Genomic DNA, 57,671 nt, shown 5'->3' on the forward strand with positions numbered 1-57,671 from the left:
TCGGTCAGCAGTTTGAATCACAGTCCTCTCGATTTGGGAATCCCTTCCGATTCAATCAGCCTCGGAAAGACTCTAGCTGGGCAACATCAAATGGCCAGTATTGAATTGGCGGAAGAGAGTGGGAGTCGAACCCACTAAGAACCGGCTGACGGCCCTCTCTGGCTTTGAAGGCCAGCCGCCCCACCGGGAGCGCTTCCCCTCCGGGGCGGATGATTCACCAGAACCGGGTCCATGTCACCTGTGTGCTAGGATGAAATTCATCAAGGGATTCAAGACCATGACCGTCGAATTGAAGTACGTCATCGCCAACGTCTCCGACCTTGCCGCAGCCGTTGCCTTCTGGCGCGACACCGTCGGATTGAAACTCAAGTTCGAGACCCCGGAATGGGCCGAATTCGACACCGGCGCGACCCGGCTTGCTCTTCAGCCAGCATCGGCAGCGAATCCGGCAGGGACATGGCAGCCCGGCCTGCGCGTTCCCGATCTTGCCAGCAAGCGCGCCGAACTCTCCGCACGAGGCGTGAACGTCGGCGGCGCGCCGCACGAGGAGCACGGTTTCCTGCTGTCGCTGTTCAGCGGGCCCGATGGCGCGCCGGTCAGCCTGAGCGGACCCGTTCCTAAGGCGTAGGCGGCGGGCCGTAGTGCAGCGCCTTCTGCCGCACCGGCCGGCGCAGATCGCCGCGGCGTATCGTGATGCCGTGGCGGTCGAAGAACTCCAGGATCTGGATCGCCAGCTTGCGCCCGTTGTCGAGCTTGTCGCGGAACTCGGCGGCGCTGAATTCGTGATCGAAGCCGTTGGCGATTCCGATCATCTCGGCGACCACGGGGCGCAGGAAGTAATGGTCCGGCGCCAGTTCGACGACGCGCCCCAGTTTGGCCAGGCGCTGCAGCAGCCGGCGCGTGTCGACCTCCGCCGCGTTGTAGGCCTGGGCGAAGTCGCGGACTCGCGGCGGCTTGAAGCGATCGCGCGTCATGTCGGCATGGATCTTCTGCCACAGCGCCTCGTCGCGCGAGCCGAGCTTCAGCGAATGACCGGGCAGACGCAGGAAGGCGCCGTCGACCACGACGGTCTTGGCGCGGATCTCCCGGTCGATTAGGACCTTGAACACGGCGGCCGGCCAGCGGCGCTTCAAGATCACCCTCAGCCGCTCCGCCTGAAGGCCCGGCGCATCGGCCTTGGTCTCGTGGAAGGTCTTGAGCGTCTCGACGATGTCCTGGCCCGCCACGTCGAGCGTCTCGCCCAGGAAGCCGAAGCCTTCGAGCTTCTGACCGTCCGCGGCCAGGAGAAGCTTCTCGACCTCCGCGGGCCGCAGGTTCCGCGACAGGCCGAAACGGCCCAGGTCGACGAACCCGCTTTCCAGCCGCAACAGCCGCGGCAGGACTTCGCTGTCGGCCTCGGCGAGTGCGGCCAGCTCCAGCAGGCGCCGCTCGGCGCGCCGGTTACGCGGCGGCCCGAAGGGATCGATCACCGTCGCGCCGGCCATCGTGCGGGTGGCGGACGGGTCGCGGAGAATGACCCGGTCGCCTGCGAGCGCGCCGACCTTTTCGTCGAGCACGATCTGGGCGAGCGCCGTGTCGCCCGGCGCCAGCCGCTCGCCTTCGAGCAGCGCCACGCGGCCCATCACATGCGCCGATCCGAGATGAACGTGGACCGGCGACCAGTGCTTCAGCGGCTGCGCTTCCGAGGCGAGCAGGCTCAGCCGGACGTCGATGCGATCGGTGGGCGCGTGCAGTTCGGGGCTCACCACCCATTCGCCGCGCTTGATCGCGTCCTTGGAAAGCTTCGGACCGGCCAGGTTGAGCGCGCAGCGCTCGCCGGCGCGCCCGAGCTCGGCCGGCCGGTTCTGCGCGTGCAGCGAGCGCACCCGCGCCTCGATGCCCGACGGCGTCAGCAGCAGCCGGTCGTCGACCCTGATCTCGCCGGCATGGACGGTGCCGGTGACGACGACACCTGCGCCGGACAGCACGAAGCAGCGATCCACCGCCAGCCGTGCGAAGCCTGCCGCGCCCTTGCCGCTCTCGCCGAGGACCAGCAGCTTTTCCTTCAGCTCGTCGATCCCCTGCCCCGTCATCGCCGAGACCGGCACGATCTCCGCGCCGCGCAACGACGTCGTGGAAAGCAGCGTCTCGATCTCGGCCATCCGCTCCAGCAGCTGGTCTTCGTTGGCGAGGTCGGACTTGGTCAGCGCCACGATGCCGCGATCGAGGCCCAGCAGGTCGAGAATCTGCAGATGCTCGACGGTCTGCGGCTTTATGCCCTCGGCCGCGGACACGACGAGCAGCGCCGCATCGATGCCGGTGGCGCCGGCCAGCATGTTGTGCACGAAGCGCTCGTGACCCGGTACGTCGACGAAGCCAAGCTGGCGGCCGTCGCCGAGATCGCTGTAGGCGTAGCCCAGGTCGATGGTGATGCCGCGTGCCTTCTCTTCCTTGAGACGGTCGGCATCGACACCGGTCAACGCCTTCACCAGCGCGGTCTTGCCGTGATCGATATGGCCTGCCGTTCCGACGATCATGGCAAAGGCTCCTCGGCGCGGCGCTCGGCTTCGGCGCGCTGCGAGGGCTTGGCATGCGCCCGCGCCTCCTTCAGGAAGCCGGCCGCCAGTTCGCCCGCGCCGTGCGCCTGCGCGCGCAGCAGCCAGTGCAGCGCTTCCACCACGTCACGCTCGATGCCCTTGCCGGCGAGATAGGCCGCCCCCAGCATCGCCTGCGCCTCGGGATGACCGAGCCGCGCCGCACGTCCCCACCAATCGGCCGCCGCCGCCGCGTCGCGTTCGACGCCTAGTGCGTTGTGGTGAATGTCGCCCAGCCGGGCCATCGCCGCCGCACTGCCGCGTTCCGCCGCCTTCTCCGCCCACAGCCGTGCGCCGGCGTAATCCTGCGCGCAGCCGCCGCCCAGCAGCTTCATCCAGGACAGCATGTCCTGCGCTTCGGCATCGCCCTGCTCTGCCGCCTGCTCGTATAGTCGCGCGGCTTCGGCCTGGTCCTGCGGCACGCCCCAGCCTTCGTAGTGGCACAGGGCGAGATTGCGCTGCCCGCCGGCATCGCCCTGTTCGGCAGCGCGCTTCAGCCAGAGGATCGCCTTCGCATGATCCTGCTCGACGCCGCGCCCTTCGAGGAAGGCGGCCCCCATGTTGCTCTGCGCCCGCGCATGCCCTTCATGGGCGAGCGGTGCCCACAAGTCGAGCGCGATGCCGTAGTCGCCGGCCTTCCATGCAGCCAGCGCCTCCGCCATCCGCTGTTCCGGCGGCGGCGTGCGGTCGAGCAGCCTAGCCAGCCACGACATGGAGCTTGTCCAGTTGCGCAATGAACGCCGACTCATCGTCGAGCGTGCGCAGATCGAAGTAGAGCGTGCCGTCGCCGATCCGGCCGATCACTGGAACCGGTAGGCGGCGGAAATTGTCGGCGATCTTGTCGAGGCCCTTGGCGTTGATCGCGATCGCGAACGACGGCAGCAGGTCGACGGGCAGCGCGCCCGATCCGATCTGGCCCCGCACCTCCGCAACGCTCACCTTCGCATCGGCGCCCAATGCCGCCTGCACGACCGGCAGCAGCCGTTCCGCCACCGCACGGATCTCGGCGGCCGGTCGCGCGAGCGCGCGGATGGTCGGGAGGCGCTGGGCCAGCCGCGTCGGATCGGCATAGAGCCGCAGCGTCGCTTCGAGGGCTGCGAGGCGTACCTTGTCCAAGCGCAGCGCCCGCTTCATCGGGTTCTTCGCGATCCGCTGGATCAGCGGCTTGCGGCCGACCAGCAAGCCCGCCTGAGGGCCGCCCAAAAGCTTGTCGCCGGAGAAGGTGACGACATCGACACCGGACTCGATGGCCTCGCGCGCCGTCGGCTCGTGCGGCAGGCCCCAGGTTTCGAGATCGGCCAGGGTGCCGCTGCCGAGATCCTCGATCAGCGCCACGCCTTTCTCGCGCGCCAGCGGCACGAGCTCGGCCGCCGCAACGGATTTCGTGAACCCCTGGATCGCGTAGTTCGAAGGATGGACCTTCATGATGGCGGCCGTGTCGGGGCCGATCGCCGCCACATAATCCTTGAGATGCGTGCGGTTCGTCGTGCCGACCTCGATGAGACGGCAGCCGGCGCGCGCCATGATGTCGGGGATTCGGAAGGCGCCGCCGATCTCGATCAGCTCGCCGCGCGACACGATGACCTCGCGACCGGCGGCCAGCTCGCTCAGCACCAGCAGCACGGCGGCGGCATTGTTGTTGACCGCCGTCGCGGCCTCGGCGCCGGTCAGCCGGCAGAGCCAGGGCGCGATGTGATCGTCGCGCTCGCCTCGGGCGCCGCCGCCCAGATCGTATTCGAGCGTCGTCGGCGAGCGCATCGCCTCGACCGCTGCCGCGATGGCTTCCTCGGCCAGGACCGCGCGGCCGAGATTGGTGTGCAGCACGGTGCCGGTGAGATTGAACACGCGGCGCTGCGAGGGCTGCAGGAACGCGCCGAGACGCGCCGTGCACCAGAGGATGCAGGCGGCTTCGTCGGCGACCTCTTGTGTGCCCCGCTTCGCGTCGACCCAGGCCCGCAGCGTTTCGACGACGAGAGGACGGCCGGCGCGCTCGATCAGCGGCGCGAGGGTCGGCCAGGAGGCCATGCGATCGATCGACACGGGACGGATTTCGGAGGCGCCATCGGCGCGGTCGGCACGCGACACGGGATCGTTTCCTACAGAAGTTGGGCGAACGGCATCCGCCGACACCCAACATGGCTCAGGCCCAACGGCCGATCAATCAATTCTCCGGCTGCTCCATCATGCCCAGCACAAACGGATTGGGCACGCGCGCGAAGCCCTCCTCGCCCACCAGCACGTCGAGGCCCAGCGAGGCCAGATCATCGGCCAGCGGCTCAAGGGCGCGGGCCTTCTCGAGATAGAAGACCTTCGAATAGCCCTGGCAGACGTCGCAGCATTCCGCGCGGAGATAGGCCGTGCCCGCCAGATTGCGGAACGAAACCTTGTCGGTGCTGCCGCAATGCACGCAGCGCACGCGCGTATAGCGCCACGACGTGGCGCACAGCGAACAATGGAGATGCCGGTGCCCGAACTTCGTGCCGCCGGGCGAGACGAGGCCCGACACAGGTGGCGATCCGCAGGCCGGGCATTCGCCGCTTTCGGTCTCGCTGGCGAGGTCGCCGGCATCGAGCAGTGCCGCCATGCGCGTCCAGGCGACCTGCAGGGCCGCCGCCACGAACACGACCTGAGCCGCTTCGCCGGGTGCGACATCGCCGCCGAGGAAACGGTCCGCGAGGGACTCTAGCGATGCCCGACTTGCTTGCGCCAGCGCGTCCCGTGCCGCTCGCGCCGAGTCCGGCAGGACATCGAGATCGATCGTCTCCACGATCCGCGCCAGCGCCACGCGCCAGCTCTCGTCGCGCGACCAGATCGCGGGATCGAGCGGTGCGCGCTGCACCAGCTTCGCCTTGCCGATCTCGGCGGCGCCGGGCAGCGACCCGGGCGGCAAGCCGGCCAGCGCCTTGTGCTGGGCCTCGACGAGCGCCGCGATCAGGCGGAGGAAGCCTTCGAGATCGTGGCCGGGCGCCAGCGCCAGCAGGCGGGCGGCGCGGATCTGGAAGACCGTCGAGAGGTCGGGCAGGCGAATGCGCTCACCCTCGGCGGCGGCGCCGAGGATGTTTTCGCCGAAGTTGGCCGTCGGGTTGTCGGGACCGGCGCTCAGGGTTTGCCGACTTCCTGGCGGAACCACTTGCGATGATGCTTCCACGCCCAGCCGCCGCTGACCGAGCCACGCGTCATGGCGCTCAGCGTGCCCTTGACCCAGATGGCGGCGTAGACGTGCACGATCCAGATCAGGATGGCGCCAATGGCGCACAGCGCATGGACCACCGCCGACAGCCGCTTCTGGTCGATCGTGGTGTAGGAGAAGAAGTAGGTGTCCCACAGCACGAAGCCGCTGCCGAGCAGCAGCAGGATCAGGATCGACTGGCCCCAGAAGACCAGCTTCTGGCCGGCATTGTACTTGCCCAGCTCGGGCAGCCCCTCTTCCTTGTTGTTGATCACCGATCCCAGGTTCTTCATCCAAACCGTGTCGTCACGGTTCCAGAAGTTGAGCGTGAAGAAGCGCAGGAAGAGGCCGAGGAAGCTGATGGCCAGCACGACGCCGATCCACGGATGGAGCATGCGCGTCATCTGCCCGCCGCCGAACAGGTAGGTGAGGAAGTAGAGCGAGGGATGGAATAGCGCCAGCCCGCTCAGCGCCAGCAGGATCAGCGATACCGCCGTGATCCAGTGGTTGATGCGGGCGGCGGTCGTGTAGCGGCTTACCGGCTTCGTGTGCTCGGTCATACCTTCTCACTCCCGGCCAGTTCGGCCGCCTTCTCCTCGTCGTGCTCGGTGACCCTGTTCGGTCCCTTGGTGACGTAGTGCATGAGGCCGAAGGCGCCGGCGAAGGCGATGGCGGCCAGCGACAGGGGCTTCATCACGCCCTTCCAGATGCCCACCAGCGGACTGATGTGCGGATTGTCCGGCAGGCCGGCATAGAGCGATGGCTTGTCGGCATGCTGCAGCACGTACATGACGTGCGTGCCGTTCACGCCCGGCGGATTGTAGAGGCCGGCATTCTGGTAGCCGCGCGACTTCAGGTCGGTGATGCGCTTGCCGGCATGGGCGATCATGTCTTCCTTGGTGCCGAAATAGATCGCCTGGGTCGGGCAGGCCTTGGCGCAGGCCGGCGCCTGGCCGACCACCACGCGGTCGGAGCAGAGCGTGCACTTGTAGGCCTTGCTGGTGACCTGCGAGATGCGCGGGATGTTGAAGGGACAGCCCTTCACGCAGTAGCCGCAACCGATGCAGTTGTCGGAGATGAAGTCGACGATGCCGTTGGTGTACTGCACGATCGCACCCGGCGCCGGACAGGCCTTGAGGCAGCCCGGATCGTCGCAGTGCATGCAGCCGTCCTTGCGGATCAGCCATTCTAGATCGTCGCCGTGCTCGTACTCCGTGTAGCGCATCACGGTCCACGAGGCCGTCGTGAGATCGGTCGGGTTGTTGTAGGTGCCGTCGGTGTAGCCGATCGGCTGGTCGAGCTGGTTCCACTCCAGGCACGCGGTCTGGCAGGCCTTGCAGCCGATGCACTTGCTGACATCGATCAGCTTGGCAACAGGCACTGCAGCGGGCTTGCCGGCGACGGGCGGCGGCACGCTGGAGGCGGACCGGCGGCGGAGATCGAGGGCTTGCATCACGGACATCTCACCCTCCCCGATCAGGCCACGGCCGGCTGCGACGCCGGCGGGGTGGTTTTCTTCACGTCGACCAGGAACGCCTTGTATTCCGGCGTATTGGTGCTGGCGTCGCCGACCGGCGGCGTCAGCGTGTTGAGCGGGTAGGATTTCCGCGTGAGGCCGATGAAGCCGTAATGGATCGGCAGGCCGACCACGTCGCAGGGCTTGCCGTCGACCATGATCGGCCGGATGCGCTTGGACACCGACGCCTTGGCCTTGATCATGCCGCGCTGGCTCGAAACCTCGACCCAGTCGCCGTTCTTGATACCCTTGGCGTTGGCCAGCCGCTCGCCCATCTCGACGAACATCTCCGGCTGGACCACGGCATTATCGTGCACGTTCTTGGTCCAGTAGTGGAAGTGCTCGGCGAGACGATAAGAGGTCGCCACGATCGGGAACTTGTCGGGCGTGCCGAAGGACTTCGCGTCCGCCGCAAATACCCGGACCACCGGATTGGTGGTGACCTTGGGATGCAGCGGGTTGGCGATGTAGGCGTCCATCGGCTCGTAATGCTCGGGGAACGGCCCATCCGGCATGGCGGTGCGGCTGAACAGCCTCGCCGTGCCTTCCTGGTTCATGATGAACGGGCCGACCGACTTGTCGGGCGCGACGGTGGGCGCGTAGTCGGGCACGTCGCCGCCGACCCAGCGCGAGCCGTTCCAGGTGATGTACTTCTTCCGCTCGCTCCACGCATTGCCCGCCGGATCGGCCGAGGCGCGGTTGTAGAGGATGCGGCGGTTAGCCGGCCAGGAGAAGCCCCAGTTCGGATGGATGCCGAGGCCGGTCGGGTCGCTGGCGTCGCGGCGCATCGCCATGTTGCCGGCCTCGGTATAGACGCCGGTGTAGATCCAGCAGGCGCCGGACGTCTTGCCGTCGTCGCGCATGACCGCGAAGCCCGGCAGCAACTGGCCGGCCTTCAGCATCACCTTGGTGGGGTCCGCCGGATCGGGCAGATCCTCCAGCGCGTAGCCGTTGATCTCCTTCAGGAGCTCGACCGGTTCGGGATGCGCGGGCTTGGCGTAGTTCCACGACGTGTTGAGGATCGGATCGGGGAAGGCACCGCCGTCCTTCGCATAGGCCGCCCGCAGGCGGTTGTGCAGATCGGCGATGATCTGGATGTCGCTGCGCGATTCGCCCGGCCCGTCCACCGCCTTCCAGTGCCACTGGATGACGCGGCTGGAGTTGGTGAAGCTGCCTTCGTCCTCGGCATAGGCGGTGGTCGGAAGCTGGAACACCTCGGTCTGGATCGCCTTGGGATCGACGTTGTTGAACTCGCCGTGGTTTTCCCAGAAGTGCGCCGTCTCGGTCTCCAGCGGGTCGATGATGACCATCCACTTGAGCTTCGACAGCCCCGACACGACCTTCGCCTTGTTGGGCGCGGCCATCATGATGTTGAGGCCCTGGCAGAACAGGCCGTTCATCTGGCCGCCCGCCATCATGTCGACCATCTTCAGCACGTCGTAGGCGGTGTCGAACTTGGGCAGGTAATCGTAGGCCCAGTCGTTCTCCTTGGTCGCCGCCGCGCCGAACAGGCTCTTCTGCTGGCTGACGAAGAACTTCCCGTAATTCTGCCAGAAGCTGGTCTGGCCGGGACGGATCGGCTTGAACCCGCGCGACTTCATGTAGTCGGCGTAGGTGGTTTCCTTCTCCGTCGGCAGCACCAGGTAGCCCGGCGTCGAGGTCGACAGCAGGGCGAAGTCGGTGATGCCCTGGACGTTGGAATGGCCGCGCAGCGCGTTCACGCCGCCGCCCGGGATGCCCATGTTGCCCAGCAGGAGCTGGATCATGGCCATGCTGCGGATGTTCTGCGCGCCGGTCGTATGCTGGGTCCAGCCCAGCGCATAGAGCGACGTCATCGAACGCTCGCCGTTGGCGGTCGTGGCGATCAGCTCGCAGACCTTCAGGAACTTGTCCTTGGGCGTGCCGCAGATGCGCTCGACCATCTCGGGCGTGTAGCGCTCGACATGGGCCTTCAGCAGGTTGATGGCACAGCGCGGGTCCTGCAGGGTCTCGTCGACCTTGGCCATGCCCTGCTCGTCGAACTCGTAATCCCAGGTCGAGCGATCGACATAGTTCTTCTTCGACTCGTCATAGCCCGCGAACAGGCCGTCCTCGAACTTGAAGCCTTCCTTCACGATGTACGAGGCGTTGGTGAACGACTTGACGTATTCCTGGTGGATCTTGCCGTTGCCCAGCAGGTAACGCATGACGCCCGACAGGAAGGCAATGTCGGTTCCCGGCCGGATCGGCGCATAGAGATCCGACACCGCGGCCGAGCGCGTGAAGCGCGGATCGACCACGATCAGCTTGGCGCCGTTATTGGCCTTCGCCTCGACCACCCACTTGAAGCCGCAGGGATGGGCCTCGGCGGCATTGCCGCCCATGATCAGGACGACATCGGCATTCTTGATGTCGTTCCACGAGTTCGTCATCGCGCCACGTCCGAATGTGGGGCCAAGACTGGCCACCGTCGGTCCGTGTCAAATTCTGGCTTGGTCCTCCAAGGCCAGGATCCCGGTAGATCGGATGGCCTTGTAGGTGAGGTAGCCCGCCTCGTTGCTGCACGAGGAGCCGGCGAAGAAACCGGTGGTCAACCAGCGGTTGACCGTGACGCCGTCGCGATTCTTCGTGACGAAGTTCTTGTCGCGATCTTCCTTGGCGAGCTTGGCGATGCGCTCCATCGCGAAGTCCCAGCTCACGCGCTCGAACTTGTCGGAGCCCGGCTTGCGGTGCATCGGGTACTGGAGGCGGTTCGGGCTGTTGGCGAAGCCCAGCGAGGCCGCGCCGCGCGCGCAGAGCGTGCCGCGATTGATGGGATTGTCCGAGTCGCCCTCGATATGGACGACCTTGGCCTTGCTGTCCTTGGTCCCGTCGGCCGACGAGTAGATGAGGACGCCGCAGGCCACCGCACAATAGGGGCAGGTATTGCGAGTCTCGGTCGCCTTCTCGAGCCGGTAGGGCCGCACGCCCGCGGCCAGTCCTTCACTCGCGCCGATGAAGCCCAGCGCGCCAACCGAAGACGCGGCGAGCCCGGCAGCGCTCACCTTCATGAATTGCCGGCGTGTGACGGCCATGTTTCGCTCCCATCCTAAGCGGCGCTTTGAGGCAGTTGACTGCCTCTTTTTTATGCGCCGTCTCGGATAGTGAAACGCGTCAGGGCCGCTGAATCAACAGGTATTTCCACAATTGCTGAAATTTGAACTGGATTTCAGGGCTTGGCCTTGAGGCTCCAGGTCTCGGCCAGCTGGTCGGCCATGCGCTTGGCCATCAGGCGGTAGCCGCGGCTCTCTCCACTATTGCGGTCGCGCAGGAAGTGGATCTGATCCTCGTAGATCGTGATCGACTCGGCGGCGAATATGTCGCCCAGGTCATAGATCGCCAGACCGCGATCCTTCAGGGTCAGCATGCCGGCGATGATGCGCTGGTAGAGCGGGCCGTAGCTCAGGTCGCCGACGGCCCGTTTCTCGTCCTCGGTCAGGGTCTTGCCGGCGGACGGGGCGGGCTGGAGGAAATAGGCCGACTTCAGCCCGTTGTCGCGCGCCACCGCCTCGGTCGCGCGCAGGTATTTCTGGTACAGGCCGAGCTGGAAATTGAACAGCGTATCGGGATCCTTGTAGATCGACTCGGGCAGGGCGAACATGCCGGAGATGGTCGTCCGCTTGTTCGACTGGAAAGAGTCCTTGCCCTTGGCCACCGCCTCGATACCGCGGATGATCAGGTAAGCGGCGTGCGAATTGCCGAGGATGGGATTCTGCGCCATCGAGCCGGAAATCCGGCCCAGCACCCAGCCGATCGCGGCATCGCCGAAATTCTCGTCGGCGACGAACGGGTTGACGTCGAGGAAATTGCTGGCCGGGCGCTCCAGCCGCTCCTGCATCCAGGGCCGGAAGTAGTAGTGCTCGTTGTAGCCGCTGAGGTTGACGACGGCATCGAGGGCGCTGGCATAGAGCGAGAACAGGATGAAGGGCTGCGGCTCCTTCCAAGCGCCGTCGCCGCCGTTCAGCACGCGCCAGGGCTTGCCGTTGGGGCTGACGAAGCGGCGGTTGAGCTCCTCCTCGAAATAGCGCGGCCAGTTGGGATAGCCGTTCTGCGCGAGCTGGGAGGCGACCGAGCCACCGATCAGCATGATCGTATAGAAATTCGGATCGCGGACGGCAGGGAAATCCGGCCCGTACAGGCCCTGGGCATTCAAATAGGGAATGCCGCAGGGAGGGTTCGCGTGATGAACGAAGGCCACATAGGGATGCGGGTAGAGCGTGTCGACGTAGCGGCAGGCGGTGCCCTTGGTGGCGTCGCGCACGTAGGTGTTCTGCGTGCGTTCGAACAGCTCGGCGGCCGGCGTGTAGCGGCCGTCCTCCACGTAGAGCAGCGCAATGGCCGCGACCTCGATGCACGCCAGGGCCATGACGATCCCGAACAGGACCGTGATCAGGCCGAAGATCCGCTTCTTCATTTCTGCTCTTCCATTCCGGCGCGCCCCTGCAGCCCGCCGCTTCCGTCTACTTCGCCGCTTCGCGGATCGCCTGCCAGACACGCTGCGGCGTGGCCGGCATCTGGATGTTGCGTACGCCCAGCGGCCACAGCGCATCCATGATCGCGTTCATGACGGTGGGGGTCGAGCCGACCGTGCCGGACTCACCCACGCCCTTGGCGCCGATCGGATTGCTCTTGGCCGGCACCGTGTCGTCGAGCTGGTTGTTGAAATTCGGGAACGTCCCGGCGCGCGGCATGGCGTAGTCCATGAACGAGCCGGTCATGAGCTGGCCGCTCTCGCGGTCGTAGACGTTCTCCTCCAGCAGCGCCTGGCCGATGCCCTGGGCGCAGCCGCCCTGGATCTGGCCGAACACGATCGGCCGGTGCAGCGGCTTGCCGACATCGTCGACCGTCGTATAGCGCTTGAGTTCGACCATGCCGGTATCGGGATCGATCTCGACCTCGCCGACATGGGCGCCGTTGGGCCAGGCGATACCGTCGACCGCGTTGACGTTCTCGATATAGATGCGCTTGTCGGGCTGCTTCGCCGCTAGTTCGCCGAGGCCGATGCCTCGGTCGGTGCCGGTGATGGTGAAGCGGCCGGCCGAATAGACGATGTCGGCGGTGGCCGCCTCCAGCGCGTCGGCCGCCAGTTCCTTGCCCTTGTCGACCAGCTTCTCGCTGCCGCTCAGCACGGCCGAGCCGCCGATATAGGCCGAGCGCGAGCCCATCGAGCCGACGCCGCCGACGCGGTCGGAATCGCCCATGGCGATCTCGATCTGGGACGGGTCGATGCCCAGCAGTTCCGAGGCGAGCTGGGTGAAGCTGGTCTGCAGCCCCTGTCCCATGCCCTGGGTGCCCATCCAGATCACGACCTTGCCGTCTTCCCGGACCTCGTAATGCGCCATCTCGTTCAGGACGTTGGCCGAGGTCCATTCTACATAGGAGGCGAGCCCGCGGCCGTAGAGCTTGCCGCGCTTCTCCGCCTCCGCCTTGCGCGCGGCGAAGCCGTTCCAGTCGGCCGCTTCGAGCGTCTTGGTGAGGAAGAGGTTGAAGTCGCCGGAATCGTACTTCTCGCCCATCGCCGTCGTGTAGGGCATCTGCTCGGGCGTCACGAAGTTGCGCCGGCGCAGTTCGGCCGGATCCATGCCGATCTGGCGCGCCGCCGTGTCCATCATGCGCTCGAGGTTGAAGATGCACTCCGGACGGCCGGCGCCGCGATAGGCGCCGATCGTGGCGGTGTTGGTGATGACGCAGGTGATCTTGAGATCGATCAGCGGGACGTCGTAGGTGCCGGTCGTCACCTTAGGCCCGACGAACAGCGGGATCACCACGCCGCCGCGCGACGGGTAGGCGCCGATATTGGCGAAGGCTTCCACGCGCAACGCCAGGATCCTGCCGTCCTTGTCGAACGCCATCGAGGCCTTGTGGAACTGGTCACGGCCGGCGGTCGTGGCGGCAAACTCCTCGCCGCGCTCGGCGCGCCAGCGCACCGGGCGCTTCAGCACCTTGGCGGCCCACACCGCCACCGCCTCGTCCGGCTGGATGCCGACCTTCATGCCGAAGCCGCCGCCGATGTCGCGCACGACGACGCGGACCTTGTCCTTCGGCATCTTGAGGATGACGTCGCACAGCGTGTCGCGCGTCACCGACGGATTCTGGCTGCCGATATGGACGATCAGCCGGTCGCCTTCCCACTCCGCCATCACCGCGCGCGGCTCCATGGCGTTCACGATCAGGCGCTGGTGGATGATGTCGAGCGACACGACGTGGGCGGCCGCCTTGAAGGCCTCCTCGGCCTTGGCATTGTCGCCGAACTTGTTGTAGCCGGCGATGTTGCCGGGCGCGCCCTGCCAGACCTGCGGCGCGTCGGGCTTCAGCGCATCCTCGATCTCGGTGACCGACGGGAGCTGGTCGTACTCGATGTCGACCAGCTCGACGGCGTCCTGGGCCTGCTCGCGCGTATCGGCCACGATGGCGACGACCGCCTCGCCGACATAGCGCACGACCTCATGGGCCAGCGAGCGCCGCGGCGTCATCTCGGGCTTGCTGCCGTCGGCGGCGGGAAACATCGTCGGGAAGGCGAAGTTGCCGGCGCCTTCCTTTTCCATGTCGGCCCAGGTGTAGACCGCGACCACGCCCGGCGCCTTTTTGGCAGCCGTTGTGTCGATCTTGACGATTTTTGCATGGGCGTGCGGGGAACGAACGAGGACCACATGGGCCTGGTTCGGGCGCGAGAGGTTGTCGGTGAAGCCGCCCGTGCCGGTCAGAAGCCGGTCGTCCTCGACACGCTTGATGTACTGAGCCTTACCGAAAACCGCCATACGCCACTCCCGCCGCTAAACCCGTCCTGGATCGGCCGGACTATAGCGGCGAAGCGGCGTCCCACAAGCCGGGGCGACGGATCGCCCCGCCGCTCAGTGGCGGAGGCTGGGCATCTCCGGCAGCGGAACGATGCGGATTCCGGCCGCTTCCAGCCCCTCGCGGACCGCCTTGGAGACGGTCACGGCCGTCGGCCCGTCACCATGTACGCAGATGGAATCGACCTGGCAGGGGATGCGCTTTCCCGAGGTCGAATAGATCGCCTGCTCGTCGACCATGCGGCGGACATGCTCGACCGCCTTGGCCGGGTCCTTGATCATCGAATTGGCTTCCTTGCGCGGCGTCAGGAAGCCGGCATCGGTGTAGGTGCGGTCGGCAAAGACCTCCTCGGCGACCCGCAGCCCGTGCTTGCGGGCAGCCTTGCCCTGCTCGGTATTGGCCTGGGCGAGGAAGATCAGGTCGCGATCGACCGCCCGGGTCGCGCGTGCGATGGCCTCGGACATTTCCGAGCTCTCGGCCGACATGTTGGCCATCATGCCGTGGGGCTTCATGTGGGTGACCTTGCCGCCATGGAGGGCCGCGATCGCCTGCAAGGCGCCGATCTGGTAGGCGATGTTGGCCTCCAGCTCCTTGATCGTGAGGTTGATGACGCGGCGGCCGAAGCCCTGCAGGTCGGCGAAGCCCGGATGGGCGCCGATCGAGACGCCGTTCTGTGTGCAGAGCTTCACCGTATCCATCATCACGACCGGATCGCTGGCGTGAAAGCCGCAGGCCACGTTGGCCGAGGTCACGATCTTAAGCACCTCGTTGTCGTTGCCCATCACCCAGGGACCGAAGCTCTCGCCCAGGTCGGAATTGATGTTCACGTGTCCAGCGTTCGTTGCGGCGGCCATGGGAGACTCCCTCAATTCGAGGCGCTATCGTAGCAGATGTGAGCGTTCGGTACCTATCCTGCGGCGACACCGCCTTCACTGTCGAGTTCGGCAACGAGATTTCCCCCGAGATCAACGGCAGGGTGATGGCGCTGCATGCCGCCATCGCCCTGGCCCGCGAGGCCGGCGAGATTTCGGGCGTCGTCGAGACCGTCCCCACCATGCGGTCCCTGATGGTGACCTACGATCCGCTGTCGACCAGCCGGGCCGACCTGCAGCCCCAGGTCGATGCACTCATCGCGCGAGGCCTGCCGGTCGATGCCAATAGCCGCCAGGTCACGGTCCCCTGCTGCTACGACGATCCGGAATTCGCGCCCGACCTCGCCGAGGTTGCCGAGCGCACCAGGAAGTCGCCGGAGCAGGTGATCGCCGCCCACCTCGCCTCGCCCTTCAAGGTCTACGTGCTGGGCTTCATGCCGGGCCTCGCCTACATCGCGGGACTGGAGCAATCCCTCTTCCTGCCGCGCCGCAGCCAGCCGAGGGTGAGGGTGCCGCGCTCCTCGGTCGCCATCGCCATGGACATGACGACGATCTACCCGTTCGAGAGCCCGGGCGGCTGGCACCTGATCGGCCGCACGCCGCTCTGGATGTTCGACAAGCGCCGCGAGCAGCCGGTGTTCCTCTCACCCGGTGACTCGCTCACCTTCGAGCGCATCGACCGCAAGAGCTTCGACCGCATCGCGCGCGAGGTCGAGGCCGGCAGCTTCGACTGGTCGAGCTTGGTGAAAGACAAATGAGCGCGGGTCTGAAAGTCGTCCGCGCTGGTCTGTTCGACACGCTGCAGGATCTCGGCCGCACCGGATTCATGGCGCTCGGCATGCCGACAGCCGGCGCGATGGACCGAATCGGGCTCAGCCTCGCCAATGCGCTGGCCGGCAATCCCGCGAGCACCGCGGGGCTCGAGATCGGCGTCATGGGCCCCGACCTGCTGGTCGAGGCCGACAGCGTGCGCGTGGCTCTGGTGGGACCGCTCTCTCCTTCGCTAATCGAGGGGCCGGACGCCACGCCCAAGCCGCTGGATTCCGATCGCAGCCATCTGCTGAAGCGTGGGCAGATCCTGAGGGTCGGCATGATCGAGGGATCGAGCACGGCCTATCTCGCCGTCTCCGGCGGCTTCGACATCCCGCCCTTCATGGGCAGCCTCTCGACTTATTCGAGGGCCGGCATCGGCGGCTTCGACGGGCGCAAGCTCGCCGCCGGCGATCTCCTGCCGCTGGCGAAGGCAAACGCACCCGCGGGCAACGAACGCAAGCTCGCGCAACCGTTCGACTATGGCAGCGGCGCGTTGCGCGTGATCTGGGGGCCGCAGGAGGAATATTTCAGCGAGGAAGGCCGCCGGACTTTCGTCGAGTCGGAGTATCGCGTCTCCAAGGAAGCCGACCGCATGGGCATCCGCTTCGAGGGACCGACAATCGCGCACGCCAAGAGCGTCGACCAGGGCGGCGCCGACATCATCTCCGACGGCATCGCGCCCGGCGCCATCCAGGTGCCCGGCGCCGGCCTGCCGATCGTGCTGATGGCCGATCGCCAGACGGTGGGCGGCTATCCCAAGATCGCCACCGTCGCTTCCGTCGACCTGCCGCGCCTCGGCCGGCTGCTGCCCGGCCAGACCGTGCGTTTCGCCGCGATCACCGTCGAGGAAGCCGAGAAGCTGCGCCGCGACCAGGAGACCCGCCTGCAACGTGCCATTGCAGGCTTCGTCGTAGCGCGCCCGCCAGGCGGTATCGACCTGGCCCGGCTCTACGAAGAAAACCTGATAGACGGTATCGTCTACGAATAAGAACCACGAGGAAGCGCCGTCATGAGCTGGCAACCGGAAATGGACGAGCTGCGCCGCCGTCAGGAAATGACCAAGCGCATGGGCGGCGCAGACAAGGTGAAGCGCCAGCACGATGGCGGCCGCCTCACGGTGCGCGAACGAATCGAACGGCTGCTCGACAAGGAGTCCTTCCGCGAGATCGGCAGCGTCGCCGGCAAGGCCGAGTATGACGGCAAGAACGACCTGGTCGACCTGACGCCCGCCAACGTGGTGATGGGCCGCGGCAAGATCGACGGGCGGCATGTCGCCGTCACCGGCGACGACTTCACCGTGCGCGGCGGCTCGGCCGACGCCACGATCAAGGAGAAGTCCAACTTCGTCGAACGCTACGCCAACCAGTACCGAATCCCGGTCATTCGCCTGATCGAGGGTTCGGGCGGCGGCGGATCGGTGAAGACCATCGAGACGACCGGTCGCGCCAACGTGCCCGGCGTCGCCGGCTGGGAATGGGCCGTGCGCAACATGGGCGCCGTGCCGACCGTGGGCCTGGGCCTCGGCTCCGTCGCGGGTCTGGGCGCCGCGCGACTCGCGGCCACGCACTACTCGGTGATGGTGAAGGACGTTTCGGCGATGTTCGTCGCCGGCCCGCCGGTGGTGAACCGCCTCGGCGCCAAGCAGTTCGACAAGCAGGAGCTGGGCGGCTGGGAGATCCAGCTGCGCGCCGGCGCGATAGACGAAGCGGTCGACAGCGAGGACGAGGCATTCGCCGCGGCGCGCCGCTTCCTCGCCTACCTGCCCTCGTCGGTGTACGACGCGCCGCCGCGCGGTCCCGTGACCGACGATCCGGCACGCCGCGAGGAGTCGCTGTTCGACGTCATCCCGCGCGACATCCGCAAGGTCTATCGCATCCGCCCGATCGTCGAGAAGGTCGTCGACCAGGGCAGCTTCTTCGAAATGGGCCGCCTCTATGGACGCTCGGTCGTCACCGGCTTCGCCCGCGTCGACGGCTGGCCGGTCGCGGTGATGGCGAGCGACCCGATGTTCTACGGCGGCGGCTGGACGGCCGATGCCTGCCAGAAGGTGACGCGCTTCCTCGACCTCGCCGAAACCTTTCATATGCCGGTCGTCTATTTCTGCGACTGCCCCGGCTTCCTGATCGGGCTCGAAGCCGAGAAGAGCGGCGTCATCCGCCAGGGCGTGCGCGCCATGTCGTCGATGTTCCAGACCACAGTGCCGTGGTGCACCTTCATCATCCGCAACGCCTTCGGCGTGGCGGGTGCGGCGCACCAGAACGGCTCGCGCATGAACTGGCGCTATGCCTGGCCGTCTGGCCGCTGGGGATCGCTGCCGCTGGAGGGTGGCATCGAGGCCGCCTACCGCGCCGACATCGACGCCGCCGACGATCCCAAGGCCAAGATGGAAGAGATCGGCGACCGGCTGAACAAGCTGCGTTCGCCGTTCCGCAGTGCCGAGACCTTCTGGATCGAGGAGATCATCGATCCGCGCGACACGCGCAAGATCCTCTGCGAGTTCGTCGACCTTGCCGCGCCGGTGCGCGGCAGCGGCCCTGCGAACATGTGGATGCGGCCCTGAAGCAGGGTCATTCCTTCTTGATGACGCTGATGCGCCCGTCGGCCTCAATGTAGGCTTCCTTGACCTGACGACAGTCGTCCAGCCCCTGCTCGCGGAGCTGGGCCATGAGTTCTCTTTCAGTGACGTACTCCCGGCGCATGTTGCGGTGAAGCAATCGGCCGTCGTCGATGAGTTTCAGCTTGGGCTCGCGCGTCAGGCGTTCAAACGCAGGAAACCTGAACTGCAGCCATTCGATCATATAGCTGCACATCAGGATCACCAGCACCACGAAGGCGCTTTCGCTGATCGAGCGCGTTTCCGGCGCGAAGCCGTTTCCGGCGACTTCTGACACCAGCACGATCACCAGCACGTCGGACGTCCCGATGCCGCCCAGTTGGCGCCGCAAAACCAAGCGGAGCAGGAAGAGGATGGTGAGGTAAAGAAGCACGCCCCGCAGCGCCAGTTCGGCCAATGCGATGGTGGGCACGAACATGGAATTCCAATCGATCGACAGCAGCCAATCCAAGGACGCCTCCAGACGCCACCTCCGTACAGCCGCACTGCAACGCATCAGGCGCCGCTGCGTTGCCGCCCGATGTCCAGCCAAAGTCCCACCATCGCCCCCTCCACCGGGCACCCCGGTCTCCCGGGAAGCTTTGGGGGCTTCCGCCTGTCCAAAGCGGGATGCCCGGTGGCGCACTGAGTGCGCCCATGAAAGCGTGGACAAAACCGGGCTTGTTTGGCGGTGGTGTACTCGCGCTGGGTCTCGCCTGGGGACCGTGGAATTGGGCGCATGCCGGCTTGGCCGGCCACATGCTTCAGCACCTGGTCGTCATGAACATCGCGGCGCTCTTGTTCGCCGCCGCCCTGCATATCCGCGTCTCCGGCGTGCTGGCCATCTCGACGGTGCTTCAGATCGGCCTCCTCTGGGGCTGGCATCTTCCCGTCCTGTTCGACGCCGCGCGCCATGACCTCGTGCTGACCGTGCTCATGCAGGCCAGCCTCTTCGCGGTCGCCTTCCTGTTCTGGAGCGCGGTGATCACCCATCCGGTGGAGCGGTCGTGGCAGACGATCTTCGCCCTCTTGGTCACGGCAAAGGCCTTCTGCCTGTTCGGCGCGATCCTCTGCTTTGCCCGCGGCGCGCTCTACGCCGGACATGGAGAGCCAACCGCGATCGCGCTCGACGATCAGCAGCTCGCCGGGCTGCTCATGATGGCCTCATGCGCACTGGTCTATGTCACGGCATCGATCGCACTGTTCACACGCTGGATGGCTTCACTGGAACGCAGCGCCCCCTGGGCGCGAGCCGATGCTTAGCTTCATTCCGCCCTTCGGCGTGCTGCTCCGCGCCGCATTCTTGCTTCTGGTCGTGGCAGCGATCGGCGGGCTCCTCGTCGCCTGGTCCGGGCTCTACAGCGTCGCGGCGAGCCGCGGCCACTGGCCCGGCTTCGACCTTTTCCTGAGGTTCGGCATGAAGAGCTCGGTGCGCACCCACGCCTTGGGCATCGCCGTGCCCTCGCTCGATGACGCCGACCGTCTCCGGCGCGGCGCGGCGCATTACCAGCAGGGCTGCGCGCCCTGCCACGGTTCGCCGGCCGGCCCCTCGATGCAGGTCGTTCGCACGATGTTGCCGGAGCCGTCCGACCTGAAGGAGCTGGTACCGACCTGGAAGTCGAACGAGCTGTTCTGGATCGTGAAGAACGGCCTGAAATACACCGGCATGCCCGCCTGGCCCACGCAGCAGCGCGACGACGAGGTGTGGGACATGGTGGCCTTCCTGCGCCAGCTGCCGGCAATGACGCCGGCGCGCTACCGCGAACTGGCGGGCCTCGATGCCGACTCACCGCGGTCGGCGGAGTTCCTCGAAACCTGCGCGCGCTGCCACGGCACGGACGGGCGCGGCCACAACACGAAGGCCTTTCCCCGGCTCGATCTTCAGACCGAAGAATGGCTGCTCGCGCAGCTGCAGGCCTATGCGTCGGGCCGCCGTCCGAGCGGCGTCATGCAGGCGGCCACGGCCGAGCTCACGGAGCAGGACATGGCGTGGCTTGCGAAGCAGTATGCGTCGAACGGGGGAAGGTCGGGCAATCCCGTAGCGCCCGCCTCCGATTCCGAAGGCGAAGCGATTTTCCTGCGCGGTGCCCCGGCGCAAGGCGTGCCGGCCTGCGTCACCTGTCACGCCGGCAATGCGGCCGAACGCGACCAGGCCTATCCGGCATTGCTGGGCCAGCATGCGGACCATATCAGCACGCAACTCGCGCTCTATCGCGACGGCAAGCGGCGCACGACCGCCGAAGAGCAGCTCATGAGCACCGTCGCCAACCGGATGACGGACGAGCAGATGCAGGCCGTCGCGATCTATCTCGCCGCGCAGCCTCCCGGCGCGAAGGGTCGGTAGCATGCAATCGGTCCTCGTCCCTCACGGCCCGGAAGCCGCGTCCGTCGCGCAGCTCTCCTGGATCATGTTCGGCGGTGGGACGATCATCTTCCTCCTCGTCGCGGCAACGCTGCTGGTCGCGGGCTGGGGCAATGCACGATGGCGGGGTGTCGTCTCCTCGGATCGCTTCATCGTGTGGAGCGGCATTCTCCTGCCCATCGTCGTGCTGGCCGGACTGCTGACCTACGGGCTGATCCTGACGGGAACCCGCACCGCCTCTGCCTCGCCAGACGCGCTGCACATCGAGGTCACGGGCGAGCAATGGTGGTGGCGCGTGCGCTACGCGCCCGACAGCGAGGAGGTGATGGAGACCGCCAACGAGCTCCGCATTCCGGTCGGCCGCGACGTCGAGCTTCGTCTCGTGTCGCGCGATGTGATCCACAGTTTCTGGGTGCCCAACCTCGCGGGCAAGATCGACATGATCCCCGGCAAGGCCAATCGCCTGCGGCTGCACGCGTCGCAGGCGGGGACCTATCGCGGCCAGTGCGCCGAGTTCTGCGGGGGACCTCACGCGCTGATGTCGTTTCACGTCGTGGCGATGAAGCCCGACGCGTTCGAAGCGTGGCTGGCCAAAGAGCGCGGTCCCGCACCAGCGGCCAATGCGGCAGGCCGTGACGTCTTCTTCAAGTCCGGCTGCCAGGGCTGCCATACGGTGCGCGGCACCGAGGCCAACGGCACCATCGGTCCCGACCTCACGCATGTCGCCGGGCGAACCTCGCTGGGCGCCGCGGTCCTGCCCAACGACACGGAGAGCTTCCGGCGCTGGGTGCGGGACAATCAGCATCTCAAGCCGGGAAACCGCATGCCCTCCTTCGCCTTTCTGGATTCCACCGATCTCGATCTCCTGGCGACCTGGCTGGGTAGCCTGAAGTGACCGCGGAAACGGAGCGCTTTCCCCATGACCCGCCGCGCCCGGCGGAAGAACTGCCGCGGCTGAAGGCGGCGTGGTGTGTCCCGACGGGGCTGCGCCTCCTCACCGTCGTCAACAACACCTATATCGGCGTCTTCTACATCGGCGCGGCGCTGCTGTTCTTCGTCCTTGGGGGCGTGCTGGCGCTGCTGATGCGGCTGCAGCTCGCGGTGCCGGACGGGGCGATTGTCGGGCAAGGAGCCTACAATCAGCTCTTCACCATGCACGGCACGGTGATGATGTTCCTGTTTGCCGTTCCCGTGGTCGAGGCGATCGGCGTCATGCTGCTGCCGCAGATGCTGGCAGCGCGGGACCTGCCGTTCCCGCGGCTCAGCGCCTTTGCCTTCTGGTCCTACCTAATCGGCGGCCTCGTCTTCTTCTGCTCGCTCTTCATGGGGCTGGCGCCGGATGGCGGCTGGTTCATGTATCCGCCGCTCACCGGCACGAAATACTCGCCGGGCGACAATGCGGACTTCTGGCTGCTCGGCATCGGCTTCATCGAGATCTCGGCGATCGCCGGCGCCATCGAGATTATCGTCGGTATCCTGCGCACCCGTCCGCCCGGCATGACGCTGAACCGCCTGCCGGTCTTCGCCTGGGCCATGCTGGTCTTCGCCGGCATGATCGTGTTCGCCTTCCCTTCCGTCATCCTCGCGACCTTGCTGCTGGAACTCGAGCGCGCCTTCCAGTGGCCGTTCTTCATCGCCGAGAAGGGCGGCGATCCGCTCCTGTGGCAGCACCTGTTCTGGTTCTTCGGCCATCCCGAGGTCTACATCATTTTCCTCCCGGCGGCGGGCATGGTCTCGATGATCGTGCCGGCGATGAGCGGCAAGCCGCTGGTCGGCTACCGGCCGATCGTCATCGCCCTCGTCGCTACCGGCTTCGTCTCGTTCGGCCTGTGGGTGCACCACATGTTCACGACAGGCATCCCTGCATGGTCGCTCGCCTTCTTCTCCGCCGCCAGCATGGTGGTCGCGATTCCCAGTGCGATGCAGGTCTTCTCGTGGATCGCCACCATGGCGGCCGGCCGGCTGAAGTTCACCGTGCCCAGCCTGTTCGTGCTGGGGTTCCTCGCGATCTTCACCATCGGCGGACTGACGGGCGTCATGGTCGCCATCGTGCCGTTCGATGGGCAGGCGCACGATTCCTACTTCATCGTCGCGCACCTGCACTATGTGCTGTTCGGCGGCATGGTCTTCCCGCTGTTCGCGGCGATCTACTACTGGGTGCCCGCCTTCAGCCGGCGCCGGCTCTCGGAAAAGCTGGGAACCTTGTCGTTCGCGCTGCAGTTCATCGGCGTCAACCTGGCCTTCTTCCCCATGCACATCGCCGGACTGATGGGCATGCCGCGGCGCGTCTACACCTATCCGGCGGGCCTCGGATGGGATTGGCCGAACATGCTCTCGACCGCGGGCGCCTTCACGATCGCGCTGGGTGTCCTCGTCTGCCTGGTCGACATCGCGCTCAACTTCCGATTCACGATCTCGGATAACGCCGGGAATGTCTGGAAGGCCGGCACCTTGGAATGGCTGCCCAACGACGTATACGGACCACGCAGCATTCCCATCGTCGAGGACCGCGATCCTCTCTGGCATCGCCCGACGCTGGCCAAGGAAGTCGAGGACGGGCGCTACTTCCTGCCGGGAACGACGACCGGCGGACGCGAGACCCTGGTGACCGCTCCCTTCGACACCGCGCCGCAATATATCCTGCTGGTTCCCGGTCCCAGCTGGCGCTCCTTCTGGGCAGCGGTGTTCATGGCCGCCTTCTTCCTTTTGCTCACGGTCAAGGCGGTCGGGCTGTCAGTGGCGTGCGGCGTGCTCTGCCTCTGCTTCGTGTTCGCCTGGCTGTGGCAGACCGATCCCGGTCCGGGGCCCGAGGTTCACATCGGCGCGGGCATAAAGATTCCCACCTACATGACCGGCAGTGCGTCCCATTCATGGTGGGCGATGATCATCCTGGTGCTGGTCGCCGCGTCCCTGTTCCTGGCACTGGTCTTTTCCTACTTTTACACTTGGACGGTCTCCCCGCAGGTCTGGCCGCAATCGGTGAACGACCGCCTGCCCGATCTTTCATGGCCAGCTGCTGTTGCCGGGTGTCTCATCGCGTCGGGCATAGCGCTCATGGTCGCGCGCATGGCCGTTGGGCGTTCCGCTCCCTGGAGCATCCTGGTTTTCCGCGTGGCCTTGTTCGTCGCGGCGCTCGCCATCGGCGGCGCGACCTGGCTGGACATCGAGGCGCATGCCAAAGCCGGCGTGCGCCCGGCCGACACCAGCTACGCCGCCCTCGTCCACGCCGCCATCGCCGTACAGGCACAGGTCGTTGCCGCGTTCGTCCTCATGACGCTCTATACGCTGGCCCGCAGCTATGCCGGGCTATTGACGTCAGTGAGACGCGTCACTTTCGACAACACGAGGTGCCTGGGCTACTATGCCGTGGTGCAGGGATTGCTGACGCTGGCGATCGTTCACGGCGCTCCCCGATTCGCCCTCTAGCAGGCCGCTAAAAAAGCCGGCGTTTTGGCGTACAAACGAAATATCCGAAATAAACGAAACGAACGAATCGGAGGGCGGGGGGCTCCTGAAGCATCGCGATGACCGTTAACGGATCGATGTCAACAGCCTGCCAAGCGACCCGGACCATGTCGCAGTGTGCGGGCGAAAAGAAAGCGAATGGTTGTCGGAAGCCCGCGCACGACGGGCAAGCTAGCTCCGCCAGCCGTATCCCTTCAGCCGAGGCAGCAATCCGCAGGCCGGCTCGAACGGCGGATTGCTGAGATAATCCTGGTCGGTGACGACGTAGGACTGGCCGGGCGTGCGGCTGACGACGGCACTCAATGCCGGATAGGACCAGTCTTGGAGGAACAGCTTGCCCGGCCAGTCGTGCAGCGGCAGCGTTTCGGCCCGCACGATGCCCGACCGCTGGTCCACGACCAGGCGCACTTGTTCGATATGCGCATTCCACAGCCGGGTCAGCGCGATGTCCGGAACCGCCCCGGCAAGAGTGAGCGCGCCGAGCAGCAGGACCATGCGGCGGGCGACGTCGGGCCGTCGGACGATGGTAAAGATCGCCGGCGGCGTGCGGTGCGCCACCTGCATCCACATGCCGACAAGCAGTGCCGCGAGAAGCATGCCGGCCGCCTGGCGCGCGACATAGTGGGAGGGCGGATAGAGGATCGAGGGCGGGTGCACGATCCGCCACCAGGGCGACAGGGCCAGCAGCACCGCGATGACCCCCATCACCACGACCGGCCCCCGTCCCTGCAGCCAGGCCGGGCGCCGCGCGCTGGCGACGAGACAGATCAGGAAGCCCGCAAGCGGAATGGCGAACTGCATGTTCTGCCAGAAATCCACGCTGGTGGACCGCACCTTCATGAAGTGAGGGTGATCCCAATAGTCGAAGATGGTGACGGCCGACACGAGTGCCGCACCGATGAAGGCGAGCGCCGCCAGCATGCACAGGATCTTCGTCAGCGGGTCGGCGCCGCCCCGCCGCGCCGACCACAGGGTCGCGGCGGCCACCAGCGGTCCGAGATAGATCGTGGCCTCATAGGAGCGCAGGCAGAGCAGACCGAAAGCCAGCAGCAGGACGGCATCCCGGCGGCGGCTGCCGCCACCAACCGTCGTGAGCGCGATCGCCATCGCGGCCGTGATGCAGGCAAAGGCCACGTTGTATTCGCCGACGATGAAGAACGAGGTCGGCAGGTAGATGGCGGCAATGATCGCCAGCACCGCCGCCAGCAGCACCGGATCGCGGCGCACGCGGACCAAGGCGAGGTGATAGAAGGCGGTCGGCAGGGCGAACAGGGCGGCGGAATAGACCATGGCCAGGATCCGCGTGTCGCGCACACCCCAGTCGGCCAGCAGCAGCACCGGCGCCTGCGTCACCCAGTCGACATGGGCGCGGGCGGCGTAGAAATCGTGGAAATGCCCCAGGTCGAGCAGGTTCACCAGGAACGAGGCGCCGTCCCAGAACAGGCCGCGGCAGGTCAGCGTGTTGTGCAACACGAGGGCCCAGAGCAGGACCGCGACACCCCGGGCGACGGCAACCGGCGACAGGATCGACACGGTCAGTCGCGCCACATGTAGAGGCCCAACGGATAGGGTTCGGACGGCGGGAACGGCTGCCAGTTATTGAAGTCGCGCGGCGGCGCGATGATGCCGTCGCCATGTTTGCCGCGCAACGCCAGGCTCTGGCTGGGCAGGATCCACGCCTCGACCAGCGTCTCGAGGGGGAGCCGCGACAACGGCGTCGATTCGTAGGGGATCACGCCGCTCTGGCTGCGCACGATCGATCGTACCGTATCAAGGTAGCTGCGCCACTCGAGCGTGAGGTAGGTGTTGGACGGCAGCACCGCGAGCACGATCAGGCAGCCGAACGTCAGCATCCGGCGCGATACTTCGGGCCGGCGCAACGCGACGAGTGTGCTGAACCGGGCGCCGAGGGGCGACGTATAGAGCCACATCAGCACGATGATGGTGGCGTTGACGAGGCCGGCGAGGCTGCGGGCGGTGTATTGCGACTTGGCGTGCGGCCGCACCAGCGAGTCGGTCAGCACGAGCAGCGGTGACAGCGCCAGCAGGACCAGGAAAATGCCGGCGAAGAGGTAGGGCTTGCGACCGGCAAGGTCCTGGGGGCGGAACAGCGCCCAGCCGGCGATAACCAGGGCCGCGCCCAGCGCCAGGTCGAACTGCACGTTCTGCCAGGCATCGAGCACCGTTGCTGCGGTTCGGCTGAGATGGTCCTGTGAAAAAGGATGGATCACCGAATCGGCCGCGACCCACATGCCCCCCAGGAAAGGCAGGATCGCCGCCAGGTAAAGGAAGGTGGCGGCCAGGGGTCGCGGGCGGATCCGATAGACCGTCCAGGCGATCATCACAGCCAGCAGAGGACCCAGGTAGATCATCACCTCGTAGGTCCGGATCGCCAGCAGCCCGACCGCGACCAGGAAGGCGCCGTCGCCGACGGTTAGTTCCCTGGCCGTCACCAGCCGGACGGCCACGACGATACCGATGGCATAGGCGGTATTGTATTCGCCGACGATGAAGAAGGACGTCGTCATGAAAACGACGCCGATCGCCGCCAGGACCGCGGCCAGCAGGACGGGATCGTCCTTCACCCGCATCAGCGCAAGGTGATAGAGCGCGGTCGGAAGGGCAAAGAGACCGAGCGACAGGAGCTGCGCCAGGAAGTGGAGGTCGGTGACCCCCAGGAACACCGCCGTGAGGATCGGCGCCTGCCCCAGGACCATCGCGTACAGGCGCGGGTCGTAGAAGTCGAAGAAGAACTCCCGCCGGGCAACCTGCACGAGGAATGCAGATCCATCGACAAAAAGCCCCCTGCACTCCCAGCTATGCCAGAGCACCAAGGTCCAAAGGAGGCCGACGGCGGCCCTGTATGCGACTGTAGTTGTTGGCATTTCCCCGCGAGCGGGCCTACAGGACCCGTGCTGCAGGTGCAAGAGTTGACGGCTTGCAGCGTCGAAGGGGCGCTGTTAGCAAGGCGCGGCAAACGAGGATGGTGGATGCTCAGTTGGGAGAAAATCGACGCAATTCCGGGCTGGTTCATGTTCCAGTCCTATTGCGTCTGGCGTGCCTTGCTCGATCAGCAGACCGGGACCTCGGGCGACCTGTTCGAGATCGGCGTCTGGCGGGGCCGGTCGGCCTCGGTCCTGGCGTCCTATCGCAAGGGCAACGAGAAGCTCTACCTCTGCGATCTCAGGCTGGATGAAGCCGCCGTCCATCGCTCGATCGAATCGGTCGGCGCCAAGGCCACGAATATCGTGCCGCTGTCGGGTCCCTCGGCCGACCTGCCGGCCAAGCTCGACCTGCAGGCAATGCACCAGTCGGTGCGCTGGTTCCACATCGACGGCGAGCATACCGGGACGGCCGTCTATCGCGAGCTGGAGTTCGCCAACCGTATCGTCAATACCGAGGGCATCGTCGTGATCGACGATTTCTTCTCGCCGCGTTACCCGGCCAATACGACCGAGGTCATCCGCTACCTCGAGAAGAACCCGTTCCACTTCCGCCTGCTCGCCGTCGGCTTCAACAAGGGCTATCTCTGCCGCCCCGAGAGCCTGCCGCGCTACATGGATTTCATGGCGTCCGGCATGTCGCGGGCCCTGCAGGGCTACGGCGCCAAGACCACGATCTTCAAGACGACCGGTCCGTGGGATACCGATGCCGTCGGCATCACCGACTTCGTCGACGATGCCGGGGCCATCGCCGGCCCCGACAACGAGCCGCAGCGCTGGCACATGATGCGGACGCGGCATGTCTGGGGGCCGATGCGTCACCTCCAGAACGGCCTGCGGATGCTGCGCGGCCGCTAGCCTCAGGCCAACGCCAGCCGTCAGGCTGTCGGTCTTGCGATCTTCATCTGCTCGTCGATGTCGTCGGCGATGAAATTGCGCACCACCTCGTCGAGATCCTTGTCGGTCTCGAAGCCGAGGCGACGCGAACGCGCCGAATCGATGCCCTGGGGCCAGCCGTCGCAGATCTTCTGGATCGCCGGATCGTGCTGCCACACGACCTTGCCGACCGTGCGGTTGCCGGCGTGGCGGCCGACCGCCTGTTCGAGCTCCTTTGCCGTGACGTTGATGCCGTTCAGCAGCAGTGTGCGGCCCGGCCCGAAAGCATCGTGCGGCAGGTCGTGCAGGCGCATGAACGCATCGACCGTCTTGCGCGGGCTCAGGACCACCATGATCGTCTCCGGCGTGACCGGGCAGACGACGTCGATGCCGGTCAGCGGCTCGCGCACCACCGAGCTCGCCCAGGTCGAAGCCGCCTTGTTGGGCAGGCCCGTGCGCACGCAGATCGTCGGCAACCTGACCGCGGTGCCGCGCAGGAAACCCTTGCGGGTGTAATCGCGGACCAGGAACTCGCCGATCGACTTCTGCGCGCCGTAGGAAGTCTGCGGCGTCAGCGGCGTGTCGTCGGTGACTGCCGGCGGAAGATCACCACCGAAGGCGGCCAGCGAGCTGGTGAACACGACACGCGGATTGGTGCCGAGTGCGCGGCAGGCTTCGAGGACGTTGCGCGTGCCGTCGAGATTGACCCGGTAGCCCAGGTCGAAATCGGCCTCGGCACCGGCGCTGACCACCGCGGCGAAATGGAACACGGTCGAGGCGCCCTGCACGATCGACTGCACGGTCGCGAAATTGGAGATGTCGCCGGCCAGCGTCTTGACCCTTGGATCGTCGAGGCCCGGCCCTTCCGCCTTTGCGACGTCGAACAGCAGCAGCTCGCTCACCTTCTGGGGCTGGCCTGAAGCGCCCGCGATCTCGCCCTGCTGAAGGATGCGCCGGGCGAGTTTCTTGCCGAGGAAGCCTGCGCCGCCGGTGATGACCACCTTCATGTCGTTTCCGTCCCGATTTCGTTGTGTGACGACGAAAGTGTGCACAGATCGCCGCTCGCAGTCTATGTTTGCGGGATATGGCAGGCCCCAGCGATATCTATGTCTTCAAGGACGCGCTCATCGTCCTGGGCACGGCGGCCGTCGTCGCACCTGTCGTGCACCGCCTCAAGATCAGCCCGGTCCTCGGCTTCCTGGTGGTCGGCGCCGCGCTCGGCCCCCACGGACTCGGCCGGTTGGCCGACTATTCCCGCGCCATCGACTGGCTGACCGTGACGGGGGAAAGGCAGATCGCCTTCATCGCCGACCTCGGCATCGTCTTCCTGCTGTTTTTCATCGGCCTCGAACTGTCGATGCGCCGCCTGATCACCATGCGCCGGCTGGTTTTCGGCCTGGGCGGCCTGCAGGTCGTCCTCTCGGCCCTGGTCATCAGCCTGTTTGCCCTGTGGTTCGGCCAGCCCGCCGCCGCCTCGCTCATCATCGGCACCTGTCTGGCGCTGTCCTCCACCGCGATCGTGATGGAACTGCTGTCCGGCCAGCGGCGCATGATGTCGACGACGGGCCGTACCAGCTTCGCCATCCTGCTGGCGCAGGACCTGGCGGTCGTGCCTCTCCTCTTTCTGATCAGTGCGCTCGGCGGCCATTCGGAAGGCTCGGTCGTCCAGGGCGTCATTATCGCGGTCGTCGAGGCGGCCGTAGCCGTCGCAGTGATCGCGCTGGTCGGCCGGCTGGTGCTGAAGCCGCTGTTCCGGCTGGCCGCCAGCACCGACAATCCGGAATTCTTCATGGCGGCAACCCTGCTGATCGCCGTCGGTTCGGGCGTGATCGCGGCCTTCGCCGGTCTCTCGATGGCGTTGGGCGCCTTCATTGCAGGCCTGCTGCTGGCGGAGACGGAATATCGCCGCGCCGTCGAGGCGATGATCGATCCTTTCCGCGGGCTGCTGCTGGGCGTCTTCTTCTTTTCGGTCGGCATGCATATCGACCTCGGCTTCATCTGGCGGGAACCGGTGCTCGTGATCGGCGGTTTCATGGCCATGATGGTCGCCAAGACGGCCCTTCTGGTTCCCCTCTGCCGCCTGTTCGGCGTGCCCTGGGCCGCCAGCGTCGAGACCAGCCTGCTGCTGGCGCCGGGCGGCGAGTTCGCCTTCATCGGCATCGGCCTCGCGGCGCAGTTCGACCTGGTCGATCCCGGCGTCGCCGCCGGCGTTCTTGCGGTCGTGTCGCTCACCATGGGCACGCTGCCCTTCGTGTCGCTGTTCGCGAGACGCGCGGGACGCCAGGTCGCCAAGCAGGTGACGGGAGATGCGCCGGCGACCCAGTTGCCGCCCGCCGATCATGCCAAGCGGGTGATCGTGGTCGGCCATGGACGCGTCGGCCAGCTCGTCTGCGACCTGCTCGACAAGCACGAGATCTCCTACATCGCCGCCGACCACGATGCGGCGCGCGTCGATCGCTGGCGCAAGCTCGGCCGCCCCGTGTATTTCGGCGATGCCTCCAATTCGCTGTTCCTGCAACGTTGCGGCGTCGATGAGGCGACCGGCGTCATCGTCACCATCGACACGGCGGTCGTCGACGATGTCGTGCGGGCCGTGCGCGCCCGCCGTCCCGACGTGATGATCGTGGCGCGCGCCCACGATGCCCAGCATGCCCGCCATCTCTACACGCTGGCCGTCACCGACACCGTACCAGAGACGATCGAGGCCAGCCTCCAGCTCGCGGAGTCGGCGCTGGTCGGCCTGGGCGTGCCGATGGGCCTGGTCATCGCCTCGATCCACGAGCGGCGCGAGCAGGTGAGGAATGAGCTGCAGGCCGCCGCCGGCGGCACGGGATCGATGACGGCGCAGATCCGCCGCGCCCGTCGCGAGAAGGCTGGCCGGACTTGAAAGTCGTGAGCTGGAATCTGCTGCGCCTCACCGGCGCCGCCGTCGAAGACGTGGCGACACTCGTCAACATCCAGAAGCCGGACGTGCTTCTCATGCAGGAGGCGACGAAGCATATCGAGGCGCTGCCGAGCCTGGTCGGCGGCCATTTCTACCGACTGTCGTGGCTGGGGCGGATTCACGGGCTGGCCGTCTGGAGCCCGACCCACATCCCCCGCCCCGTGGCGCTGTCGCTACCGGCCTCGCGCCTGCCCGGGCGCCTGCCGCGCCGGCGCGCGCAGATCATCCAGATGGGCGACATCACGCTGGCCAACGTCCATCTCTCGCACGGCCAGCTTCTCAATCGCCGCCAGCTCGCCCGCATCGCCGCTTCGCTGCAGGGAAAGCCGTCGGCGATCATCGGCGACTACAATGCCGTCGGTCCGATCTTCCTGCCCGGCTTCACCGATATCGGCCCACGCGAGCCGACCCACCTCTCCGGCAATGTCATGCCGGTCCGCCTCGACCGCTGCCTGGCTCACGGGCTCGTCTGCCGCGCCTCTGCCGCGCTCGATTTCGGCCCGTCCGATCACCGGCCGATCAGGCTCGAATTGCACCTCGAAGGCCCTCACGCCGAGCCCACCCCGTCACGAGCCCGCAAGGACAGGCTGAAGCGCTTCTACAGATAGGGCTGCAGCAGCCGCGCCGCGCTGTTGCGCAGGCGGATCGGCAGCGGCACGCCGTCGATGTCGGCCAGCGTCATGACGCGCTCCGGCGTCGTTGCCTCGACGATCTGTCGTGCGAAGGCGGCATCGTGCAGTTCGACGTTCAGCTCGAAGTTCAGGCGGAAGCTGCGCGTGTCCCAGTTGGCGCTGCCGATGAACGACCAGGAATCGTCGATCGTCATGAGCTTGGAATGATCGAAGGGCGCCGGCAGCAGCCAGATGCGGCAGCCCGCCTGGATCAACGGCGCGAGCGGCACCTGCCGCGCCCAGTCGAGGATCACGTGGTTGGAATTCTCCGGCAGCAGGATATCGACCTTGATGCCGCGCATCGCCGCCAGGCCCAGCGCCATGGTGAGCGGCTCGCCCGGCAGGAAGTAGGGCGTCACCACGCGGATCGATTGGCGCGCGCAGGAGATGGCGTGCAGCGCCACGAACTCGATCTGCTCCATGTCCTCGTCGGGACCGGAAGGAACGACGCGGGCCGCCACGGTGCCCACCGGCTCGAGGGCGGGGAACCAGTCGTCATCGTCGAGTTGTTCGCCGGTCGTGAACAGCCAGTCGTCGGCGAAAGCGTCGGTGAGTTGCTCGACGACCGGCCCCTCGATGCGGAAATGCGTGTCGCGCACGGGATGGGCCGGGTTGGCGGTGACGACGTTCTCCTCGCCGATGTTCAGCCCGCCGGTGAAGGCCACGCGGCCGTCGATCACCAGCACCTTGCGATGGTTGCGCAGGTTCAGGAACGGCGTGCGCCAGGGGAAATACGAATGCAGGAAGCGCGCGACCGGGACGCCGGCCTTGTGCAGACGATCGTAGGTGCCCGACCAGAAATAGCCGCCGCCGATCCCGTCGATCAGGACGCGCACCTGAACGCCGCGCTGATGGGCCTCGATCAGGGCCTCATGGAACTTCTCGCCGGCCGAATCGGCCCGAAAGATGTAGCTGCAGAGACCGACGGTCTTCCGGGCCCGGCGGATCTCCTCGAGCATCCGCGGATAGGCCTCGTCGCCGCTGTGCAGCATCTCGACCTTGTTGCCCGGCTTCGACGGCAGGCCCGTCAGGCGGCCGACCGCGTATTCCAGCGGAGTCAAAGCATCGGTCGCCGCAACGGTCTCGGAGGCGGCAACAGCCGGCGGCAAGCGCTGGCGCTTCAGCCTCTGAGCCCGCCGTTTCACGCGGTTGATGCCCATGATGGCGTAGAGCAACCCGCCCATGAAGGGCGAGAGCCAGGCGATGCCGATCCATGAGACGGCGGCGCCGACGCTGCGCTTGTAGAGAAGCACGTGGACCGTGACGGAGCCGGCGATGGCGACATGGGCCATCGCGGCGGCCACACCCACCAAAGCCGTCAGATTGGAATCGATGATCACTACGCCTGGTTCCTCGCCCGTCGCCGCGCGGCTGGTCGAGTAACGGTTTTAGCGGCGACCCGTGTCGAATGCCATGCGTACCGCGAGCGTCGCCAGCACGGTGCCCATCAACCAGCGCTGCGCCGCCATCCAGAACGGCCGGCCGGCGAGGAACGCGGCGACGGATCCGGCGGCCAGCACGATCAGCGCATTGACCGCGAGGCTGATGGCGATCTGCGTCGAGCCGAGCAGCAGCGTCTGGCCCAGCACGTCGCCGCGGCCGGCATCGACGAACTGCGGCAGCAGCGAGAGATAGAGCGCGGCGATCTTCGGATTGAGGAGATTGGTGAGCAGGCCCATGGTGAACAGGCGCCGCGGCGAATCGGGCGGCAGGTTGCGCACCTCGAAGGGCGAGCGGCCGCCCGGCCGAAGCGCGCACCAGGCCAGCCAGCCGAGATAGGCCGCGCCGGCCAGGCGCAGCGCATCGTAGGCATAGGGAATGGCGAACAGCAGCGCCGTGATGCCGAAGGCCGCCAGCAGCATGTAGGCGACGAAGCCCAGCGCCACGCCCCCCAGCGAGATGAGGCCGGCGGCCCGGCCCTGGCAGATCGAGCGCGAGACGAGATAGGCCATGTTGGGCCCGGGCGACAGCACCATGCCGAGAGCGACGGCGGCAAAGGCTGCCAGGGCCGTCAGCGACACCATCTCGTCCTCCTCGCGCTTCTTCTCCCGGGCGCCTTAGGCGACGGCCTTGATCGTCTGCGCGGTGATGTCGACGATCTCGTCGATCTGCGCCTTCTCGATGACCAGCGGCGGCGACATCGCGATCGCGTCGCCCGACTGACGCACCATCAGGCCGAGTTCGAACGCCTTGGCGAAGGCGTTGTAGCCGCGCGTGCCGACCGGCCCTGCGGGGGCGAGGTCGATGCCGCAGGCCATGCCGAGATTGCGGATGTCGGTGACGTTGGGCAGGCCCTTCAGCGAGTGGATGCCTTCTTCCCAGTACGGCGACAGCTCGGCCGCACGCGCGAACAGCTCCTCGTCGCGATAGATGTCGAGCACCGCCGAGGCGGCCGCGCAGGCCAGCGGATGGGCGGAGTAGGTGTAGCCGTGGAACAGGTCGATGGCGTTCTCCGGCCCGTTCATCAGCCCGTCGAACACGGTCTTGCGCACGAACACGCCGCCCATCGGCACCGTGGCATTGGAGATGCCCTTGGCCACCGTCATCAGGTCGGGAATGACGCCGAACTTGTCCGCGGCGAAGCCGGTGCCCAGACGGCCGAAGCCAGTGATGACCTCGTCGAAGATCAGCAGGATGCCGTGCTTGTCGCAGATCTCGCGCAGGCGCTTCAGGTAGCCCTTGGGCGGCGGCAGGAAGCCGGTCGAGCCGGCGCAGGGCTCGACGATCACGGCGGCGATGTTCGATGCGTCGTGCAGGTTGACGATGCCCTCGAGCGCGTCCGCCAGATGCGCGCCGTTCTCCGGCTCGCCCTTGGAGAAGGCATTCTCCGGCAGGTGCGTGTGCGGCAGGTGGTCGACGCCCGGCAGCATGGCACCGAACCACTTGCGGTTGTTCACCATGCCGCCGACCGAGATGCCGCCGAAGCCGACGCCATGATAGCCGCGCTCGCGGCCGATGAAGCGGGTGCGCGTGCCCTGGCCGTTGGCGCGGTGATAGGCCAGCGCGATCTTCAGCGCACTGTCGACCGCCTCGGAGCCGGAGTTGCAGTAGAAGGCGTGGTTGAGGTCGCCCGGCAGCAGGGCCGCGTGCCGCGCCGCCAGCTCGAACGCCTTGGGGTGGCCCATCTGGAACGACGGCGCATAGTCCATCTCGTCGAGCTGCTTGGCGATCGCCGCCTTGATCTCCTCGCGGCCGTGGCCGGCATTGACGCACCACAGGCCCGCGGTGCCGTCGATGATCTTGCGGCCCTCCGGCGTCCAGTAGTGAACACCCTTCGCCTTGGCCAGCATGCGCGGGTTCTTCTTGAACTGCCGGTTCGCGGTGAACGGCATGAAGAACGCTTCGAGATTGTTGGCGGCAGGCGTGGTGTTCGGCGGCGTCATCGGCAGACCTTCGGGCAAAATGAACGTTGGGTTACGCTATCACTTGTTCACATCGACAACTACGCGGCCCCGTATCTCTCCTTTGAGGATTTTTGGGGCCAGCGCCATCAGGTCGCCCAGCGCCGCTTCGGTCACGGTGCTGTCGAGCTTGTCGAGCGGCAGGTCGCTCCCGAGACGACGCCATGCTTCCTCGCGCGGGGCCTTCGGCAGCATCACCGAGTCGATGCCGTAGACGGAAACGCCGCGCAGGATGAAGGGCAGAATCGATCCCGGGAACGAAGGTCCGGCCGCGAGGCCGCAGACCGCCGCCGCGCCACCGTACTTCACCTGCGCCAGCGCCTTTGCAAACATCACGCCGGAGACCGTGTCGACGACACCGGCGAAGCGCTCCGAGAGCAGCGGCCGGTCGGGCGCCTCGGTCAGTTCCTTGCGGTCCATGATGGTCGTGGCACCGAGCGATTTCAGGTAGTCGCCCTCCTGCGGCCGGCCGGTCGCGGCGACGACCGCGTAGCCGAGCTTCGCCAGGATCGCGACGGCGACCGAGCCGACGCCGCCGGCCGCGCCGGTGACCAGGATCTCGCCCTTGGCCGGATCGATGCCGTGCTTCTCGAGCGCCATGACGCAGAGCATGGAGGTGTAGCCGGCGGTGCCGATCGCCATCGCGTGCCTGGTCGAGAGGGACGCCGGCAGCTTGACCAGCCAGTCGCCTTTCACGCGCGCCTTCGTGGCGTAGCCACCCCAGTGCAGCTCGCCGACGCGGTAGCCGTTCAGCACGACTTTGTCGCCCGCCTTGAACGCGGCATTGTCGGATGTCTCGACCGTGCCCGCGAAGTCGATGCCGCCGACATGCGGCCACGTCTTGACCAGCCCGCCGCCCGTCGTGAGCACGAGACCGTCCTTGTAGTTCAGGGTCGAGCAATCGATCGCGACGACGACATCGCCCGTCGGCAGCTTGTCCTCTGACAGGGTTTCGATGGCGCCGCTGACCTTGCGGTCGGCACCCTGGTTCAAGACAAGCGCGCGGAAAGTCATGGAAGCTCCCTCAACATTTGACAGGCCCTCTGTAGCAAGGCCGCAGCGCGCCAGACAGTGTTGCCGATGGTCCCGTTTCGCCAGCTGCGGCAGCCGATCCACGCTCTGCAGCGCTCCTGGCGTTCGTGATGCTCACAGGCGCGTGAGGACAATGATCGATCGCGGCGGCTCACCCTGCTCGACATGTCCACAAAATCCGCAAAAATCGGTCGTTCTCGCTACGGCAACACATACAAATACGTGTATGGAGATATGCGCCGCCACTGCAACAAAAGTGAAAAAAGACGCGCCCGGGGCGCTCCAACCCTGATAAACTGGATTTGTCGATTTGATTACGGGGAGAGAGAGGGCGCTTCTTGCGTACCGAGTTTCATGTTCGGACCCTATTGCCTCCCCGTCCTGTCGACCGTACCGCGCTCGGGCACCTGGTTCCTGCGCTATCTTTTCTCGTTCGTCTGCCATCTCGAACAGGGCGGCCGGCTCGATGATCTGTTGACCGGCGAAGTCATCGGCAATCCGCAAGGCGCGGCCTTCGACTTCAACCGCTTCAGAGGCGGTCCGTTGTTTCGCGTCGCCGGGACCCTGCCGACCGAGCACATGTTCATCGGTCATACGGTATGTCCCGGCTTCCAGGACATCGTGCCGACCAGGCACTGGTGGCGGCAAACCTCGTTTCACGTGCCCGGTTACGACTGCTTCCACGAAGAGAAGAGCTACCGGCACACGCCCGTGGACCTGGCGAGCTACGACTATGCACCGGTCAAGGTGCCGGCGATGGAACGCGCGGCGCGCAGGGGACGCGGAGCGCCGATCGCCCTCGTCTATCGCAACCCGGTCGACCAGGCTTACTCCTATTTCCGCTACTGTCAGGCGCATGTGAGTCCGGCGTACCACCTGTTTCGCGGTCGCCCGGTCGCCGACATGTCGTTCCGGGAATATCTGTTCGACGCGGCGCTGGTCTCCTACGCGCGCCAGTTCATTTCATATCAGATCCAGGCCGAGCGGTTTCCGCACCTGGTGAAGCTGATCCCCTATGAGAACTTGATCGACCGGCCGGTCGAAACGGCGACGCATCTGCTCGACCATTTCTCCGACAGCCGGCGCAAATGGCCGATGCTGCCCGCGGCCGTGCGGCTGGTGCGCAAGGATCATATGCGCGCCATCGAGAGCAAGATCGGGAACTCGCTCGACGGCACCCGCAGTGACCACGGCAGCCACATGCGCCCGTCGGAGGATGCCGAGCGGGATCGGCTGGCCGACCCGACCCTTCGCGAGGAGGCGATTGGCCAACTGAGCGATCTGGGCATCGATTGCAGCCTCTTCGCCTGGCCGCCGCGGCGTGCTGCAACCGTCCGGCTGGCCGTCGCGGACGATCGGCAAAGAAAGCACGCAACGCGCTGAGCTCTCCGGTCGGCCGGCAAGTATCCACACATCGCTTGTGGCCATGAGGCGCTTGCCAACGGCCGGGCCCGCCCCCAACTCTGCTTCAACATGCCGTTCCATTTCAGCCTGCTGCCTCATCGCAGTGTCATCTCCGTCGCGGGCGCCGATCGCGTCGAGTTCCTGCAGGGCCTGATCTCCAACGACACGCGGAAAGTGGCGCCGGACCATGCCATCTGGGCGGCGCTCCTCACGCCGCAGGGTCGGTTCCTCAACGACATGTTCGTGGCCGACGCCGGCAACGAGACCTTTTTCCTCGAGACCGAGCGCGAGCGGGCGCCGGCCCTCGCGAAGAAGCTCAAGATGTACACGCTGCGCTCCAAGGTCACCGTCGAGGACCTCGGCGCCACGCACGAGGTCGCGGCCGCGTTCGGCGACGACGCCTCGAAGGCACTCGGCATCGAAGGGGCGGTGTCGTTCGTCGATCCCCGCCTCGAAACGCTCGGCGTCCGCGTGATCACTCCGGCGGGACAGGCGGTTTCGCTCCTCTCGGCGCGCGGCTTCGCCGAAGCGCCACTTGCTGCCTATGACGCATTGCGCCTGCCTCTCGGCGTGCCCGACGGCAGCCGCGACCTCCAGATCGAGAAAGCGCTGCTGCTGGAGAACGGTTTTGACGAGCTGAACGGCGTCGACTGGAAGAAGGGCTGCTACATGGGCCAGGAGCTGACGGCCCGCACCAAGTACCGCGCCCTGATCAAGAAGCGCCTGTTTCCGGTCAAGGTCGAGGGCGCACTGCCCGAGCCCGGCACCCTGATCCATAAGGACGGCGAGGAAGTGGGCGAGCTGCGCTCCGGGACCGGTAATCGCGCGCTGGCAATGCTACGCCTCGATGCTGCGCGCGGCGGCGGCGCGTTGACGGCAGGCGATGCGCGCATCGTGCCGGAAATCCCGCTCTGGATGCGGCTGCCCGATCCCGCGGCCCCCTAGTGGCCCTCTAGCGGCCCTCTAGCGGCTAGAGCCCACGGGCTTTAAGGTCTCTCCGCGCCGGTCGCGCGAGGAGATGCCAGTGAACCGTATCAATCCCAATCCCTTCACCACACGGCCGGAGATCGTCGGCACGTTTGGCGTCGTCACCTCCACGCACTGGATCGCGACCGCCGTCGGCATGGGCATCCTCGAGCGCGGCGGCAACGCCTTCGACGCGGCCGTGGCCACCGCCTTCACCCTGCAGGTGGTCGAGCCGCATCTGTGTGGCCCCGGCGGCGATGCGCCGCTGATCCTGCATGACGTCCGCCGCGGCAAGACCGAGGTCGTCTGCGGCCAGGGGCCGATGCCGGCCGGTGCCACCATCGCCCACTACAAAGGCCTTGGCCTCGACCTCATTCCCGGCACGGGACTCCTGCCTGCCTGCATTCCGGGCACTTTCGACGCCTACATGCTCGTGCTGCGCGACTACGGAACGATGCGCCTCGCCGACGTACTGTCGCCCGCCATCGGTTACTGGCTGAACGGCCACGCCCTTGTCGAGCGTGCGAGCGCGACCATCGCCACGGTCGCCGAGCAGTTCCGCACCCACTGGAAGACATCGGCCGACGTGTTCCTGCCGGGCGGCGATGTGCCCAAGCCCGAGTCGCTCTTCTGCAACGTCACCCTGGGCAACACCTATGCCCGCATCCTGAAAGAGGCGGAGTCCGGCGGCGGCGGGCGCGAGGCCGAGATCGAGCGCGCACGCAAGGCCTGGAACCAGGGCTTCGTGGCCGAGGCGATCGACAATTTCTGCCGCACCCAGGACGTGATGGACGTCTCGGGCAGGCCCAACAGGGGCGTGCTGACCGGCCAGGACATGGCCAAGTGGCAGGCCACCGTCGAGGCGCCGCTCACCTACGACTACGGTCGGTACACGGTTTGCAAGGCGCACACCTGGACGCAGGGCCCGGTGGTTCTGCAGCAACTCGCCCTGCTCAAGGGCTTCGACCTCGACGGTATGGATCCGACCAGCCCCGACTTCATCCACCTGCAGGTCGAATGCCTGAAGCTGGCCTATGCCGATCGCGAGGCCTTCTACGGCGATCCGGCCTTCGTCGACGTGCCGATGCAGACGCTGCTGTCGGATGCCTACAACGCCGACCGCCGCGAGCTGGTCGATCCGGCCTATGCCTCGATGGAGCAGCGTCCCGGCAAGGTCGACGGCTATGGCGGCGTCGTGAAGCTGCGTCGCGCCGATGGCGTGCGGCTGGGCGTGGCGTCGAGCGGCGCCGGCGAGCCGACGGTGGGCCGCGTCGGCCAGACCAACGGCGATACCGTGCATTTCGACATCATCGACAAGGATGGCAACATGATCTCGGCCACGCCCTCGGGCGGCTGGCTGCAGAGTTCGCCGGTCATTCCCGAACTGGGTTTCCCGCTGGGCACGCGCGGCCAGATGTTCTGGCTGGAAGAGGGCCTGCCGGGTTCTCTGGCGCCGGGCAAGCGGCCGCGCAGCACGCTCACGCCCACCCTCGCCCATCGCGACGGCCAGCCGTACATGGTCTGGGGTTCGCCGGGCGGCGACCAGCAGGACCAGTGGGTCACGCAGCATTTCCTGCGCCACGTCCATTGCGACATGAACCTGCAGGAGGCGATCGACGCGCCGGCCTGGCACAGCGAGCACTTCCCCTCCTCCTTCTGGCCGCGCACCGCGCGACCCGGCGTGCTGGTGGTGGAAGGCCGCATCCCCAAGGACACTGTTGCCGAGCTGAAGAAGCGCGGCCACGAGGTCGAAGTGAACGACGAATGGTCGGAAGGCCGCCTCACCGCCGCGACGCGCGACGATCCGTGGCGCAAGGCCGCCGCCAATCCGCGCGGCATGCAAGGCTACGCGGCGGGCCGTTGATGCAGGTCGCCTCCTTTCCTCCTCCCCATTCAAATGGGGAGGTGGCCTGCAAGGCCGGAGGGGTCACCCTCTCTGGCGCAACGAAACTGACCCCTCCGTCGGCGTATGACGCCGACACCTCCCCATTTGAATGGGGAGGAGAAGCGTGACCACGCATCAATGAGTGAAGCGCTGCTGGAGTTGCGCGGCCTCAAGGTCGATTTCGCGACCGATGACGGCATCGTCCACGCCGTCGACGGTCTCGATCTGGCGCTGGGGCGCGGTCGCACGCTTGGCCTCGTCGGTGAATCGGGCTGCGGCAAGAGCGTGACGTCGCTGGCCATCATGGGCCTGCTGCCGCCGGAGAATTCCAAGGTCACGGGCCAGGTGGTGTTCGAGGGGCGCGACCTGCTCACGCTCGACGCGCACCTGATCCGCGACCTGCGCGGCGCGCGGCTGGCGATGATCTTCCAGGAGCCGATGACCTCGCTCAATCCCTCCTACACGATCGGCGACCAGATCGTGGAGGCGATCCAGCGCCACCAGCGCCTCGACAAGGCGGCGGCGCGGGCACGCGCCATCGACGTGCTGAAGCTGGTGCGCATCCCCTCGCCCGAGAAGCGCATCGACGACTATCCGCACAAACTGTCCGGCGGCATGCGCCAGCGCGCCATGATCGCCATGGCGCTGGCCTGCGGTCCGCAGCTCCTGATCGCCGACGAACCGACCACGGCGCTCGACGTCACCATCCAGGCGCAGATCCTCGACCTGATGCGCGGCCTGCGGCGCGACACCGGCACCGCCATCATCCTGATCACCCACGATCTCGGTGTGGTCGCGGAAATGGCCGACGACGTGGCCGTCATGTACGCCGGCCAGATCGTCGAGCGCGCCAGCGTTGGCGATCTCTTCGCCCGGCCCGAGCATCCCTACACGGTCGGACTGCTGGGCTCGATCCCGCGTCTCGACGAAAAGCGCGAGCGCCTGCCCTCGATCGAGGGCCGCGTGCCCGACATGACGCGCCCGCCGCCCGGCTGCCGCTTCGCCGCGCGCTGCCCCTTCGTCGAGCCCGAGTGCCTGGCCTCCCCACCGCCGTTGGTCGAGGTCGCGCCGGGCCACCTCTCGCGCTGCCGCCGCGCGCCGCTCTCGCAGGTCGCGGCATGAGCGGCCCCTTGCTCGAGGTCCGGGGCCTGCAAAAGCATTTCCCGGTGAAGCGCGGCGTCTTCGGCCTCGTCTCCGGTCATGTCCGCGCCGTCGATGGCGTAGACTTCCATCTCGATGCCGGCGAGACGCTGGCGGTCGTGGGCGAATCGGGCTGCGGCAAGTCGACGGTTGGCCGCCTCGTGCTGCGCCTGCTCGAACCGGCCGGCGGCAGCGTGCGCTTCGAAGGCCAGGACCTCCTCGGCCTCTCCGAATCGCAGATGCGGGCGCAGCGCCGGCAGATGCAGGTAATCTTCCAGGATCCCTACGCCTCGCTCAATCCGCGCATGACCGTCGGCGCCATGCTGGGCGAACCGCTGATGCTGCATGGCCTCGCCACGTCGGAAGCGGCGCGGCGTGCGCGCGTCGGCGAGTTGCTCGAACTGGTCGGTCTGCGGCCCGAACATGCCCGCCGCTATCCGCACGAATTCTCCGGCGGCCAGCGCCAGCGGCTGGCCATCGCCCGCGCCCTTGCCGTCGAACCCAAGCTGATCGTGGCCGATGAGCCGGTCTCCGCGCTCGACGTCTCGATCCAGGCTCAGGTCATCAACCTGATGCGCTCGCTGCAGGCACGCTTCGGCCTCGCCTACGTCTTCATCAGTCACGATCTCGCGGTCGTGAAGCACATCGCCGACCGCATCGCCGTAATGTATCTCGGCAAGATCGTGGAGACCGCGACGACCGAAGAACTGTTCCGCAGCCCGCGTCACCCCTACACGCGCGCGCTCCTGTCCGCCGTGCCGCAGCCGGACCCGACGGTGGTGCGCGAGCGCGCGTTGCTCGAAGGCGATATCCCGAGCGCGATGAACCCGCCGCCGGGCTGCCGCTTCCATACGCGCTGCGTCTACGCCCGCGCGTCCTGCAAGGTCGACGTCCCGGAACTTATCGACGACGGCGCGGGCCACGCCGCGGCCTGCCCCTGGTGGCCCGAACTTCCTCCCGCCCCCCCGCTCGCCGAGGGAACGGGCAACAAGCAAGACCGGATACGACTGGCCCGCCTTCAGGCGGCGTTCGTCACTTCACATACGGAGGCAACATGAAGAAGACGTTCCACCGGCTGGCGCTGGCTGCCACCTTTATGGGTCTCGCCCTCTCCGGTGTGGCCGCCCAGAGCAACCTGCGCGTGGGCCTTGCCGAGGATCCCGACGTGCTCGATCCGACGCTCGCCCGCACCTATGTCGGCCGCATCGTCTTCGCTTCCATTTGCGACAAGCTGTTCGACATCGACGAGAAGCTCGCGATCGTGCCGCAGCTCGGGCTCAGCCACGAGACGTCGGCCGACGGCAAGGAAGTCACGATCAAACTCCGTCCCGGTGTGAAGTTCCACGACGGCGAAGTGCTCGACGCGCAGGCCGCGAAGTACAGCCTCGACCGCCACCTCAATATGAAGGGCTCGTTCCGCAAGCCCGAGCTGGGCTCGGTCGACAAGGTGGAAGTCGTCGATCCGATGACGATCAAGCTGGTGCTCAAGGAGCCGTTCTCGCCGCTGCTGGCGCAGCTCACCGATCGCGCCGGCATGATGGTCTCGCCCAAGGCGGCAGAGGCCGCAGGCGACAAGTTTGGCCTGAAGCCGGTCTGCGCCGGCCCCTACAAGTTCGTCGAGCGTGTCCAGCAGGACCGGATCGTCGTCGAGAAGTTCGCCGACTACTGGAACAAGGACAATATCTTCATCGACAAGATCACCTACCTGCCGATCGTCGACGGCACGGTGCGCCTCGCCAACCTGCGTTCCGGCGGCCTCGACATGATCGAGCGCGTGCTGGCGACCGACATCAAGACGGTGCGCGACAATCCCAAGCTCAAGCTGATCAAGGCGGTGCAGCTGGGCTATGTCGGCCTGACGATGAACCTCGCGACCGGTGCCAAGGCCAACGCGCCGCTCGGCAAGGACGCCCGCGTCCGCCGCGCACTCGAACTGGCGATCGACCGCGAGGCGATCAACCAGGTCGTGTTCAACGGCGAGTTCGTGCCGGGCAACCAGTGGATCAACCCGACCAACTTTTATTACCAGCAGGCCTTCCCGATCCCCAAGCGCGACGTCGCCAAGGCCAAGGCGCTGCTGAAGGAAGCCGGCGTCACCACGCCGCTCACGGTCGACTTCATGGTGCCGAACGGCCCCGAGACGCGCGCCGTCGCCGAAGTCGTGCAGTCGATGGCCGCCGAAGCGGGCTTCGACCTCAAGATCCGCGTCACCGAATTCGCGACCTCGCTGAAGCAGGCCGAGGACGGCGACTTCCAGCTCTACCTGATCGGCTGGAGCGGCCGCAGCGATCCCGACGGCAATTCCTACTCGTTCCAGACCTGCAACTCGCCGCAGAACAACGGCAAGTTCTGCAGCAAGGAGGTCGATGAGGGCCATGCCGAGGCGCGCGCCAAGAGCGATCCCGCCGTGCGCAAGAAGGCCTACGAGAAGGTCGCCGCCAAGTTCCTGGCCGAGGGCTCGATCATGTACCTCTATCACACGCAGGTGCTGGTCGCGCTGTCCGACAAGGTCGAGGGCTACAAGCAGATGCCCGACGGGCTCGTCCGCGTCGTCGGCGTCAAGCTGAAGTAAGACCAGACCTTGCTCGCGTTCCTTGCCCAGCGACTGCTGCAGATCATTCCGACACTGATCCTGGTGTCGATGCTGATCTTCGGCCTGCAGCAGCTCCTGCCGGGCGACCCGGCGCTGATCATGGCGGGAGAGGAGCGCGACCCGAAGGTGCTCGAGGAGATCCGCGAGCAATACCGGCTGAACGAGCCGATCCCGGTCCAGTATTTCTACTGGATCAAGGGTGTGCTCTCCGGGAACCTGGGCGAGTCGATGCGGCTCAAGGCCTCGGTTTCCTCGCTGGTGGCCGAGAAGCTGCCAGTCACACTGCAGCTCGCCGCGATGGCGCTGCTGATCGCGATCGGCATCGGCATTCCCGCCGGCATCATCTCGGCGGTGAAGAAAGATACCGCCTGGGACTACGGCGCCAACATCTTCGCCCTGTGGGGCCTCAGCACGCCCAATTTCTGGCTGGGCATCCTGATGATCTTCCTGTTCTCGGTAACCCTGGGCTGGTTGCCCGCCTCGGGCTACGTGCGGCTGGGCGAGAACTGGCAGGCGAGCTTCGCCACCACGATCATGCCGGCCTTCGTGCTGGGGAACGCGCTCGCCGCCGTCCTGATGCGCCACACGCGCAGCGCCATGCTGCAGGCGATGGGTGCCGACTATGTCCGCACCGCTCGCGCCAAGGGGCTGCGTGAGGGACGCGTCGTCCTGAAGCACGCGCTGCGCAATGCCATGACCCCGGTGATCACCCTGCTGGCCCTCGACTTCGGCACACTGCTGTCGGGCGCGGTGTTGACCGAACAGATCTTCACCATCCCGGGCTTCGGCAAGCTGATCGTCGACTCGGTCTTCAACCGTGACTACGCCGTCGTGCAGGGCGTCGTCCTGGTGACCGCCACGACCTACATCGTGCTGAACCTGCTGGCCGACGTGGCTTACGTGCTGGTCAATCCGCGGCTGAGGGGCTGATCGCGATGACCACGACCACACTCGCCCCCGTCGTCGCCGCCAAGGATGCGCGCGAGGAAAATCCCTGGGCGCGTGCCTGGCGGCGCCTGAAGCGGCGCAAGGGCGCGATGTTCGGCCTGGCCGTCGTCGTGCTGTTCGTCCTCGTGGCGCTCCTGGCACCACTGATCTCGCCCTACGATCCCATCGCCACCAGCTTCACGCAGGTACGCAAGCCGCCGTCATGGGCCCACTGGCTCGGCACCGACGAGGTCGGTCGCGATGTGCTGTCGCGCATCATCTGGGGCGCCCGCGCCTCGCTCAGCGCCGGCCTCGTGTCGGTGGTCATTGCGTTGGGTATCGGCGTGCCGCTCGGCCTGCTGGCGGGCTATGCCGGCGGCTGGATCGACGCGGTGCTGTCGCGCATCGTCGATGCCATGCTCGCGATCCCATTCCTGATCCTGGCGATCGCGCTGGCCGCCTTCCTCGGGCCGAGCCTGAGCAATGCCATGATCGCCATCGGCGTCACCGCGACACCGGTGTTTATCCGCCTGACGCGGGGACAGACCCTGGGCGCCAAGGTCGAGGATTATGTCGAGGCCGCCCGCGCCGTCGGCAACCCGCACTGGGGCATCGCGATGCGCCACGTCCTGCCCAACATCGTGCCGCCGCTACTGGTGCAGGCCTCGCTGGCCATCGCCGGCGCGATCATCGCCGAGGCGGCGCTGTCGTTCCTCGGCCTCGGCCAGCAGCCGCCGTCGCCGTCCTGGGGCAGCATGCTGAACTCGGCCCAGCGTTTCATCGCCCAGGCGCCATGGATGGCCTTCTGGCCGGGCTTCGCGATCTTCTTCGCGGTCCTGTCGTTCAACCTGCTGGGCGACGGCCTGCGCGACGCGCTCGACCCCCGGCACAAGTAGCAGGCCGGGACGTCAGTTCGGCAGCGACGTATCCGCGAGCGCGAAGGCAGGCACGCCGCTGGTCAGCATCGTGACCCGCTCCTCGACGAGGAGCTGGGACACTGCCAGGAAGTGCACGAGTTCGCCGTCGCCCAGACGCTCGGCCTCCTCGATCATCTCCCGCACGCCATGCCACACCCGAAACAACGCCGCCGCCCGCTTCTTCTCAGATAGAGGCGCACGTCCGCGCCGCCGCCGTATATTCGGTTCGACGATGATCTCGAAGACGTCCGTCATGTTTTACCCGCCTGGCGTTTCACGCCTGGTACGCTGCTCCCCCGACCAATCGCCGGCCGTCCCCGAAGCCTACCCGAAAAAAACGGGCTGGCGAGGACGATCCGGCATGATCTTCTTCAGACCTTCGTGGGGGTTACCGCTTTCAGGCACGCTCGCCACCGAGCGGCAGGCCCGACGGGTCGAGCTGCGGCTCCTTGCGCAGGACCACCGACTCCGGCGCGTCGGTCTCCGGTAGCGGCTTGCTCGGGTCGACGGGCCGTACCATCGCGACCACGCGCTTCGGCCCCTTGCCCGTGTCATCGGCTTCGAGACGGCGCCAGCCGTGCTTCTCCCAGTACTTGATGTCTTGCGGCAGGGACTGCGTGTAGAGGGTCTTGCAGCCCCGGGCTTCGGCCAGCCTGGCGCAGCGCTCGATGAGGAGCTGGCCGATATCGTTGCCGCGGAAGCGCTTCATCACCGCCAGCCGCTCCGGCATGGCGAAGGACTGGAACCAGCGCAGGCGCACGGCGCCCACCGGCTCCTCGCCGAGATAGGCGATGAGGTGCGTGGCGCCGAAATCGTGGCCGTCGAACTCCTCGGAGTAGGGAATGTCCTGTTCGCCGATGAAGCAGGCGGCGCGGACCGCGAACGCCTGAAGGGAGTCCTCCATCTTCATGGCTGACTTGATGACGACGGACTGGCCGCCGATCGAACGTGTGTTGGTGCTCATGTCTCTCACTCCCCTCAGCTCGCGCGCCGTTCGGTCCATCCCGCATGCGGACAGGACGCTCCCCGTTCCATCGATTCTTCCAGGATGCCCGGCATGTCGAGCTTGTCCTCGGGACGGTTCAGCACCATCGGATCGGTCAGCACGGTCGGGGCGTTGTCGCCGACCTCGAGATCGCAGGCGAAGGCGCCGTACTCATGATCGGAGAAGTGGAAGACCTTGTCGTCGACCTTGCGGAAGCCGTCCTTCTCGAAGATCGGCCACAGCCGCTTCTGGCCGTGCAGGTAGGCCTTGGGATAGCCCTTCTTGCGGCAGAATTCCTTGGCCCAGTGCACGAACGGCAGGAAGAGGCCGTACGACCGGTAGCGCTTCAGGATGATCGCGCGCTCGAGCTTGGCGAAGCCCGCGAACCAGCGGACGCGGATCGACGCGGCCGGCTCGCCGTCGACGTACAGAATGAGATGACTGGCGGTGTAGTCGTTACCGTCATACTCCTCCCAGTAAGGGCATTCCTGCTCGCCCATGAACACGGCGGCGCGCAGCATGAAGCACTGCATCATCTCGTCGGAAGTCGACGCGAGCTTGATCGTGATCTCGGGCCGGTTGCTCGGGCCCGTCGTCTCCTGTTCAGTCATTTCAGTTCCCCTCAGTCAAAACGCCGTTGTCATTCCGAAAGCGCCGGCCTCCGGCCGAAACAATCGGAAGATTTTGTGAAATCTGTGCAAGCACATCGGTGACGATGGAGGGTGTCATGCCCTTGGCGCCGCGGCGGATGGCGGTTGCCGAGATCTGGTCCCGGCGCAGGATGCACCAGGGGTAGATCCAGCCGCATTCGTCGGAGATCTGGCGCACCAGCATGCCGCCGAAATCGGTGCCGTGGAGCGTGTGGAGACGTGCCCCGGGATGACGCCGCTTGATCTCGGCGATCACGCCCTGGAACCCCTTGGCGTAGTAGGTCTCGGAATAGACCGCGACCTCGACCTTGTCGGCCATGCCGGCCTCGGCCAGCGCCAACTTGATCAGCGCCACGCGCGTCTCCGGCGGCAGGAAGACATTTCCCGTCGGGAAATAGTCGACGTTGGAATCGGCCTTGTCCGTCTTCTCGTAGATCTGGAAGCCGTCCCTCAGGCTGCCGACCCGCAGTTCGCCCTTGCGGAAGGCATCGACGTGCAGCTTGGGGATCAGCACCGGATGGATGATGACCTTGTCGAGCCCGCGCTCGTCGATCGCCTTCTGGATGATCGAAAGGTGGGTGTTGTGGAACGGGTTGAACGTGCCGAAATAGAGGCCGATGCCGCCCTTGGGCGCCGCAACCGACCGCAGGTCCGACAGCAGTCCGATCAGGAACAGGGTTCCCCCGAGGCCGAAGCCCAGGAAAAGGAAGCCCTCGCGCGCGCCTGGCACACCCGCCGTACCCAGCGCCGCCAATGTGACGTTCACCAGGATTCCGACCAGCGTGTTGCGATTGGCGTCGCCCACGCCCCGCGCCACGAGAAAGCCGCCGAGATATTGCGTGCCCTGTGACGCCAAGGTCGTCACGAGCGCAGCACCCGCTACGCCGCCGACGGACGCCATTCCGAGCTGGTTGAGTGCACCCCCCCATAACATCAGCCAGAACATCACCAGGTTGAAAGCCAACTGCGGGATGAACCGGCCCAGCCGGCCGGCCGTAACGAACCCGAACTGGTTGTTGGCCCACAATTCAGCCTTGTTACTGAGCTTGGCGTAGCTCGGCAGGAATATCCCAACGAAGATTGACACGCCGATCAGCATGGGGTTAGCCCAACTGATGTGCGCATACGCATAGCTCAAGTACGTTAAAAGTCCGCCAAAGGCGGCCATCCGCGTCGATGGACTGCGCAGATAACGGCTGAGTTTGCCGGCGCCAACCGCGGCCGGCGTGGATTTTCCGTCAGAGCCGATGGCGGCCACGGGCAGCACTCCCTGTCTCGTTGCGAGCGTCAATCCGGATACATACAACCGAAAGATTGGCTAGCGAATATGGGGACTGGATGCGCCGGAGGGTCCGGGCACGGTGCGAAGAACCGCCTAACCCCCTAAAAGTAAGACAAAAAACGACATTTCATGGATAATGGTGTAGGGTAAACCATGAGGCTCCCGTCAGGTATGCGTGGGCGCAACTCTTATTGTAACGATTGTCACCATGGTCTCGATCCCTCCGCGCAAGAACAAGGTGCCGAACATTCTCGGCGACTGGGACGACGTTCGTTTCTTCCTCGCGGTTGCAAAAACCGGAAGCTTCAGCGCCGCTGCGACCCAGTTGAACACCAAGCAGACGACGGTCGGCCGTCGCATCCAGGCGCTTGAGCGGCGTCTGGGCGCCAAGCTGTTCGACCGCCATCGCCACGGCATGGAAGTGACCCCGGCCGCCCGTGGCGTGCTCGTGCAGGCTGAATCGATGATGTCCAACGCCACGGCGATCGAGCGGCACCTGGCCGGCCTCGACCGCGAGATGGCGGGAATCGTCCGCATCGCCGCAACCGAGGGCATCGCCGCCCACTGGCTGGTGCCCCGGCTGGGCGTGCTGCGCCGCACCCATCCCGACATCATCGTGCAGGTGATCGCCGGCGACCAGGTGCTCGACCTCGCCACCCGCCAGGCCGACCTCGCCATCCGCTTCTTCCGTCCCACGTCCAACCAGTTGGTCGCGGCGCGGGTCGGCCAGGTCAACATGTCGATCTTCGCCGCGCCCTCCTACATCGAGCAGTACGGGCTGCCGCAGAAGCTCGAGGACATGCGCGACCACCATGTCGTCGACCACACCACCCTGCACAGCCTGCCCGCCATGAAGCCGTGGAGCGAAGTCGTCGAGCGCAGCACCTCGGTGGTCCTGCGCACCAACTCGTCTTACGCCGCCATGGAGGCGGTGCAGACCGGCTACGGTATCTCGGTGTTCCCCGACTACATCGCCAAGTCGTCGAACCTGGTGGCGGCGCCGATCAACCTCAGGATCGTCCGCGACATCTGGCTGGTCAGCCACGAGGAGACCAACAAGGGCGCTCGCATCCGCACCGTGATCGACTATGTGCGCGACCAGTTCCGCCAGGACGAACGCGAGTGGTTCTCCACGACACCGCGCAGCAGCGGCTCGATGGCCGCCGCTTAGGGGCCGCGGCTCAAGGGGCGAGCGCGGCCTTCAGTTTCTTGTAGATCGCCTCGATCTCGGCCTTGTCGCCGGGCCGGTACTCCCAGTTGAGCTTCACGCCGTCGCCCGGATAACGCGGCAGGACGTGGATGTGGAGGTGCGGCACGCTCTGCCCCGCCCCTTCGCCGTTGGCCTGCAGGAGATTGACGCCGGCGGGCTTCAGCTCGCCGATCGCGGCCTTGGCCACGCGCTGGGCGGTCTTCGCCACGGCGCCCAGAACCTCGGGCGGAATGACGTCGATGGTCGGCCAATGGCCCTTGGCGACGGCCAGCGCATGGCCGGGATTGACCGGGTTGATGTCCATGAAGGCGATGGTCGCCTCGTCCTCGACCAGCTTGAAGCACGGGATCTGGCCCGCGACGATCTTGCAGAAGATGCAGCTTCCGTCGGTCGGATGGGTCATCACGGTCTCTCCAATGCAGTGGCCAGCTCACGAAGCCGCTGGAAGGGCTGAGCGCCGGGCGCCAGCGCCGGATCCAAACCCAGCCGGCCAAGCCTTGCAATCCCGTCGCGGCCGAACCGGTCGCGCAGCGATTGGACGACCCAGCCCTCGCTCTGGCGATGACGCGCCACCGCCAGCCGGCCGTCGCCCGCCAAGTGCTGCCGATGCGCATCGAGCGCCGCGACGAGGCCGTCGATGCCCGTTCCGCCGCGGGAGGAAACGGCCAGCGCCTTCACCGGCCAGTCGCCGGCATCGCCCGCGGTGGCGAGCGACAGCGCCCCCGCGACATCGGCGCGCGCCCGTTCGGCAGCGGCGCCCATATCGGCCTTGGTGACGACGACCAGGTGCGGGATCTCGACGATGCCCGCCTTCATGAACTGCAGCGAATCGCCGGAGCCGGGCTGGACGCAGAAGACGACCGTATCCGCGACACCCGCCACGTCGGTCTCGGACTGGCCCACGCCGACCGTCTCGATCAGCACGCGGTCGAACAGCGCGCGCATGACGATCATGGCCGCCAGCGTCTGGTCGGCCAGCCCGCCCAGCCGGTCGCGGGCGGCCATCGAGCGCACGAAGCTGCCTTCGTCGGATCCATCATGGACGATGCGCACGCGGTCGCCCAGCAGCGCGCCGCCGCTGGTCCGTGACGAGGGATCGACGGCGATCACGCCGACGGTCTTGCCGGACCGGCGCCACGCCGCGACCAGCGCCGCGCAGAGGGAGGATTTGCCGACACCGGGCGGGCCGGTGACGCCCACGACATGGGCCCGCGGCTCGCGCCACGCCGCGTCGAGCAGCGCCTGCGAGGCCTCGCTTTCGGGATCGCGCTCCAGGCCGGCAAGTGCTGCGGCCAGCGCTCGCTTGCCGTCGTTGCGGAGCGCCGCCAGGGTCATTCGGTCTTGAGCGGACCGCCCAGCGCCGCCTGCGCCGCCGCCAGCCGCGCGATCGGCACGCGGTAGGGTGAGCAGGAGACGTAGTCGAGCCCGGCCTTGTGGCAGAAGTAGACCGAGGCCGGATCGCCGCCATGCTCGCCGCAGATGCCGAGCTTCAGGCTGTTGCGCACCTTGCGGCCGCGCTCGGTCGCGATCTCGATCAGTTCGCCCACGCCCTCGATGTCGAGCGAGGCGAAGGGGTCGTGCTCGAAGATGCCGCGCTGCTGGTACTTCTCCAGGAACGAGGCCGAGTCGTCGCGGCTGAGGCCGAAGGTGGTCTGCGTCAGGTCGTTGGTGCCGAAGGAGAAGAACTCCGCCGTCTCCGCGATGTCGCCGGCCCGCAGCGCCGCGCGCGGCAGCTCGATCATGGTGCCGACGAGATATTCGAGGGTCTGGTCAGCCGTCTGGCTCACTTCCTCGGCGACCTGGTCGATCACCACCTTCATCAGGTCGAGTTCCTTCTTCGTCGCGACGAGCGGGATCATGATCTCCGGCACGACGGTCTTGCCGGCCTTCTTCTGGACCTCCGCCACGGCCTCGAAGATGGCGCGGGCCTGCATCTCGTAGATCTCCGGATAGGAGATGCCGAGACGCACACCGCGATGGCCGAGCATGGGATTGAACTCATGCAGCTTGTTGGCGCGCTCCTCGATCTCCTTCACGTCGACGCCGAGGTCCTTGGCCACGACCTCCATCTCCTCCGCCGTCTTCGGCAGGAACTCGTGCAGCGGCGGGTCGAGCAGGCGGATCGTGACAGGCAGACCCGCCATGATCTCGAACAGCTCGACGAAGTCCTGGCGCTGCATCGGCTGGATCTTGGCCAGGGCGGCGCGACGGCTCTTCTCGTCGTCGGCCAGGATCATCTGGCGGACGGCCACGATGCGATCGCCCTCGAAGAACATGTGCTCGGTGCGGCAGAGGCCGATGCCCTCGGCGCCGAACTTGCGCGCCTGGGCGGCATCGGCCGGCGTCTCGGCGTTGGTGCGGATGCCGAGCTTGCGGAACTCGTCGGCCCATTCCATCAGCTGGGAGAAGTCGCCGCTGAGCTCGGGCTGCACGGTCGGCACGACACCGAGGATGATCTCGCCGGTGCTGCCGTCGAGCGTGATGGTCTCGCCGGTCTTCACCACCGTGCCGCGCACGCTGAGGGTCCCGGCCTTGCCGTCGATGCGCACGTCGCCCGCACCCGCGACGCAGGGCTTGCCCATGCCGCGCGCCACCACGGCGGCGTGGCTGGTCATGCCGCCGGTCGAGGTCAGGATGCCTTCCGCGGCATGCATGCCGTGGATGTCCTCGGGGCTGGTCTCGCGACGCACCAGGATCACCTTCTCGCCGGCCCGCGCCTGCTTCTCGGCATCGTCGGCCGAGAACACGACCTTGCCCGAAGCGGCGCCCGGCGAGGCCGGCAGGCCCTTGGCGATCACCTTGCGGGCCGCCTTCGGATCGAGCGTCGGATGCAGGAGCTGGTCGAGCGATGCCGGCACGATGCGCGCCACGGCCTCGCGCTTGTCGATCAGGCCTTCCTTCACCATGTCGACCGCGATCTTCAGCGCGGCCTTGGCGGTGCGCTTGCCGTTGCGCGTCTGCAGCATATAGAGCTTGCCGCGCTGCACGGTGAACTCGATGTCCTGCATGTCGCTGTAGTGCTTCTCGAGCCGCTGCCGCACGTCGGCCAGCTGCTGGAACACTTCCGGCATGACCTCTTCCATGGCCGGCGCGTCGGACTTCTGGGCGAGCTTGCCCTGCACGGTGAGATGCTGCGGCGTGCGGATGCCCGCGACCACGTCCTCGCCCTGGGCGTTCACGAGATACTCGCCATAGAACAGGTTGGTGCCGGTCGACGGGTCGCGCGTGAAGGCGACGCCGGTGGCGCAATCCTCGCCCATGTTGCCGAACACCATGGCCTGGACGTTGACCGCGGTGCCCCAGCTCTCGGGGATCGAATGCAGGCGGCGGTAGGTGATCGCGCGCTGGTTCATCCAGGATTCGAACACCGCGCCGACGGCGCCCCAGAGCTGCTCCCGCGGCTCCTGCGGGAAGGGCTTGCCGGTGCGCTTCTCGACCAGCTTCTTGTATTCGGCCACGACCGACCGCCAGTCGGCGGCCTTGAGGTCGGTGTCCATCGAGACGCCGAGATCCTCTTTCTTGATCTCCAGCGCTTCCTCGAAATAGTGATGGCCGACGTCGAGCACGACGTTGGAGTACATCTGGATGAAGCGGCGGTAGCTGTCCCAGGCGAATCGCTCGTCGCCCGACGACTTGGCAAGACCCAGCACCGTCTTGTCGTTGAGGCCAAGGTTCAGCACCGTGTCCATCATGCCCGGCATCGAGGCCCGGGCGCCCGAGCGGACCGAGACCAGCAGCGGATTGGCGGCGTCGCCGAACTGGATGCCGACGACCTTCTCGACTTCGACGAGCGCCTTTTCGAGCTCATCCTTCAGCTCGGGCGGATAGGTCTTCTTGTTGTCGTAGAAGTAGGTGCAGACCTCGGTGGAGATGGTGAAGCCCGGCGGCACCGGCAGGCCGAGGCTCGACATCTCGGCCAAGTTGGCGCCCTTGCCGCCCAGCAGGTTGCGCATGTCGGCGCGGCCCTCGGCCTTGCCATCCCCGAAACTGTAGACCCACTTGGCCATTCTTAGCCCTCGATCTTTGAAAAATCGGCCACCGTATCCATGGTGGCGCGAATCTGGTTGAGCAGCTTCAGCCTGTTCAGGCGAACCTCCGGCCTGTCCGTCACGTTGACCGTGACCTTGTCGAACAAGGCGTCGATCGGCCCGCGCAGGCCCGCGAACGCAGCCATTGCCCCCGCGAAATCCTCGGCGGCCAGCGCCGGCTTCACCGTGCGCGCGACCTCTTCCAAGGCGGAAGCAACGGCTTTTTCTTCCGCTTGTTCCAGCAGTGCGGCATCGGGCGCACCCGCGATCTTTGCCGCGAGTCCCTTGTCCTTCTTCTCCTCGGCGCGAACGATATTGGCGGCGCGGCCGTAAGCCGTCAGCAGGTTCTTGCCCGCCTCGGTGCCGAGGAAGGCCTGCAGCGCCTCGACCCGCGCCAACAGCCGGACGAGATCGTCCTCGCCGCCCAGCGAGACGACGGCGTCGACCACGTCATGGCGCACGCCCTTCTCGCGCATCTGCACCTTGAGGCGCTCGGCGAAGAAGGCGAGCAGGTCGTCGGCCTTGAGGAACGGCTTGAGTGGCAGCCTGAGCTTGTTCTCGACCACGATCCGGATGACGCCGAGCGCGGCACGACGGAGCGCGAAGGGATCGCGCGAACCGGTGGGCTTCTCGCCGATCGCCCAGAAGGATGTCAGCGCATCGAGCTTGTCGGCCAGCGCGACGGCGATCGACACGGGCGCGGTGGGACAGCGATCGTTGGGGCCGGCCGGCGTGTAATGATCGCCGATCGCGTCGGCGACCGGCGCCGGCAGTTTCTCGCCCAGCGCATAGTAGCGACCCATGACGCCCTGCAGTTCGGGGAACTCGCCCACCATGCCGGTCACGAGGTCGGCCTTGCAGAGCCGCGCCGCCTGCTCGACGGCAGCCGCATCGGCGCCGGGAACAGCCTTGGCGATCTCGCCGGCCAGCGCGACGATGCGCTCGACCCGCTCGGCCTGTGTGCCGAGCTTGGCGTGGAACACGATCTGCGTCAGTCGCGGCAGGCGGCTTTCCAGCGTGGTCTTGCGATCCTGGTCCCAGAAGAACTTGGCGTCGCTCAGCCGCGCGCGCAGCACGCGCTCGTTGCCCTCGACGATCACCTTGCCGCCGTCGCGCGCCACGTTGTTGGCGACCACGATGAAACGATTGGCCAGCGCGCCGTCGGCCTTCGTCGTCGTGAAGTGGCGCAGATGCACCTTCATCGACACGATCAGCACTTCGGGCGGCACGTCCATGAACTGCGCATCGATGGTGCCGATCAGCGGCACCGGCCATTCGACGAGGCCGGTCACTTCATCGAGCAGGCCTTCATCGTCGCGCAGCGTGACCTGGGCCTCGCTGCAGAGCTTACGAGCGCCTTCGAGGATGATCTTCCGGCGCTCCGCCGGATCGAGGATCACGTGCGCGGCCCGCAGCTTCGCCTCGTAGTCAGCAAAGCCCGTGACCGCGAACTCGCCCTCGCTCAGGAAACGATGGCCGCGCGTCGTGTCGCCGAAGGCGACCGGCGCCATGGCGCCACCGGGCGAGACCTCGCCCTTCAGCACCTTGCCGTCGAACAGCGCGACGATGCCCTGCAAGGGGCGCACCCATTGCATGGTGCCGCTGCCCCACTTCATCGACTTGGGCCAGGGCAGCGCCTTCATCGCGGCATCGATCACCGACGGGAGGGCGTCGGCAGTCGGCCCGCCCTTCTTCGTGATGACGGCGAACCAGAACTCGCCCTTGCCGGTATCGCGCTTCTCCGCCTGGTCGAGCGAGGCCAGGCCCGCGCCCTTCAGGAAGCCCTGCACCGCCTGGTCGGGCGCACCGACGCGAGGCCCGCGCTTTTCCTCGCTGACATCGTCGCGCACGGCGGGGATGCCCTCGACCACCAGCGCCAGCCGCCGCGGCGTCACATAGGCGCGCGCCGCCTCGAAACCGATGCCGGCGCCCTTCAGCCCGTCGCAGACCAGCCGCTTCAGGTCATCGGCCGCCCGCGCCTGCATGCGGGCCGGAATCTCTTCGCTCAGGATCTCGAGAAGAAGCTCGGCCATCTCAGGCAACCTTCTTCGTCTGCGTCGCCAGCCACGTCTCGCAGCAGGCCTTGGCGAGGTTGCGGACGCGCAGGATGTAGCTCTGCCGCTCGGTGACGCTGATCACGCCGCGCGCGTCGAGCAGGTTGAACGAATGGCTGGCCTTGATGCACTGCTCGTAGGCCGGCAGCGGCAGCTTCTTCTCGACCAGCCGGCCGCATTCCTTCTCGGCGTCGGCGAAGTGGCGGAACAGCATCTCGGTGTCGGCATGCTCGAAATTGTAGGCCGACTGCTCCTGCTCGTTCTGCAGGAAGACGTCGCCGTAGGTCAGCGGCACGTCGGAGTCGGCGCGATTGTAGGGCAGCTCGTAGACGGTTTTCTTGTCGAACAGGTACATGGCCAGCCGCTCGAGCCCGTAGGTGATCTCGCCCGCGACCAAGTCGACCTCGATGCCGCCCACCTGCTGGAAGTAGGTGAACTGCGTGATCTCCATGCCGTCGCACCAGACTTCCCAGCCCAGGCCCCAGGCGCCGAGCGTCGGGCTCTCCCAGTCGTCCTCGACGAAGCGGATGTCGTGCAAGGTCGTGTCGATGCCGATCGCCTGCAGCGAGCCCAAGTAGCGTTCGAGGATGTCGGGCGGCGACGGCTTCAGGATCGCCTGGAACTGGTAATAATGCTGCAGCCGGTTCGGGTTATTGCCGTAGCGCCCGTCGGTCGGCCGCCGCGACGGCTGCACATAGGCCGCGTACCAGGGCTTCGGCCCCAGCGCGCGCAAGGTGGTCGCGGTGTGGAAGGTACCGGCGCCCATCTCCATGTCGAACGGCTGGAGGATCAGGCAGCCCTGCGCTGCCCAATAGTCCTGCAGGGTAAGAATGAGTTCCTGGAAGCACGTCGGCTTGGCGCGTGCTGCTGAGGAGTTCGACACCAAGATTCCCCGAAGCTCTAAAGGCCTTGTATTTCCGCAACTTAAGGCCGTTATTGCGGTGCGGCAAAATAGGTTCCACCCCCCACCCGGTCAAGGCTGCCGGTGGGCTACGGCCTTATTGCCTCGGACGGCCGCATTGGCCGCATTTTTCGGCAGCGGTCGAAATATAGGCACCACAACCGGCGCACTGGACCGTATCCTCGATCACGGCCGGCCTGCGCGCCGACGGCGGCGGTTGGGGCGGCGCAGCCGGAGGCGGCGGCGGAGTCTGGCGCGGCAGGTCCGCATTCCCCGTGAATCGGTCGAAAAGGCCCTTCCAGTGCCTGAAAGTCCGCCACGCACCGTAAACGGCGAGCCCGAACAGCGCGATCTTGAGCAGGAATCCCATGCGGCCTTTTGCGGTTCCTGCGAAACCCGGTCAAGCGGGCTATAGGTAGCCCATGAATGGACCGGAGGATCGGCCGCTCGACCTGTTCGTGGTCGGCGGCGGCATCAATGGCGCAGGCATCGCCTGCGACGCGGCGGGACGGGCGCTCAAGGTCGGCCTCTGCGAAATGAACGATTTCGCCAGCGCCACCTCCTCCAAGGCGTCGAAGCTGATCCATGGCGGCCTGCGCTACCTGGAAACCTACGAATTCCGCCTGGTGCGTGAGGCGCTGCAGGAGCGCGAAGTGTTGCTGGCCAAGGCGCCGCACCTCTCCTGGC

General features: G+C 66.6%; 48 protein-coding genes and 1 tRNA gene (1 of these 49 running past the window's edge). 21 read left to right on the plus strand and 28 right to left on the minus strand.

All coding sequences use genetic code 11. The annotated features are described in order from the left end of the window. Window positions 1-106 precede the first annotated feature (106 nt). Window positions 107-202, minus strand: a tRNA-Sec gene (locus tag AC1ROX_RS22510). Between the two features lie 75 nt (window positions 203-277). Between AC1ROX_RS22510 and AC1ROX_RS22515 the strand changes: the two genes are divergently transcribed. Then, window positions 278-628, plus strand: coding sequence for a VOC family protein (locus AC1ROX_RS22515; protein WP_493129318.1), 351 nt, complete (start codon window positions 278-280; stop codon window positions 626-628). Here the strand turns inward: AC1ROX_RS22515 and selB are convergent. The 10 genes from selB to AC1ROX_RS22565 all read right to left on the minus strand — a co-directional run bounded on the left by selB (window position 618) and on the right by AC1ROX_RS22565 (window position 14,925). Then, complete coding sequence (gene selB, locus AC1ROX_RS22520) at window positions 618-2,516, minus strand: selenocysteine-specific translation elongation factor (protein ID WP_493129320.1); 1,899 nt, start codon at window positions 2,514-2,516, stop codon at window positions 618-620. The genes AC1ROX_RS22515 and selB overlap by 11 nt on opposite strands. After that, entirely contained in the window at window positions 2,513-3,286 is a 774-nt protein-coding gene (locus AC1ROX_RS22525) for a tetratricopeptide repeat protein (protein WP_493129322.1), read from the minus strand. The genes selB and AC1ROX_RS22525 overlap by 4 nt, the downstream gene beginning before the upstream one ends. After that, window positions 3,270-4,598 carry an L-seryl-tRNA(Sec) selenium transferase gene (gene selA / locus AC1ROX_RS22530; protein WP_493129730.1) on the minus strand — a complete coding sequence of 443 codons (1,329 nt, stop codon included), beginning with the start codon at window positions 4,596-4,598 and terminating at the stop codon, window positions 3,270-3,272. Before selA ends, AC1ROX_RS22525 begins: the two co-directional genes overlap by 17 nt. Window positions 4,599-4,734: 136 nt before the next feature. Beyond that, entirely contained in the window at window positions 4,735-5,703 is a 969-nt protein-coding gene (gene fdhE / locus AC1ROX_RS22535) for a formate dehydrogenase accessory protein FdhE (protein ID WP_493129324.1), read from the minus strand. After that, window positions 5,673-6,302, minus strand: coding sequence for a formate dehydrogenase subunit gamma (locus AC1ROX_RS22540; protein WP_493129326.1), 630 nt, complete (start codon window positions 6,300-6,302; stop codon window positions 5,673-5,675). Before AC1ROX_RS22540 ends, fdhE begins: the two co-directional genes overlap by 31 nt. Continuing rightward, window positions 6,299-7,204, minus strand: coding sequence for a formate dehydrogenase subunit beta (gene fdxH, locus AC1ROX_RS22545; protein ID WP_493129328.1), 906 nt, complete (start codon window positions 7,202-7,204; stop codon window positions 6,299-6,301). Before fdxH ends, AC1ROX_RS22540 begins: the two co-directional genes overlap by 4 nt. A gap of 14 nt (window positions 7,205-7,218) precedes the next feature. Next, window positions 7,219-10,311, minus strand: a complete 3,093-nt coding sequence (gene fdnG, locus AC1ROX_RS22550; RefSeq protein ID WP_493129330.1) for a formate dehydrogenase-N subunit alpha — start codon at window positions 10,309-10,311, stop codon at window positions 7,219-7,221. A gap of 134 nt (window positions 10,312-10,445) precedes the next feature. Continuing rightward, entirely contained in the window at window positions 10,446-11,690 is a 1,245-nt protein-coding gene (locus tag AC1ROX_RS22555) for a hypothetical protein (RefSeq protein WP_493129332.1), read from the minus strand. 46 nt (window positions 11,691-11,736) lie between these two features. Beyond that, the gene (locus tag AC1ROX_RS22560; protein ID WP_493129334.1) at window positions 11,737-14,034 is read right to left on the minus strand and encodes a xanthine dehydrogenase family protein molybdopterin-binding subunit; all 2,298 of its coding nucleotides are present in this window, start codon (window positions 14,032-14,034) and stop codon (window positions 11,737-11,739) included. A 93-nt stretch (window positions 14,035-14,127) separates the two neighbouring features. Further along, window positions 14,128-14,925 carry a LamB/YcsF family protein gene (locus tag AC1ROX_RS22565; RefSeq protein WP_493129336.1) on the minus strand — a complete coding sequence of 266 codons (798 nt, stop codon included), beginning with the start codon at window positions 14,923-14,925 and terminating at the stop codon, window positions 14,128-14,130. A 38-nt stretch (window positions 14,926-14,963) separates the two neighbouring features. Between AC1ROX_RS22565 and pxpB the strand changes: the two genes are divergently transcribed. From pxpB to AC1ROX_RS22580, 3 genes are read left to right on the plus strand one after another with little or no spacing between them, the layout of a single operon-like run. Beyond that, on the plus strand, window positions 14,964-15,701 hold the full coding sequence (pxpB, locus tag AC1ROX_RS22570; RefSeq protein ID WP_493129338.1) for a 5-oxoprolinase subunit PxpB: 738 nt from the start codon (window positions 14,964-14,966) through the stop codon (window positions 15,699-15,701). Continuing rightward, the gene (locus AC1ROX_RS22575) at window positions 15,698-16,744 is read left to right on the plus strand and encodes a 5-oxoprolinase subunit C family protein (RefSeq protein WP_493129340.1); all 1,047 of its coding nucleotides are present in this window, start codon (window positions 15,698-15,700) and stop codon (window positions 16,742-16,744) included. Before pxpB ends, AC1ROX_RS22575 begins: the two co-directional genes overlap by 4 nt. A 21-nt stretch (window positions 16,745-16,765) precedes the next feature. Further along, window positions 16,766-18,316 (plus strand): acyl-CoA carboxylase subunit beta, encoded by a 1,551-nt coding sequence (locus AC1ROX_RS22580; protein ID WP_493129342.1) that lies wholly within the window; start codon window positions 16,766-16,768, stop codon window positions 18,314-18,316. A gap of 7 nt (window positions 18,317-18,323) precedes the next feature. On the opposite strand, the gene AC1ROX_RS22585 is transcribed toward AC1ROX_RS22580, so the two are convergent. After that, on the minus strand, window positions 18,324-18,821 hold the full coding sequence (locus AC1ROX_RS22585) for a DUF421 domain-containing protein (RefSeq protein ID WP_493129344.1): 498 nt from the start codon (window positions 18,819-18,821) through the stop codon (window positions 18,324-18,326). 275 nt (window positions 18,822-19,096) lie between these two features. On the opposite strand from AC1ROX_RS22585, the gene AC1ROX_RS22590 reads away from it, so the two are divergent. From AC1ROX_RS22590 to ctaD, 4 genes are read left to right on the plus strand one after another with little or no spacing between them, the layout of a single operon-like run. After that, window positions 19,097-19,612 (plus strand): cytochrome c oxidase assembly protein, encoded by a 516-nt coding sequence (locus AC1ROX_RS22590; protein ID WP_493129346.1) that lies wholly within the window; start codon window positions 19,097-19,099, stop codon window positions 19,610-19,612. Further along, entirely contained in the window at window positions 19,605-20,693 is a 1,089-nt protein-coding gene (locus tag AC1ROX_RS22595; protein ID WP_493129348.1) for a c-type cytochrome, read from the plus strand. The genes AC1ROX_RS22590 and AC1ROX_RS22595 overlap by 8 nt, the downstream gene beginning before the upstream one ends. A gap of 1 nt (window position 20,694) precedes the next feature. After that, window positions 20,695-21,606 (plus strand): cytochrome c oxidase subunit II, encoded by a 912-nt coding sequence (coxB, locus tag AC1ROX_RS22600; protein ID WP_493129351.1) that lies wholly within the window; start codon window positions 20,695-20,697, stop codon window positions 21,604-21,606. Then, entirely contained in the window at window positions 21,603-24,137 is a 2,535-nt protein-coding gene (gene ctaD / locus AC1ROX_RS22605; RefSeq protein WP_493129353.1) for a cytochrome c oxidase subunit I, read from the plus strand. The genes coxB and ctaD overlap by 4 nt, the downstream gene beginning before the upstream one ends. Window positions 24,138-24,347: 210 nt before the next feature. Here the strand turns inward: ctaD and AC1ROX_RS22610 are convergent, their stop codons facing one another. Both AC1ROX_RS22610 and AC1ROX_RS22615 read right to left on the minus strand, forming a co-directional pair. Next, window positions 24,348-25,724: a hypothetical protein gene (locus tag AC1ROX_RS22610; RefSeq protein ID WP_493129355.1), complete on the minus strand. Its 1,377-nt coding sequence runs from the start codon at window positions 25,722-25,724 to the stop codon at window positions 24,348-24,350. Further along, window positions 25,712-26,950, minus strand: a complete 1,239-nt coding sequence (locus AC1ROX_RS22615) for a hypothetical protein (protein WP_493129357.1) — start codon at window positions 26,948-26,950, stop codon at window positions 25,712-25,714. The genes AC1ROX_RS22610 and AC1ROX_RS22615 overlap by 13 nt, the downstream gene beginning before the upstream one ends. 216 nt (window positions 26,951-27,166) lie before the next feature. On the opposite strand from AC1ROX_RS22615, the gene AC1ROX_RS22620 reads away from it, so the two are divergent. Further along, a complete protein-coding gene (locus AC1ROX_RS22620) occupies window positions 27,167-27,976 on the plus strand; it encodes a class I SAM-dependent methyltransferase (protein ID WP_493129359.1) in 810 nt (269 codons plus the stop codon). A gap of 20 nt (window positions 27,977-27,996) precedes the next feature. Here the strand turns inward: AC1ROX_RS22620 and denD are convergent, their stop codons facing one another. Then, the gene (denD, locus tag AC1ROX_RS22625) at window positions 27,997-29,001 is read right to left on the minus strand and encodes a D-erythronate dehydrogenase (RefSeq protein WP_493129361.1); all 1,005 of its coding nucleotides are present in this window, start codon (window positions 28,999-29,001) and stop codon (window positions 27,997-27,999) included. A 77-nt stretch (window positions 29,002-29,078) separates the two neighbouring features. On the opposite strand from denD, the gene AC1ROX_RS22630 reads away from it, so the two are divergent. Both AC1ROX_RS22630 and AC1ROX_RS22635 read left to right on the plus strand, forming a co-directional pair. After that, window positions 29,079-30,881, plus strand: a complete 1,803-nt coding sequence (locus AC1ROX_RS22630) for a cation:proton antiporter domain-containing protein (protein ID WP_493129363.1) — start codon at window positions 29,079-29,081, stop codon at window positions 30,879-30,881. Window positions 30,882-30,886: 5 nt separating this feature from the next. After that, window positions 30,887-31,546: an endonuclease/exonuclease/phosphatase family protein gene (locus AC1ROX_RS22635; protein ID WP_493129365.1), complete on the plus strand. Its 660-nt coding sequence runs from the start codon at window positions 30,887-30,889 to the stop codon at window positions 31,544-31,546. Here the strand turns inward: AC1ROX_RS22635 and AC1ROX_RS22640 are convergent. The 4 genes from AC1ROX_RS22640 to AC1ROX_RS22655 are packed head-to-tail and all read right to left on the minus strand — an operon-like array spanning window position 31,537 to window position 36,024. After that, window positions 31,537-32,943, minus strand: a complete 1,407-nt coding sequence (locus AC1ROX_RS22640; protein WP_493129732.1) for a phospholipase D-like domain-containing protein — start codon at window positions 32,941-32,943, stop codon at window positions 31,537-31,539. The two genes, AC1ROX_RS22635 and AC1ROX_RS22640, sit on opposite strands and share 10 nt — an antisense overlap. 54 nt (window positions 32,944-32,997) lie before the next feature. Further along, window positions 32,998-33,633, minus strand: a complete 636-nt coding sequence (locus AC1ROX_RS22645; RefSeq protein WP_493129369.1) for a LysE family translocator — start codon at window positions 33,631-33,633, stop codon at window positions 32,998-33,000. A 33-nt stretch (window positions 33,634-33,666) separates the two neighbouring features. After that, window positions 33,667-34,992, minus strand: coding sequence for an omega-aminotransferase AptA (gene aptA / locus AC1ROX_RS22650; protein WP_493129371.1), 1,326 nt, complete (start codon window positions 34,990-34,992; stop codon window positions 33,667-33,669). A 39-nt stretch (window positions 34,993-35,031) separates the two neighbouring features. Continuing rightward, window positions 35,032-36,024, minus strand: coding sequence for an MDR family oxidoreductase (locus AC1ROX_RS22655; protein WP_493129374.1), 993 nt, complete (start codon window positions 36,022-36,024; stop codon window positions 35,032-35,034). A 183-nt stretch (window positions 36,025-36,207) separates the two neighbouring features. Here AC1ROX_RS22655 and AC1ROX_RS22660 point away from each other — a divergent pair, with 183 nt between their 5' ends. From AC1ROX_RS22660 to AC1ROX_RS22695, 8 genes are all read left to right on the plus strand, one after another. Further along, entirely contained in the window at window positions 36,208-37,425 is a 1,218-nt protein-coding gene (locus AC1ROX_RS22660; protein ID WP_493129376.1) for a hypothetical protein, read from the plus strand. Between the two features lie 90 nt (window positions 37,426-37,515). After that, window positions 37,516-38,391 carry a CAF17-like 4Fe-4S cluster assembly/insertion protein YgfZ gene (gene ygfZ / locus AC1ROX_RS22665; protein ID WP_493129378.1) on the plus strand — a complete coding sequence of 292 codons (876 nt, stop codon included), beginning with the start codon at window positions 37,516-37,518 and terminating at the stop codon, window positions 38,389-38,391. 73 nt (window positions 38,392-38,464) lie between these two features. Then, window positions 38,465-40,276, plus strand: a complete 1,812-nt coding sequence (locus tag AC1ROX_RS22670; protein WP_493129380.1) for a gamma-glutamyltransferase family protein — start codon at window positions 38,465-38,467, stop codon at window positions 40,274-40,276. Between the two features lie 159 nt (window positions 40,277-40,435). After that, entirely contained in the window at window positions 40,436-41,419 is a 984-nt protein-coding gene (locus AC1ROX_RS22675; RefSeq protein WP_493129382.1) for an ABC transporter ATP-binding protein, read from the plus strand. Beyond that, on the plus strand, window positions 41,416-42,495 hold the full coding sequence (locus AC1ROX_RS22680) for an ABC transporter ATP-binding protein (protein ID WP_493129384.1): 1,080 nt from the start codon (window positions 41,416-41,418) through the stop codon (window positions 42,493-42,495). Before AC1ROX_RS22675 ends, AC1ROX_RS22680 begins: the two co-directional genes overlap by 4 nt. Next, entirely contained in the window at window positions 42,492-44,009 is a 1,518-nt protein-coding gene (locus tag AC1ROX_RS22685; RefSeq protein WP_493129386.1) for an ABC transporter substrate-binding protein, read from the plus strand. The genes AC1ROX_RS22680 and AC1ROX_RS22685 overlap by 4 nt, the downstream gene beginning before the upstream one ends. Before the next feature lie 9 nt (window positions 44,010-44,018). Next, complete coding sequence (locus AC1ROX_RS22690; RefSeq protein WP_493112694.1) at window positions 44,019-44,960, plus strand: ABC transporter permease; 942 nt, start codon at window positions 44,019-44,021, stop codon at window positions 44,958-44,960. A gap of 5 nt (window positions 44,961-44,965) precedes the next feature. Further along, window positions 44,966-45,853, plus strand: a complete 888-nt coding sequence (locus AC1ROX_RS22695; protein WP_493129388.1) for an ABC transporter permease — start codon at window positions 44,966-44,968, stop codon at window positions 45,851-45,853. A gap of 12 nt (window positions 45,854-45,865) precedes the next feature. On the opposite strand, the gene AC1ROX_RS22700 is transcribed toward AC1ROX_RS22695, so the two are convergent. From AC1ROX_RS22700 to AC1ROX_RS22715, 4 genes are all read right to left on the minus strand, one after another. Next, window positions 45,866-46,129, minus strand: coding sequence for a hypothetical protein (locus AC1ROX_RS22700; RefSeq protein WP_493129390.1), 264 nt, complete (start codon window positions 46,127-46,129; stop codon window positions 45,866-45,868). 142 nt (window positions 46,130-46,271) lie between these two features. After that, window positions 46,272-46,838 (minus strand): GNAT family N-acetyltransferase, encoded by a 567-nt coding sequence (locus tag AC1ROX_RS22705; RefSeq protein ID WP_493129392.1) that lies wholly within the window; start codon window positions 46,836-46,838, stop codon window positions 46,272-46,274. Window positions 46,839-46,852: 14 nt separating this feature from the next. Then, window positions 46,853-47,470, minus strand: a complete 618-nt coding sequence (locus tag AC1ROX_RS22710; protein WP_493129394.1) for a GNAT family N-acetyltransferase — start codon at window positions 47,468-47,470, stop codon at window positions 46,853-46,855. Window position 47,471: 1 nt separating this feature from the next. Next, a complete protein-coding gene (locus AC1ROX_RS22715; protein WP_493129396.1) occupies window positions 47,472-48,767 on the minus strand; it encodes a hypothetical protein in 1,296 nt (431 codons plus the stop codon). Between the two features lie 232 nt (window positions 48,768-48,999). Here AC1ROX_RS22715 and AC1ROX_RS22720 point away from each other — a divergent pair, with 232 nt between their 5' ends. Then, complete coding sequence (locus AC1ROX_RS22720; RefSeq protein WP_493129398.1) at window positions 49,000-49,962, plus strand: LysR family transcriptional regulator; 963 nt, start codon at window positions 49,000-49,002, stop codon at window positions 49,960-49,962. Between the two features lie 10 nt (window positions 49,963-49,972). On the opposite strand, the gene AC1ROX_RS22725 is transcribed toward AC1ROX_RS22720, so the two are convergent. From AC1ROX_RS22725 to AC1ROX_RS22745, 5 genes are read right to left on the minus strand one after another with little or no spacing between them, the layout of a single operon-like run. Beyond that, complete coding sequence (locus tag AC1ROX_RS22725; RefSeq protein WP_493129400.1) at window positions 49,973-50,404, minus strand: HIT family protein; 432 nt, start codon at window positions 50,402-50,404, stop codon at window positions 49,973-49,975. Further along, the gene (locus AC1ROX_RS22730) at window positions 50,404-51,336 is read right to left on the minus strand and encodes an ArgK/MeaB family GTPase (RefSeq protein WP_493129402.1); all 933 of its coding nucleotides are present in this window, start codon (window positions 51,334-51,336) and stop codon (window positions 50,404-50,406) included. Before AC1ROX_RS22730 ends, AC1ROX_RS22725 begins: the two co-directional genes overlap by 1 nt. Continuing rightward, the gene (gene ppdK / locus AC1ROX_RS22735; RefSeq protein ID WP_493129404.1) at window positions 51,333-54,008 is read right to left on the minus strand and encodes a pyruvate, phosphate dikinase; all 2,676 of its coding nucleotides are present in this window, start codon (window positions 54,006-54,008) and stop codon (window positions 51,333-51,335) included. Before ppdK ends, AC1ROX_RS22730 begins: the two co-directional genes overlap by 4 nt. A gap of 2 nt (window positions 54,009-54,010) precedes the next feature. Continuing rightward, entirely contained in the window at window positions 54,011-56,062 is a 2,052-nt protein-coding gene (gene glyS / locus AC1ROX_RS22740) for a glycine--tRNA ligase subunit beta (protein ID WP_493129405.1), read from the minus strand. 1 nt (window position 56,063) lies between these two features. After that, window positions 56,064-56,966, minus strand: a complete 903-nt coding sequence (locus AC1ROX_RS22745; protein WP_493129407.1) for a glycine--tRNA ligase subunit alpha — start codon at window positions 56,964-56,966, stop codon at window positions 56,064-56,066. Window positions 56,967-57,406: 440 nt separating this feature from the next. On the opposite strand from AC1ROX_RS22745, the gene glpD reads away from it, so the two are divergent. Then, window positions 57,407-57,671, plus strand: partial view of a glycerol-3-phosphate dehydrogenase gene (gene glpD, locus AC1ROX_RS22750; protein WP_493129409.1) — the 5' end (the start) only. The gene runs 1,274 nt beyond the window's last position; 265 of the gene's 1,539 nt are visible here — the first part of the coding sequence; the start codon lies at window positions 57,407-57,409; the stop codon falls past the right edge of the window.

This window comes from Reyranella sp. GW821-FHT14A01, assembly GCF_058803965.1.

What these genes read in the sequence shown, in the direction of transcription:
- AC1ROX_RS22595 (WP_493129348.1), top strand. Translation starts at nt 19,605, where the DNA reads ATGCTTAGCTTCATTCCGCCCTTCGGCGTGCTGCTCCGCGCCGCATTC.
- AC1ROX_RS22620 (WP_493129359.1), top strand. Translation starts at nt 27,167, where the DNA reads ATGCTCAGTTGGGAGAAAATCGACGCAATTCCGGGCTGGTTCATGTTC.
- AC1ROX_RS22560 (WP_493129334.1), bottom strand. Translation starts at nt 14,034, where the DNA reads ATGGCGGTTTTCGGTAAGGCTCAGTACATCAAGCGTGTCGAGGACGAC.
- ppdK (WP_493129404.1), bottom strand. Translation starts at nt 54,008, where the DNA reads ATGGCCAAGTGGGTCTACAGTTTCGGGGATGGCAAGGCCGAGGGCCGC.
- AC1ROX_RS22660 (WP_493129376.1), top strand. Translation starts at nt 36,208, where the DNA reads ATGTCCACAAAATCCGCAAAAATCGGTCGTTCTCGCTACGGCAACACA.
- AC1ROX_RS22575 (WP_493129340.1), top strand. Translation starts at nt 15,698, where the DNA reads ATGAGCGCGGGTCTGAAAGTCGTCCGCGCTGGTCTGTTCGACACGCTG.
- AC1ROX_RS22555 (WP_493129332.1), bottom strand. Translation starts at nt 11,690, where the DNA reads ATGAAGAAGCGGATCTTCGGCCTGATCACGGTCCTGTTCGGGATCGTC.
- AC1ROX_RS22670 (WP_493129380.1), top strand. Translation starts at nt 38,465, where the DNA reads ATGCCAGTGAACCGTATCAATCCCAATCCCTTCACCACACGGCCGGAG.
- AC1ROX_RS22680 (WP_493129384.1), top strand. Translation starts at nt 41,416, where the DNA reads ATGAGCGGCCCCTTGCTCGAGGTCCGGGGCCTGCAAAAGCATTTCCCG.
- AC1ROX_RS22515 (WP_493129318.1), top strand. Translation starts at nt 278, where the DNA reads ATGACCGTCGAATTGAAGTACGTCATCGCCAACGTCTCCGACCTTGCC.
- AC1ROX_RS22580 (WP_493129342.1), top strand. Translation starts at nt 16,766, where the DNA reads ATGAGCTGGCAACCGGAAATGGACGAGCTGCGCCGCCGTCAGGAAATG.
- AC1ROX_RS22630 (WP_493129363.1), top strand. Translation starts at nt 29,079, where the DNA reads ATGGCAGGCCCCAGCGATATCTATGTCTTCAAGGACGCGCTCATCGTC.
- AC1ROX_RS22700 (WP_493129390.1), bottom strand. Translation starts at nt 46,129, where the DNA reads ATGACGGACGTCTTCGAGATCATCGTCGAACCGAATATACGGCGGCGG.
- coxB (WP_493129351.1), top strand. Translation starts at nt 20,695, where the DNA reads ATGCAATCGGTCCTCGTCCCTCACGGCCCGGAAGCCGCGTCCGTCGCG.
- ygfZ (WP_493129378.1), top strand. Translation starts at nt 37,516, where the DNA reads ATGCCGTTCCATTTCAGCCTGCTGCCTCATCGCAGTGTCATCTCCGTC.
- fdxH (WP_493129328.1), bottom strand. Translation starts at nt 7,204, where the DNA reads ATGTCCGTGATGCAAGCCCTCGATCTCCGCCGCCGGTCCGCCTCCAGC.
- AC1ROX_RS22645 (WP_493129369.1), bottom strand. Translation starts at nt 33,633, where the DNA reads ATGGTGTCGCTGACGGCCCTGGCAGCCTTTGCCGCCGTCGCTCTCGGC.
- selB (WP_493129320.1), bottom strand. Translation starts at nt 2,516, where the DNA reads ATGATCGTCGGAACGGCAGGCCATATCGATCACGGCAAGACCGCGCTG.
- AC1ROX_RS22655 (WP_493129374.1), bottom strand. Translation starts at nt 36,024, where the DNA reads ATGACTTTCCGCGCGCTTGTCTTGAACCAGGGTGCCGACCGCAAGGTC.
- AC1ROX_RS22730 (WP_493129402.1), bottom strand. Translation starts at nt 51,336, where the DNA reads ATGACCCTGGCGGCGCTCCGCAACGACGGCAAGCGAGCGCTGGCCGCA.
- denD (WP_493129361.1), bottom strand. Translation starts at nt 29,001, where the DNA reads ATGAAGGTGGTCATCACCGGCGGCGCAGGCTTCCTCGGCAAGAAACTC.
- selA (WP_493129730.1), bottom strand. Translation starts at nt 4,598, where the DNA reads ATGGCCTCCTGGCCGACCCTCGCGCCGCTGATCGAGCGCGCCGGCCGT.
- AC1ROX_RS22675 (WP_493129382.1), top strand. Translation starts at nt 40,436, where the DNA reads ATGAGTGAAGCGCTGCTGGAGTTGCGCGGCCTCAAGGTCGATTTCGCG.
- AC1ROX_RS22705 (WP_493129392.1), bottom strand. Translation starts at nt 46,838, where the DNA reads ATGAGCACCAACACACGTTCGATCGGCGGCCAGTCCGTCGTCATCAAG.
- AC1ROX_RS22565 (WP_493129336.1), bottom strand. Translation starts at nt 14,925, where the DNA reads ATGGCCGCCGCAACGAACGCTGGACACGTGAACATCAATTCCGACCTG.
- AC1ROX_RS22710 (WP_493129394.1), bottom strand. Translation starts at nt 47,470, where the DNA reads ATGACTGAACAGGAGACGACGGGCCCGAGCAACCGGCCCGAGATCACG.
- AC1ROX_RS22725 (WP_493129400.1), bottom strand. Translation starts at nt 50,404, where the DNA reads ATGACCCATCCGACCGACGGAAGCTGCATCTTCTGCAAGATCGTCGCG.
- AC1ROX_RS22695 (WP_493129388.1), top strand. Translation starts at nt 44,966, where the DNA reads ATGACCACGACCACACTCGCCCCCGTCGTCGCCGCCAAGGATGCGCGC.
- AC1ROX_RS22685 (WP_493129386.1), top strand. Translation starts at nt 42,492, where the DNA reads ATGAAGAAGACGTTCCACCGGCTGGCGCTGGCTGCCACCTTTATGGGT.
- AC1ROX_RS22540 (WP_493129326.1), bottom strand. Translation starts at nt 6,302, where the DNA reads ATGACCGAGCACACGAAGCCGGTAAGCCGCTACACGACCGCCGCCCGC.
- aptA (WP_493129371.1), bottom strand. Translation starts at nt 34,992, where the DNA reads ATGACGCCGCCGAACACCACGCCTGCCGCCAACAATCTCGAAGCGTTC.
- AC1ROX_RS22525 (WP_493129322.1), bottom strand. Translation starts at nt 3,286, where the DNA reads ATGTCGTGGCTGGCTAGGCTGCTCGACCGCACGCCGCCGCCGGAACAG.
- glyS (WP_493129405.1), bottom strand. Translation starts at nt 56,062, where the DNA reads ATGGCCGAGCTTCTTCTCGAGATCCTGAGCGAAGAGATTCCGGCCCGC.
- AC1ROX_RS22720 (WP_493129398.1), top strand. Translation starts at nt 49,000, where the DNA reads ATGGTCTCGATCCCTCCGCGCAAGAACAAGGTGCCGAACATTCTCGGC.